General features: G+C 66.3%; 41 protein-coding genes. 24 read left to right on the forward strand and 17 right to left on the reverse strand.

What is annotated here, in order from left to right:
• Positions 1–1,965: penicillin-binding protein 1A (locus LXM94_RS15485; RefSeq protein ID WP_235772370.1), on the reverse strand; the 1,965-nt coding region annotated here is incomplete at its 3' end.
• A 294-nt stretch (positions 1,966–2,259) separates the two neighbouring features.
• The gene (locus tag LXM94_RS15490; protein ID WP_408015649.1) at positions 2,260–3,471 is read right to left on the reverse strand and encodes an N-acetylmuramoyl-L-alanine amidase; all 1,212 of its coding nucleotides are present in this window, start codon (positions 3,469–3,471) and stop codon (positions 2,260–2,262) included.
• Between the two features lie 774 nt (positions 3,472–4,245).
• On the opposite strand from LXM94_RS15490, the gene LXM94_RS15495 reads away from it, so the two are divergent.
• On the forward strand, positions 4,246–7,035 hold the full coding sequence (locus LXM94_RS15495; RefSeq protein ID WP_235772372.1) for an Rne/Rng family ribonuclease: 2,790 nt from the start codon (positions 4,246–4,248) through the stop codon (positions 7,033–7,035).
• Positions 7,036–7,203: 168 nt separating this feature from the next.
• A complete protein-coding gene (locus LXM94_RS15500; RefSeq protein ID WP_235772373.1) occupies positions 7,204–7,968 on the forward strand; it encodes an SDR family oxidoreductase in 765 nt (254 codons plus the stop codon).
• A 90-nt stretch (positions 7,969–8,058) separates the two neighbouring features.
• Here the strand turns inward: LXM94_RS15500 and LXM94_RS15505 are convergent, their stop codons facing one another.
• Positions 8,059–9,210 carry a pyridoxal phosphate-dependent aminotransferase gene (locus LXM94_RS15505; RefSeq protein ID WP_235772374.1) on the reverse strand — a complete coding sequence of 384 codons (1,152 nt, stop codon included), beginning with the start codon at positions 9,208–9,210 and terminating at the stop codon, positions 8,059–8,061.
• 215 nt (positions 9,211–9,425) lie between these two features.
• Here LXM94_RS15505 and LXM94_RS15510 point away from each other — a divergent pair, with 215 nt between their 5' ends.
• From LXM94_RS15510 to aat, 5 genes are all read left to right on the forward strand, one after another.
• On the forward strand, positions 9,426–10,187 hold the full coding sequence (locus LXM94_RS15510; protein ID WP_235772375.1) for a DsbA family protein: 762 nt from the start codon (positions 9,426–9,428) through the stop codon (positions 10,185–10,187).
• A 130-nt stretch (positions 10,188–10,317) separates the two neighbouring features.
• Positions 10,318–10,755, forward strand: coding sequence for a type II 3-dehydroquinate dehydratase (gene aroQ, locus LXM94_RS15515; protein ID WP_235772376.1), 438 nt, complete (start codon positions 10,318–10,320; stop codon positions 10,753–10,755).
• A 21-nt stretch (positions 10,756–10,776) separates the two neighbouring features.
• Entirely contained in the window at positions 10,777–11,247 is a 471-nt protein-coding gene (gene accB / locus LXM94_RS15520; RefSeq protein ID WP_235772377.1) for an acetyl-CoA carboxylase biotin carboxyl carrier protein, read from the forward strand.
• A gap of 10 nt (positions 11,248–11,257) precedes the next feature.
• Positions 11,258–12,601, forward strand: coding sequence for an acetyl-CoA carboxylase biotin carboxylase subunit (accC, locus tag LXM94_RS15525; RefSeq protein ID WP_235772378.1), 1,344 nt, complete (start codon positions 11,258–11,260; stop codon positions 12,599–12,601).
• A 6-nt stretch (positions 12,602–12,607) separates the two neighbouring features.
• On the forward strand, positions 12,608–13,222 hold the full coding sequence (aat, locus tag LXM94_RS15530) for a leucyl/phenylalanyl-tRNA--protein transferase (RefSeq protein WP_235772379.1): 615 nt from the start codon (positions 12,608–12,610) through the stop codon (positions 13,220–13,222).
• A 35-nt stretch (positions 13,223–13,257) separates the two neighbouring features.
• Here aat and LXM94_RS15535 read toward each other — a convergent pair whose 3' ends face one another.
• The 4 genes from LXM94_RS15535 to gatB form a co-directional block, all read right to left on the reverse strand.
• Positions 13,258–13,659, reverse strand: coding sequence for a DUF2155 domain-containing protein (locus LXM94_RS15535; protein WP_235772408.1), 402 nt, complete (start codon positions 13,657–13,659; stop codon positions 13,258–13,260).
• Between the two features lie 148 nt (positions 13,660–13,807).
• Complete coding sequence (locus LXM94_RS15540; protein ID WP_235772380.1) at positions 13,808–14,206, reverse strand: NADH:ubiquinone oxidoreductase subunit NDUFA12; 399 nt, start codon at positions 14,204–14,206, stop codon at positions 13,808–13,810.
• A gap of 138 nt (positions 14,207–14,344) precedes the next feature.
• A complete protein-coding gene (locus LXM94_RS15545) occupies positions 14,345–14,842 on the reverse strand; it encodes a GNAT family N-acetyltransferase (RefSeq protein ID WP_235772381.1) in 498 nt (165 codons plus the stop codon).
• Between the two features lie 5 nt (positions 14,843–14,847).
• Positions 14,848–16,350 (reverse strand): Asp-tRNA(Asn)/Glu-tRNA(Gln) amidotransferase subunit GatB, encoded by a 1,503-nt coding sequence (gene gatB, locus LXM94_RS15550; protein WP_235772382.1) that lies wholly within the window; start codon positions 16,348–16,350, stop codon positions 14,848–14,850.
• Between the two features lie 142 nt (positions 16,351–16,492).
• Between gatB and LXM94_RS15555 the strand changes: the two genes are divergently transcribed.
• From LXM94_RS15555 to LXM94_RS15570, 4 genes are all read left to right on the forward strand, one after another.
• Positions 16,493–16,942 (forward strand): Rrf2 family transcriptional regulator, encoded by a 450-nt coding sequence (locus LXM94_RS15555; RefSeq protein ID WP_235772383.1) that lies wholly within the window; start codon positions 16,493–16,495, stop codon positions 16,940–16,942.
• A gap of 87 nt (positions 16,943–17,029) precedes the next feature.
• Positions 17,030–17,932: an NAD(P)/FAD-dependent oxidoreductase gene (locus LXM94_RS15560; RefSeq protein WP_235772384.1), complete on the forward strand. Its 903-nt coding sequence runs from the start codon at positions 17,030–17,032 to the stop codon at positions 17,930–17,932.
• 188 nt (positions 17,933–18,120) lie between these two features.
• Positions 18,121–18,381: a YjhX family toxin gene (locus tag LXM94_RS15565; protein WP_235772385.1), complete on the forward strand. Its 261-nt coding sequence runs from the start codon at positions 18,121–18,123 to the stop codon at positions 18,379–18,381.
• Between the two features lie 169 nt (positions 18,382–18,550).
• Positions 18,551–19,435 (forward strand): hypothetical protein, encoded by an 885-nt coding sequence (locus LXM94_RS15570; RefSeq protein WP_235772386.1) that lies wholly within the window; start codon positions 18,551–18,553, stop codon positions 19,433–19,435.
• A gap of 15 nt (positions 19,436–19,450) precedes the next feature.
• Here LXM94_RS15570 and LXM94_RS15575 read toward each other — a convergent pair whose 3' ends face one another.
• The 5 genes from LXM94_RS15575 to LXM94_RS15595 all read right to left on the reverse strand — a co-directional run bounded on the left by LXM94_RS15575 (position 19,451) and on the right by LXM94_RS15595 (position 23,584).
• The gene (locus tag LXM94_RS15575) at positions 19,451–19,963 is read right to left on the reverse strand and encodes a GNAT family N-acetyltransferase (RefSeq protein ID WP_235772387.1); all 513 of its coding nucleotides are present in this window, start codon (positions 19,961–19,963) and stop codon (positions 19,451–19,453) included.
• Positions 19,964–20,174: 211 nt separating this feature from the next.
• Complete coding sequence (locus tag LXM94_RS15580; protein WP_235772388.1) at positions 20,175–21,719, reverse strand: amidase family protein; 1,545 nt, start codon at positions 21,717–21,719, stop codon at positions 20,175–20,177.
• Between the two features lie 68 nt (positions 21,720–21,787).
• Entirely contained in the window at positions 21,788–22,075 is a 288-nt protein-coding gene (gene gatC / locus LXM94_RS15585; RefSeq protein ID WP_235772389.1) for an Asp-tRNA(Asn)/Glu-tRNA(Gln) amidotransferase subunit GatC, read from the reverse strand.
• Positions 22,076–22,151: 76 nt separating this feature from the next.
• Entirely contained in the window at positions 22,152–22,853 is a 702-nt protein-coding gene (locus tag LXM94_RS15590) for a Type 1 glutamine amidotransferase-like domain-containing protein (RefSeq protein WP_235772390.1), read from the reverse strand.
• A 26-nt stretch (positions 22,854–22,879) separates the two neighbouring features.
• Positions 22,880–23,584, reverse strand: a complete 705-nt coding sequence (locus LXM94_RS15595) for a metal-dependent hydrolase (RefSeq protein ID WP_235772391.1) — start codon at positions 23,582–23,584, stop codon at positions 22,880–22,882.
• A 149-nt stretch (positions 23,585–23,733) separates the two neighbouring features.
• On the opposite strand from LXM94_RS15595, the gene LXM94_RS15600 reads away from it, so the two are divergent.
• A complete protein-coding gene (locus LXM94_RS15600; protein WP_235772392.1) occupies positions 23,734–24,030 on the forward strand; it encodes an alkylphosphonate utilization protein in 297 nt (98 codons plus the stop codon).
• A gap of 23 nt (positions 24,031–24,053) precedes the next feature.
• A complete protein-coding gene (ruvX, locus tag LXM94_RS15605; RefSeq protein ID WP_235772393.1) occupies positions 24,054–24,536 on the forward strand; it encodes a Holliday junction resolvase RuvX in 483 nt (160 codons plus the stop codon).
• On the opposite strand, the gene LXM94_RS15610 is transcribed toward ruvX, so the two are convergent.
• Both LXM94_RS15610 and LXM94_RS15615 read right to left on the reverse strand, forming a co-directional pair.
• Complete coding sequence (locus tag LXM94_RS15610; protein ID WP_235772394.1) at positions 24,485–24,817, reverse strand: DUF6105 family protein; 333 nt, start codon at positions 24,815–24,817, stop codon at positions 24,485–24,487. The two genes, ruvX and LXM94_RS15610, sit on opposite strands and share 52 nt — an antisense overlap.
• A complete protein-coding gene (locus tag LXM94_RS15615) occupies positions 24,814–24,963 on the reverse strand; it encodes a hypothetical protein (RefSeq protein WP_235772395.1) in 150 nt (49 codons plus the stop codon). The genes LXM94_RS15610 and LXM94_RS15615 overlap by 4 nt, the downstream gene beginning before the upstream one ends.
• Positions 24,964–25,202: 239 nt before the next feature.
• Here LXM94_RS15615 and LXM94_RS15620 point away from each other — a divergent pair, with 239 nt between their 5' ends.
• On the forward strand, positions 25,203–26,135 hold the full coding sequence (locus LXM94_RS15620; RefSeq protein ID WP_235772396.1) for an AEC family transporter: 933 nt from the start codon (positions 25,203–25,205) through the stop codon (positions 26,133–26,135).
• On the opposite strand, the gene LXM94_RS15625 is transcribed toward LXM94_RS15620, so the two are convergent.
• A complete protein-coding gene (locus tag LXM94_RS15625; RefSeq protein WP_235772397.1) occupies positions 26,120–27,769 on the reverse strand; it encodes an acyl-CoA dehydrogenase family protein in 1,650 nt (549 codons plus the stop codon). The genes LXM94_RS15620 and LXM94_RS15625 overlap by 16 nt on opposite strands.
• A 158-nt stretch (positions 27,770–27,927) precedes the next feature.
• On the opposite strand from LXM94_RS15625, the gene LXM94_RS15630 reads away from it, so the two are divergent.
• The 4 genes from LXM94_RS15630 to dprA are packed head-to-tail and all read left to right on the forward strand — an operon-like array spanning position 27,928 to position 31,972.
• Positions 27,928–28,869, forward strand: a complete 942-nt coding sequence (locus LXM94_RS15630) for an aspartate carbamoyltransferase catalytic subunit (RefSeq protein ID WP_235772398.1) — start codon at positions 27,928–27,930, stop codon at positions 28,867–28,869.
• Entirely contained in the window at positions 28,866–30,158 is a 1,293-nt protein-coding gene (locus LXM94_RS15635) for a dihydroorotase (protein WP_235772399.1), read from the forward strand. The genes LXM94_RS15630 and LXM94_RS15635 overlap by 4 nt, the downstream gene beginning before the upstream one ends.
• A 55-nt stretch (positions 30,159–30,213) precedes the next feature.
• A complete protein-coding gene (gene plsY, locus LXM94_RS15640; RefSeq protein ID WP_235772409.1) occupies positions 30,214–30,819 on the forward strand; it encodes a glycerol-3-phosphate 1-O-acyltransferase PlsY in 606 nt (201 codons plus the stop codon).
• A gap of 1 nt (position 30,820) precedes the next feature.
• Positions 30,821–31,972 (forward strand): DNA-processing protein DprA, encoded by a 1,152-nt coding sequence (gene dprA / locus LXM94_RS15645; RefSeq protein WP_235772400.1) that lies wholly within the window; start codon positions 30,821–30,823, stop codon positions 31,970–31,972.
• Here the strand turns inward: dprA and LXM94_RS15650 are convergent.
• The gene (locus tag LXM94_RS15650; protein WP_235772401.1) at positions 31,949–32,158 is read right to left on the reverse strand and encodes a hypothetical protein; all 210 of its coding nucleotides are present in this window, start codon (positions 32,156–32,158) and stop codon (positions 31,949–31,951) included. The genes dprA and LXM94_RS15650 overlap by 24 nt on opposite strands.
• Positions 32,159–32,419: 261 nt before the next feature.
• Here LXM94_RS15650 and topA point away from each other — a divergent pair, with 261 nt between their 5' ends.
• The 6 genes from topA to rpmG all read left to right on the forward strand — a co-directional run bounded on the left by topA (position 32,420) and on the right by rpmG (position 40,028).
• A complete protein-coding gene (gene topA / locus LXM94_RS15655) occupies positions 32,420–35,071 on the forward strand; it encodes a type I DNA topoisomerase (protein WP_235772402.1) in 2,652 nt (883 codons plus the stop codon).
• 3 nt (positions 35,072–35,074) lie between these two features.
• Positions 35,075–37,426, forward strand: coding sequence for a ribonuclease R (gene rnr, locus LXM94_RS15660; protein ID WP_235772403.1), 2,352 nt, complete (start codon positions 35,075–35,077; stop codon positions 37,424–37,426).
• Between the two features lie 22 nt (positions 37,427–37,448).
• Positions 37,449–37,907 carry a DUF983 domain-containing protein gene (locus LXM94_RS15665; RefSeq protein ID WP_235772404.1) on the forward strand — a complete coding sequence of 153 codons (459 nt, stop codon included), beginning with the start codon at positions 37,449–37,451 and terminating at the stop codon, positions 37,905–37,907.
• Entirely contained in the window at positions 37,904–38,569 is a 666-nt protein-coding gene (locus tag LXM94_RS15670) for an NUDIX hydrolase (RefSeq protein ID WP_235772405.1), read from the forward strand. The genes LXM94_RS15665 and LXM94_RS15670 overlap by 4 nt, the downstream gene beginning before the upstream one ends.
• A gap of 10 nt (positions 38,570–38,579) precedes the next feature.
• On the forward strand, positions 38,580–39,758 hold the full coding sequence (locus LXM94_RS15675) for an MFS transporter (protein WP_235772406.1): 1,179 nt from the start codon (positions 38,580–38,582) through the stop codon (positions 39,756–39,758).
• A 102-nt stretch (positions 39,759–39,860) separates the two neighbouring features.
• Positions 39,861–40,028: a 50S ribosomal protein L33 gene (rpmG, locus tag LXM94_RS15680; protein WP_097138867.1), complete on the forward strand. Its 168-nt coding sequence runs from the start codon at positions 39,861–39,863 to the stop codon at positions 40,026–40,028.
• Between the two features lie 696 nt (positions 40,029–40,724).
• Here the strand turns inward: rpmG and LXM94_RS15685 are convergent.
• On the reverse strand, positions 40,725–41,074 hold a 350-nt coding region (locus LXM94_RS15685; RefSeq protein ID WP_235772407.1), incomplete at its 5' end, for a diguanylate cyclase.

Raw genomic sequence — 41,074 nt, forward strand, 5'->3', positions numbered from 1 at the left:
CGAGGTGATCTGGTAGGAGGTCATCGGGTCGAGCACCTGCTGGCGGTTGTCGATCAGGACCGGCTCCTCCTGGTTTTCCCAGTCGTTGACATTGCAGCCCTCGCAGGCACGCTCCTCGTGGCGGAAGATCGTCTTGCCGTAGCGGTCCTGGATCCGGTCGATGAGCGACGGCTTGATCTGCTTGCCGCCGTTCGCCAGCACGGAATAGGCCGACACCATGCGCATGACCGTCGTCTCGCCCGAGCCGAGCGACATCGAAAGCAGCGGCGACATCTTGTCGTAGATGCCGAAACGCTCGGCATATTCGGCCACGAGATTCATACCCATGTCGTTGGCGAGGCGCACGGTCATCAGGTTGCGCGAGCGCTCGATGCCGAGGCGCAGCGTCGACGGGCCGGCGGCACCGCCGCCGTAGTTCTGCGGCCGCCAGACCTGGCCGCCCGAAACGATCTCGAAGGGCGCATCCATGACGACCGAGGCGGGCGTGTAGCCGTTGTCGAGCGCGGCGGCGTAGATGAAGGGCTTGAAGGAGGAGCCCGGCTGGCGCATCGCCTGCGTCGCGCGGTTGAATTCCGACTGGGCGAAGGAGAATCCGCCGACCATCGCCAGCACGCGGCCGGTATGGGGATCCATGGCGACGAGGCCGCCCTGCACCTTGGGCGGCTGGCGCAGCCGGTAGGAGGCCCCGTCCTGCGTCGGCTCGACATAGACGACGTCGCCGGCCGCAAAGACGCCCTCGGGCGACCTTGCCGACTTCCGGTCGCCGGTTGCCGACCGGTAGGCCCATTTCATGTTCTCGGCCGCGATCCGGCCGGTCACGCGCTCCTCGACGACCTTGCCGGAAGCCTCGCGGCGCGGCTGGAGGCCGATATCCGCGCCCTCGCCGTCGGTCGACAGGACGACCGCGAGCTTCCACTCGGGCACGTCGCGCATGCCCTCCACCTTCGCCAGTTCGACACCCCAGTCGCTGCCGATCTCGACCTTGGCGATCGGCCCGTGGAAACCGCGGCGCTCGTCATAGCTGATGAGGCCCTTCTGCAGCGCCGAGCGCGCAAAAGCCTGGAGGCGCGGATCGAGCGAGGTGCGCACCGACAGGCCGCCTTCATAGAGCGCATTGTCGCCGTAGCGTTCGATGATCTGGCGGCGGACTTCCTCGGCAAAGAATTCGGATGCGAAGAGCGACGGGCCGCTGCGGCGCGGGGTCACGCCGAGCGGCTGGGCCTTCGCCTCGTCGCCGTCGGTCTTGCTGACATAGCCGTTCTCGACCATGCGGTCGATCACCCAGTTGCGCCGCTCGATCGCCGCCTCGGTGCGGCGGAACGGATGGTAGTTGGACGGACCCTTGGGCAGCGCGGCGAGATAGGCGGTCTCGGCGACGGTCAGTTCGGTGACGGACTTGTCGAAATAGGTGAGCGCCGCGCCGGCGATGCCGTAGGAGTTCAGCCCGAAGAAGATCTCGTTCAGGTAGAGCTCGAGGATACGGTCCTTCGAGTAGGCCTGTTCGATGCGGAAGGAGAGGATGGCCTCCTTGACCTTGCGGTCGATCGTCTGGTCGGAGGAGAGCAGGAAGTTCTTCGCCACCTGCTGGGTGATCGTCGAGGCGCCGACCGGGCGGCGGCCGGACCCCATGTTCTGCACGTTGGTGACGATCGCCCGGAAGAGGCCGGTGACGTCGATGCCCGGATGCTGGTAGAAATTCTTGTCTTCCGCCGAGAGGAAGGCCGCCTTGACACGGTCCGGAATGGCCTGGATCGGCAGGTAGAGGCGACGCTCGCGCGCATATTCGGCCATCAGCGCGCCGTTGCCGGCATGCACGCGGGTCGTGACCGGCGGTGCGTAGCTGTTCAGCACCTCGTAGTCCGGCAGGTCCTTGGTCACGCTTCCGAGATAGATGGCGACGGCGGCCGCGACACCGAGGAAGAAGACGGTGCCAATCCCGAAAAAATATCCAATCAATCTGATCATGTGCGAGCTACCGGTACCTGTTCATTGTCTGCGGCAGACGGACAGAATCCGATCGCCGGGCAGTTCGAGCGTATGTCGTGCCAAATCCGGCCGGCCGTGCCGGTCCGTCGCTCCGCGAACGAGTCGCATTCCCTCTTGCCACCGACTAGAGACGCGAATGTGAGGAAAATAGGGCTTAGCCTATCCCGCCATGCTTGGCCACGACGCATTCACCGACGCTGTCTCTTTTTCAGCACATTTGCCGCAGCGGCGGCGGCCTCGCACACCGCGATGCCGCGGCCCGGCGGGCGCCGTTCACTGCCCCGTCGCGACCACCGTCTGCCGATAGCGGTCGACGGCCTTGCCGATCAGGTCGGAGACCCGCTCATGCCACGTCGGATCGAGCAGCAGTTTCTCGTCCTCCGCATTGGAGAGAAAGCCGAGTTCGAGCAGGATCGACGGCACGTCCGGCGCCTGCAGCACGCGGAAGCCGGCGTGGCGATGCGGATTGTTGATGAGCTTCACCTGACCCTCGAAGGTCGCGACGACGGAGCGCGCGAGGTTGATCGAGAAGGTCTGGGTCTCGCGCCGGGTGAGGTCGATGAGGATGTCGGCGACCTCCGCCGGCTCGTTCTGAAGCGGAATGCCGGCGATTTCATCCGACAGGTTCTCGCGCTCGGCAAGACCGGCTGCAAGGCTGTCGGACGCCCTGTCGGAGATCGTGTAGACCGTCGCGCCGCGAATGTCCTTCTGGCGCAGCGTGTCGGCATGGATCGAAATGAAAAGATCGGCGCCGGCGCCGCGCGCCAGTTGCACGCGCTGCGGCAGCGACAGGAATTCGTCCTTGTCGCGCGTCAGCACCGCCTTGATGCCCGGCAGCGCATTGAGTTTCCCGACGAGCACACGCGCGAAGGCAAGCGTCACATGCTTCTCCTCGGTCTTCGTCTCGACACCGCGGGCACCGTTGTCGATGCCGCCATGGCCGGCGTCGACGGCGACGACGAAGGTGCCGTCCTCCGCCCGCTCGCCGGCCGCCGGCAGCATCGCGACCGCAGTTCCGCCGGTTGCCGCCGTCTGCTGCCATTTCTGCGCCTCGACGCGCGCGGCGAAATCCTGTTCCGTCACGATCGCCGCATCCAGCACGAGCCGGAAGCTCTCCGCTCCCTGCTCCTCCTGCACGTCGGCGACGACGATCGCCACCGGACGCGTCGCCGTCAGGACGATTCGCGAGCGTCCGGCGGCCATCGCGCCGAAGCGGATGTCGGTGAAGAGCCCCCGCGCCTCCAGATCCGCCGGCTTCAGCGCGAATGCGGTCTCCGGCAGGTCGATGAGGATGCGGAAGGGGTTGGCGACGTAGTGGACGACGATATCCGGCTTGCGGTCGAATTCGATGACGATGCGTGTGCGGGCGTCGTCGCCGGCTATCCGGGCACTATAGGCAAGCAGCGGCTCGGCCGCCGATTGAGATGCCGGCGATTCAACCTGCGGCTGCGCCGCTCGCGCCGCAGGCGCGCCAGCGGCAAACATTGCCGCGAGAAAAGCTGCGGCAACGGCCACGGCCCGCGCGCGCCAGGCCGGGAACCGGCGTGACGTCTCCGTTTCCGCCGTCCGGCACGTCCCCGCCTCGTCGTCTCTCTTGCGCCACATTCCCGTCAAGCCGTTGTTTTTCCTTAAAATTTATTGCCACTTTGGCAAAAGGCCGACCCCCTGCCCCTGACTGCCCACCCGGCACCATGCCGCCTCATGGTTAACCGAACCTTACCCCGCCGGTGGCCGTGCCGCACGGTGCCATGCATCAATCAGGCCGAATGGACCATAATTATGTCGGGGCCGGCTTTTCCCTTGCCATTGTGACATATTAAACATAAAAGCAATTTCAGGGAGAAAGCACGGACGGGATGGAAGTGCGCAAACGGGCAGCCAACCGCTTTGGACTCGGCGCCGAGGAAGCCTTCATCCGCCGTCGTAACGCTTTATCCCGCGTTTCTGAATCGCGGTAATCCGGCGGTGGCCGGACCATTTCTCGGTGGAGTTTCCACCAGGGCCTTGCGCCCTTTCATCGGACCCCCAAGGGGTCTACGGTATTGGCATTCTCGTTTGGTCTTTGATGTCGTCGCAGCGGTCATTGTCAGAAGTTAGCAGGCTCAGGTGCTCCAACGCACCAGCCCTCGTCTGGCCGCTCACCACGACCCCGCACCAGACGGGATTTCATTTATCCGGCGCACCGATCTTCCTTTCCGGTTCCCTGCCCTCGCGGGCGCGGCCCGAGGGATTGCGGCTGCGCCGAGGAGCAGCACCTACATGGCAGACAAGATGCTCATCGACGCGTCCCACGCTGAGGAGACGCGCGTCGTAGTCGTACGCGGCAGCCGCATAGAAGAGTTCGACTTCGAATCCCAGCACAAGAAACAGATACGCGGCAACATCTACCTCGCGAAGGTGACCCGCGTCGAACCGTCGCTTCAGGCGGCCTTCGTCGACTACGGCGGCAACCGGCACGGCTTCCTGGCCTTCGCCGAAATCCATCCCGACTATTACCAGATCCCGCTCGCCGACCGCCAGGCGCTGTTGCGCGCCGAAGCGGAGGATTCGCGCAGGGACGACGACATCGAGCCCGTCGAAACGGCACGCATGACGAGCGGGGCTCGCACCGCCGCCGTCGAGGAAGCCCTTCCCGCCGAGGCCGCGCCTGCAGCGGAGGCCGAAGCCGATGCGCCGGAACCGGTCGAGGCCGCTGCCGAAGAGGCCGTGAAGCCAAAGAAGCCGCGCCGCACGCGCAAGGCCAAGCCGAAGGCAGGCGATGAAGCCCCGGACGCGGAAGTGGCCGAGGCCTCCGGCGAGCCGACGGAGGACGAAACGCCCTCCGGCAGCATGGCCGCCGCCGTCGATACCGACGCGATCTCGGAAGACGCACGCGACCGGCGTCACGACGATGACGACGACGACGATCACGGCCCCGAGGAGAAGGAAGAGATCGAATCGGTGGGCGCCGAGGATGCGATGGAGGAAGTGCCGGACCGCGTCGTCCGCCGCCCGCGCAAGCAGTACCGCATCCAGGAAGTCATCAAGCGTCGCCAGATCCTGCTCGTGCAGGTCGCCAAGGAAGAGCGCGGCAACAAGGGCGCCGCGCTGACCACCTACCTGTCGCTTGCCGGCCGCTACTCGGTCCTGATGCCGAACACCGCACGCGGCGGCGGCATTTCCCGCAAGATCACCAACCTGCCGGACCGCAAGCGCCTGAAGGAAATTGCCCGCGCGCTAGAAGTGCCGCAGGGCATGGGCGTCATCCTGCGCACCGCCGGCGCCAACCGCACCAAGGTCGAGGTCAAGCGCGACTTCGAATATCTGATGCGGCTTTGGGAGAACGTGCGCACGCTGACGCTGAATTCGACGGCGCCCTGCCTCGTCTACGAGGAAGGCTCGCTGATCAAGCGCTCGATCCGCGACCTCTACAACAAGGACATCAGCGAGATCGTCGTTGCCGGCGAGGAAGGCTACAGGGAGGCGAAAGCCTTCATGAAGATGCTGATGCCGAGCCACGCCAAGGTCGTCCAGCCCTATCGCGACATCCATCCGATCTTCTCGCGCTCCGGCATCGAGGCACAGCTCGACCGCATGCTGCAGCCGCAGGTGACGCTGAAGTCCGGCGGCTACATCATCATGAACCAGACCGAGGCGCTCGTCTCGATCGACGTCAACTCCGGCCGTTCGACGCGCGAGCACTCGATCGAGGAGACCGCGCTCCAGACAAACCTGGAAGCGGCCGAGGAAGTGGCGCGCCAGCTTCGCCTACGCGACCTCGCCGGCCTCGTGGTGATCGACTTCATCGACATGGAGGAGAAGCGCAACAACCGCGCCGTCGAGAAGCGTCTCAAGGATCACCTGAAGAACGACCGCGCCCGCATCCAGGTGGGCCGCATCTCGCATTTCGGCCTGCTCGAAATGTCGCGCCAGCGCATCCGCGCCTCGGTGCTCGAATCGACGATGCAGACCTGCCCGCACTGCAACGGCACGGGCAATATCCGCTCGCAGTCCTCCGTTGCCCTGCATGTGCTGCGCGGCGTCGAGGAATATCTGCTCAAGAACACGACGCACAACATCACCGTGCGGACGGTTCCCGAGATTGCGCTCTACCTGCTCAACCACAAGCGTGGCTCGATCATCGACTACGAAAACCGCTTCGGCGTGGCGATCGTCGTCGAGGCGGACGCCCATGTCGGCGCGCAGCATTTCGCGATCGACCGCGGCGAACCGGTCGAGAACCCGGTGAAGATCGACCAGATCATCCAGTTCGCGCCCGAACCGGACGAGGACGACGACGTCGTCATCGAGGAGGAGATCGACGAGGAGGAAGAGATCGAACAGCCGCGTGAGGCCGTGGCAGCGGCGCGCGCGCCCTTGGACGACCAGAACGGCCGCAACAAGCGCAAGCGCCGGCGCCGCCGGCGCGGCCGCGGCGGCCGCGAAGGCGAGGAAGGTGCCGACACGGCGCATTTCGGCGGCGAACTTGCCGGCGATGACGAGTTCGGCGACGACGAGGACGCCGAGGCGAACGGCGGCGAAGATCAGGCAGCGGACGCAGCCGAGGCGGACGGCGACCAGCCCCGCCGCAAGCGCCGGCGTCGCGGCAAGCGCGGCGGTCGCCGCAACCGCGGTGACGAGGCCGTTGCCGGAGAAGCCGGCGAGGAGGCTGACGAGGCCGATGGCGAGGACGAGGACGTACCCGCCGAGGCTGCGGCCGAAGAGGTGAGCGCCGCCGCTCCGGAAGCCGAAGTCGCGGCGGAAAAGCCCGTATCGAAGCCGCGCCGCAGCCGCAAGGCGAAGGCCGAGCCGGCCGGCGCGATTGCCGACGAAGCCGCGCAGGCCGAGATCGAGGGCCTTCCCCCCGTCGAGGACAAACCCGCCGAACCCGCCGTCGAGGAGGCCGCCGCGGCACTCGACGAGCCGAAGCCGGCCCGGGCGAACCGCGACCTCTCGACGATTGCGACCGCACCCGTCGTCAAGTCCTCCGGCACCAAGGACAGCGAGCCGGGCGACGAGTCGGGCAAGCCCAAGAAGGGCGGCTGGTGGCAGCGCCGCGGCTTCTTCTGAGCCGATCCCGCAGAGACAACCCCGACAGGCCCGGCATCGTCCGGGCCTTGTCTTTTTCCGATTTGCCAACGGGAGGACCGGACAGGTCCGACCGGAATCGGGTGGCCCCGCCGCTTCCGTCCTGCGACAGGACGATTGTCAGACGCTCGGAAGCAACGGGAGCCCTCCATGAAAGACCTGCGCGACAAGACTGCCATCATCACCGGCGCCAGCTCCGGAATCGGCCGCGCCGCCGCCCTTCTCTTTGCCCGGCACGGCGCCAGGCTCGTGCTTGCGGCACGCGGCGCCGACCGGCTTGACGCCCTGGTTCGAGAGATCCGCGAAGGCGGCGGCACGGCACTGGCCATAGCGGGCGACGTCGCCGACGAAGCGCTGCACCGCGGCCTCGTCGAGGCGGCGACCTCGACCTTCGGCGGCCTCGACATCGCCTTCAACAATGCCGGCATCACCGGGCCGGTCGGCCCCCTACCCGCGCTTGCGGCCGCCGACTGGCAAACCGTGCTCGACGTCAATCTGACGAGCGCATTCCTTGCCGCCAAATACCAGTTGCCGGCGCTCGAGGCGCGCGGCGGTGGGTCGCTCGTCTTCACCTCGACCTTCGTCGGCTACACGGCGGGCTTTCCCGGTCTTGCAGCCTACGCCGCGTCGAAGTCCGGCCTCGTCGGCCTGGTCCAGGTGCTTGCCTGCGAATACGGGCCGAAAGGCATCCGGGTGAATGCCCTCCTGCCGGGCGCCACCGACACGCCGATGGGCCGGGAGGTCGCGAGCACGCCGGAGGCGCGGGCCTTCGTCGCCGGCCTCAACGCTTTCAAGCGGCTCGCGGCGCCGGAGGAGATCGCCGAAGCGGCACTCTTTCTCGGTTCGGACGCGTCGAGTTTCATGACGGGAGCGGCGATGCTGGTCGACGGCGGCGTGTCGATCACCCGCACCTGACCGGCCTTGAGAGATCGATTCAGGTCGCTCGCAATCCGATTCCGCTCGCCGCCCCAAGCGGCTGAAGCGGAATCGTTTTCAGGGGTCGCCCTATCGCAGCCATCCGGCAATGCGCTCCATGGCCTCGCTCATCTCCTTGTAGGAGCCCGCATAGGAGAACCGCATCGTGCGGTGCCCTTCGAGCGGGTCGAAATCGAGGCCGGGCGTCGCCGCGACATTGATCCCCGAGAGCATGCGACGCGCGAAATCCATGCTGTCGTTGGTGAACCGGCCGACATCGCAATAGGCGTAGAAGGCACCGTCCATCGGCGAGGCGATGGAGAAGCCGAGTTCGGGCAGGCGCCGGCCGAGCAGCTCGCGGTTGGCGCGATAGGCGTCGCAATAGAGGTCGAGTTCCTCCCCTGAGGCGAGCGCCGCGGTGGCGGCGATCTGCGAGAGTTCCGGCGCGGAAATGTAGAGACTTTGCGCGATGCGCTCGACGGGGCGCACCATCGCCTCCGGCAGCACCATCCAGCCGACGCGCCACCCCGTCATGCAGTAGTATTTCGAGAAGGAATTGATGACGACCACGTCGTCGGTCAGCTCGAGCGCGGTCGTCTCCTCGCCGGCAAAGGTCAGGCCGTGGTAGATCTCGTCGGAGATGAAGGCGATGCCGTTGTCCGAGCAATAGCGGGAAAGTGCTGCGAGCTGCGCGCGGCCCGTCACGGTGCCGGTCGGATTGGCGGGGCTTGCGAGCAGCACGCCGGCGAGCCGGCCCGTCTGCGCCTGTGCCGCCGCGAGGCTTTCCGGCGTCAGCGTGAAGCCGTTCTCCGGCCCCGCCTCGATCTCCACGGTCTCGACGCCGAGCGCCGACAGGATGTTGCGATAGGCGGGATAGCCGGGCCGGGCGATCGCCACCCGGTCGCCCGGGTCGAAGAGGGACAGGAAGGCAAGGTTGAAGCCCGCCGAGGATCCCGTGGTCACGACGATGCGCGCCGGGTCGACGGCGACGCCATGCGCCTGGCGATAGTGCGCGGCAAGCGCCTCGCGAAGGGACAGCAGCCCCAGCGCGTCGGTATAGCCGATCCTTCCCTGTTCCAGCGCCCTGCGGGCGGCATCCAGCGCGGCGCGCGGCGCCGGGTGCACCGGCTGGCCGACGGCCATGGAAATCACGTCGTGACCGGCAGCGCGCCGGCGCGTCGCTTCCGCCAGGACGTCCATCGCGTGGAAGGGTTCGACGGCGCTGCGCCTCGAGGGTCTCATCGGTGTCTCCCTGCTTGTCTCCGGCCCTCCCCTAGCCGGAAGCACCGGCTCTTCACAATCCCGCGAAGACCGGAAATCGGCCGCTTTTCATGTTTCGTTTACCGACGACGCGTCCTATTGTCCCGCAAAGACCGGTGCGGCCAACGGTTTCGCGATTGACGCGGCTGCAGCGGGATGGGATGCAGCCGACCAGACTTCACGAGGACAGACCCGCCATGCGCATCACGACATTCCTTCGGGCGGCCGCCGTCGCCCTCCTCGCCGGCACCGCGCTTCCGCTGAGCGCGGCCGCGCTGGACGACAGCCAGAAGGAGGAAATCGGCGCCTATATCAAGGAATATCTGCTCGCCAACCCGGAGATCCTCCTGGAGGTGCAGGAGGCGCTGCAGGCGAAGCAGGCCGCCGCCCAGCAGGCGCAGTCCGCCTCCGCCATCGACGAGAACAGGGACGCGATCTTCACCTCGAAATACGACATCGCGCTCGGCAATCCGAAGGGCGACGTGACGGTGGTCGAGTTCTTCGACTACAATTGCGGCTACTGCAAACGTGCGCTCACCGACATGGATGCGATCCTCGAGAAGGACAAGAACATCCGCTTCGTCCTGAAGGAACTGCCGATCCTCGGCCCGGACTCGCTTGCCGCCCACAAGGTGAGCGCCGCCTTCCGCGACCTGAAGCCGGAGGCCTACGGCGCGTTCCACCGCGCCCTGCTCGGCGGCGAGGAACGCGCCACCGAGGAAAGCGCCATCGCGCTTGCCGGGAAACTCGGCGTCACCGAGGCGGACATCCGCAAGCAGATGGAGGCAAACCCGCACGACGAGGCGGTGCGCGAGGCCTATACGCTCGCCAACGGCCTCGGCATCACCGGCACGCCCTCCTATGTCATCGCCCGCGAGACGATCTTCGGCGCGATCGGCGCGGACGCCATCGAAGGTAAGGTCGCCAATGTGCGGGCCTGCGGCAAGGCCACTTGCTGAGCGCCATCTTTCCGCCGTTTCCTGCTGGTGTGGCAGTCCCTTGTGGACAAGCGAAGCGCTGTTCCTTGGGGCTTTCCCTGCGGAACCCGCCGGTCTATAGGTACAGGCCTATTGGCATACGGAAATTCGAATGACCTCGACGCTATACGTGCTGAACGGCCCCAATCTCAATGCGCTCGGCAAACGCGAACCCGGCATCTATGGCGGCCAGACGCTGGCGGATATCGAGGCGCTCTGCCGCGCGGAGACCGATCGGCTGGGCTACGGCCTCGAATTCCGCCAGTCCAACCACGAGGGCTTCCTGGTCGACTGGATCCACGAGGCCGGCGAGCGCGGCGCGGGCATCGCGATCAACGCGGGTGCCTATACCCACACGTCCATCGCGCTCCACGACGCGATCCGCGCCATCAAGATCCCCGTCGTCGAGGTGCATCTTTCCAACGTGCATGCGCGCGAGGAATTCCGCCACGCGTCGCGGATCGCGCCGGCGGTCAAGGGCGTCATTTGCGGCTTCGGCGCGCAGAGCTACATCCTCGCGCTCAATGCGCTCGCAACAATCACGACATAACAAGAACAAGGGCTTCCTTCCATGGCTGAGAAGAACAAGGGTATCGATCAGAGCCTGATCCGGGACCTCGCAAACATCCTCAACGAGACCGACCTGACGGAGATCGAGGTCCAGCAGGACGATCTGCGCATCCGCGTGTCGCGCACGCCGGCGGCCATCTCCATGGCGGCGATGCCGGCGATGCCCGCCTATGCCGCACCGGCAGCGCCCCAGCCGGCCGCTGCACCGACGAACGCGGCGGAAACGGCGAAGTCGAACAAGAATGCGGTCGCCGCACCGATGGTCGGCACCGCCTATCTGTCGCCCGCCCCGGGTGCCCGCCCCTTCATCGAGGTCGGCGCGACCGTCAAGGAAGGCCAGACGATCCTGATCATCGAGGCGATGAAGACGATGAACCAGATTCCGGCGCCGCGTTCGGGCAAGGTGACCGAGATCCTGGTCGAGGACGCGAGCCCGGTGGAATATGGCGAACCGCTGATCGTCATCGAATAAGGTGGCCGTCATGATCTCCAAGGTTCTCATAGCCAACCGCGGCGAAATCGCCCTTCGCGTTCTGCGCGCCTGCAAGGAGCTCGGTATCGCCACGGTTGCCGTGCATTCGACGGCGGATGCCGACGCGATGCATGTGCGGCTTGCCGACGAAAGCGTCTGCATCGGCCCGCCGCCGTCGCGTGAAAGCTACCTCAACATCCACCAGATCGTCGCCGCCTGCGAGATCACCGGCGCCGACGCCGTGCATCCGGGCTACGGCTTCCTGTCGGAAAACGCCAAGTTCGCCGAAATCCTCGACGCGCACGGCATCACGTTCATCGGCCCGACCGCGGAGCATATCCGCATCATGGGCGACAAGATCACCGCCAAGAAGACGGCGGAGGCGCTCGGCATCCCGGTCGTTCCGGGCTCCGACGGCGAGGTGAAGCCCGACAATGCGATGCAGGTCGCCCGCAAGATCGGCTTCCCGGTGCTCATCAAGGCGACCGCCGGCGGCGGCGGCCGCGGCATGAAGGTGGCGAAGACCGAAGCCGATCTCGAAGAGGCCGTCTCGACGGCCCGCGCCGAAGCGCTCGCCGCCTTCGGCAACGACGCCGTCTACATGGAAAAGTACCTCGGCAAGCCGCGCCATATCGAAATCCAGGTGGTCGGCGATGGCGAGGGCAATGCCATCCATCTCGGCGAGCGGGACTGCTCGCTGCAGCGCCGCCACCAGAAGGTCTGGGAGGAGGCGAACTCCCCTGCCCTCAATGTCGAGCAGCGCATGAAGATCGGCCAGATCTGCGCCGACGCCATGAGGAAGCTCAAGTACCGCGGCGCCGGCACGGTCGAGTTCCTCTACGAGAACGGCGAGTTCTATTTCATCGAGATGAACACGCGCCTGCAGGTGGAGCATCCGATCACCGAGGCGATCACCGGCATCGATCTCGTGCACGAGCAGATCCGGGTTGCCTCCGGCGCCGGGCTGTCGGTGACGCAGGACGAGGTCGTCTTCTCCGGCCACGCCATCGAATGCCGCATCAATGCGGAAGACCCGCGCACCTTCGTTCCCTCGCCGGGCACGATCACGCATTTCCATGCGCCGGGCGGCCTCGGCGTGCGCGTCGATTCGGGCGCCTATCAGGGCTACCGCATCCCGCCCTATTACGACAGCCTGATCGGCAAGCTGATCGTGCACGGCCGCACGCGCGTCGAATGCATGATGCGGCTGCGCCGGGTCCTCGACGAGTTCGTCATCGACGGCATCAAGACGACGCTGCCGCTCTTCCAGGACCTGATCGGCAACCAGGACATCGCCAACGGCGACTACGACATCCACTGGCTGGAGACCTATCTGGCCAGGGCCTCGGAATAGCCGGCGATGGCGGCGCGGCGCGGCAGGCACCCGGAGATCACACCGGAGCTCCTGCTGCGCGCCTACTCCATCGGTCTGTTCCCGATGGCCGATTCGGCGGACGACCCGGAGCTCTTCTGGGTCGAGCCGGATATCCGGGGCGTCATCCCGCTTGACCGCTTCCACGTCTCGCGCAGCCTTGCCAGGACAATCCGCCGGAAGCCCTTCGACATCCGTGTCGACACGGCCTTCGAGGCGGTGATCGCCGCCTGCGCCGAAGCCGCACCCGACCGCCCGTCCACCTGGATCAATCGGCGGATCAGGACGCTCTACGCGCAGCTTCACCGCATGGGGCACGCCCACAGTGTCGAGGCCTGGGAGGGGGAGCAACTCGTCGGCGGGCTCTATGGCGTTTCGCTCGGCGCCGCCTTCTTCGGCGAGAGCATGTTCTCGCGCCGAACCGATGCCTCGAAGATCTGTCTCGTGCACCTGGTCGAGCGGATGCGCGAGAAGGGATTCCGCCTGCTCGACACGCAGTTCACCACGGAGCATCTCAGAAGCTTCGGCGCGATCGACGTGCCCAAGGCGGATTACGAGGATCTTCTGGCAAACGCGCTCACCTCGCCGCACCTGCCGTTCTGATCTGTCATCGGCTGCGCGAGACGCAACCGCTCGGGTCAGTTGGACGGCTCGGCCTTCGTCTCGACATTTTCCGGCGGCGGGACGTCGGACTGCAGCTTGCATTCGGTCAGCCAGACGTCATAGACCGGGTGCTCGACGGCATTGAGGCCCGGGCTGTCGGCGAACATCCAGCCGGTGAAGATGCGGCGGATCTTGCGGTCCAGCGTGATCTCGTCCACCTCGACGAAGGTCGTCACCTTCTGCGCTTCCGTGTCGTCTCGGTTGTAGCAGACCTTCGGCGTCACCTGCAGCGCGCCGAACTGCACCGTCTCGCCGACATAGACGTCGAAGCTCGTGATGCGGCCGGTGATCTTGTCGATGCCGGAGAAGACGGCGACGGGATTCTCGATGCGCGCCGCCTCGCCGGGGCGCGGCGAAAGCGCCGTGGCGCAGACCATGCCAAGGGCCAGCACGCGCACTGCGGTGCCCGCCCGGCCGTTCGTCAGCGTCTGTATCAAATGGATCACCTGCCGGCTCCCGCAAATCCTGAAGGCGACGATGCGCCGCCCTGCCGATCCGCTAGCGATGAATTGTGGCGAAACGGGATCAGGAGCCCGGCGTCCAGGCGTCATAGTCGCCGGTAACGCGCGGACGTTCGCCGGCCGCGGCGATCGAGCCCGGCGGGCGGTAGGCAAGCGCCGAGCCCGTATGGTTCTGGCGATGCGGCTTCTGCCATTCGCGCGCCTTGTAGTCCTCGTCGGCCGGCGAGACGTCGGTGCGGTGATGCATCCAGCCGTGCCAGCCCGGCGGGATCGCCGAGGCCTCGGCATAGCCGTTGTAGATCACCCAGCGGCGCGTCCGGCCCTCGGAATCCTTGGCCGTGCCCTGATAGTAGACGTTACCGAGTTCGTCCTCGCCGACCCTTGTGCCGAAGCGCCAGGTGTGAAAGCGCGTGCCGATCGTCTGACCGTTCCACCACGTGAAGATTTGCTTCAAGAAATTCATGCGAGACGTCCTTGGCAGGATGCGGGCAACGCCGCCTTCCCTATCGAATTGCGCATTCCGCTTATGGCGCGCCGGACCGCCGATGTCCAGCGATTCCCGCGGCTTTGCATCCCTCCGGCCGGGGCTGATCGTCGCGCCTCACCCGAGCGGCTTCTCGTAGATCCAGGCCGGAATGCCGGACTGGCCGTCGCCGCAGTTCGACGTCTCGCCGACCTTCTCGAAGCCGAGCATCGCGTAGAAGGCGATCGCCCGCGTGTTTCCGGGCTCGACCTCGAGGCGCATCGCGGCGGCGTCCGGAAAGCAGGTCTCGAGCTCGGCGAAGAGATCGCGGCCGATGCCCCGGCGCTGATGTTCCGGCAGCACGTAGAGCTGATGCAGCAGCGCGGTCTTCGGCCGATCCTTCATCATGGCGGCGAAGCCCATGCCGGCGATGTTCCGGCCGTCGTCGGCGACGACAAACTCGCCGTCCCGCCGTGCGAGCCGTTCCTTCAGGGCCGGGACGGAGTGCCATTTCGCCGTCAGTTCCGAGACCTTCGCGGCGCCGTAGAGTGCATCGTAGGTGGCGTGCCACGTCTCGGCGAGCAGTGCGCTCACCTTGGCAAGGTCGCGCTCCGTCGCCGTGCGGACGAAGAACACGGCGCCTATTCCTCGATGCCGAGCTTGGCCTTCACCAGGGCCTGGACGGCCTGCGGGTTGGCCTTGCCGCCGGTCGCCTTCATCACCTGGCCGACGAACCAGCCGGCGAGCGTCGGCTTTGCCTTCACCTTCTCGACCTGGTCCGGATTGGCGGCGATGATCTCGTCGACGGCCTTCTCGATGGCACCGGTGTCGGTCACCTGCTTCATGCCGCGCGATTCCACGATGTCCGCCGGCTCGCCGCCCTCGTTCCAGACGATCTCGAAGAGATCCTTGGCAAGCTTGCCGGAGATCGTGCCGTCCTTGATGAGGTCGATGATCTGGCCGAGCTGGACGGGAGAAACCGGAGTCTCTTCAATGTCCTTGCCGGCTTTGTTCAAGGCGCCCAGCAGGTCGTTGATGACCCAGTTCGCGGCGATCTTGCCGTCGCGGCCGGCGGCGACGGCCTCGAAATAGTCGGCGATCGCCTTTTCCGAGACGAGCACCGAGGCGTCGTAGACGGACAGGCCGAGATCCTTGACGAAGCGCTCCTTCTTGTCGTCCGGCAGTTCCGGCAGGTCGGCGAGCAGACTGCCGACGAACGCGTTGTCGAATTCGAGCGGCAGCAGGTCCGGATCGGGGAAATAGCGATAGTCGTGCGCGTCCTCCTTGGAGCGCATTGAGCGCGTCTCGCCCTTGCCCGGATCGAACAGCCGCGTCTCCTGGTCGATCATGCCGCCGTCCTCCAGGATGGCGATCTGGCGACGCGCCTCGAATTCGATCGCCTGGCCGACGAAGCGGATCGAGTTGACGTTCTTGATCTCGCAGCGCGTACCGAATCCCTCGCCCGGCCGGCGCACCGAAACGTTGACGTCGGCGCGCATCGAGCCTTCGTCCATGTTGCCGTCGCAGGTGCCGAGATAGCGCAGGATGGTGCGCAGCTTGGTGAGATAGGCCTTGGCCTCGTCGGAGGAGCGCATGTCCGGCTTGGAGACGATTTCCATCAGCGCGACGCCGGAACGGTTGAGATCGACATAGGACATGGTCGGATGCTGATCGTGCATCGACTTGCCGGCGTCCTGCTCCAGATGCAGCCGCTCGATGCCGATCTCCACGTCCTCGAACTGCCCCTTGCGGTCCGGGCCGACGGAGATGACGATCTTGCCCTCGCCGACGATCGGGTCCTTGTACTGCGAGATCTGGTAGCCCTGCGGCAGGTCCGGGTAGAAATAGTTCTTCCGGTCGAAGATCGAGCGATGGTTGATCTGCGCCTTCAGGCCGAGCCCCGTGCGCACCGCCTGCCGGACGCATTCCTCGTTGATGACGGGCAGCATGCCGGGCATCGCCGCATCGACCAGCGAGACATTGGCGTTCGGTGCCTTGCCGAATTCCGTCGAAGCGCCGGAGAAGAGCTTCGAATTGGAAAGGATCTGCGCATGCACCTCCATGCCGATGATCACCTCCCAGTCGCCGGTAGCGCCGGGGATGTAGCGTTTCGGATCGGAAATACGGACGTCGACGAGGGTCATGGGATGCTCTTCGCAGTGGCCTTGGATTCGCCTGCCTCGGTAGACCATATGCCCCGGAGGCGCAAGGCTTGCGACGGGTGTCCCATGCCTTCCGGAGCAACCGGCCTTGACATCAGCCATAATTCGTAACATATATTGTTACATGAAAAGAAACAGCCGACTTTCCGCGGTGCTGCATGCGCTGATGCACATGGCCGAGCGCGACCGCCCGATGACCTCGGACGAACTTGCGCATTGCCTCGATACCAATGCCGTCGTCGTCAGGCGCACCATGGCCGGGCTGCGGGATGCCGGCATCGTCGCGTCCGGCCGCGGCCATGGCGGCGGCTGGCAATTCGCCCGACCGCTCGACGACATCTCGCTTTTCGACATCTACAACGCGCTGGGCGAGCCGATTCTCTTCCAGATCGGACCGGCGACCGAAATGCCGGGCTGCGCCGTCGAACGGTCCGTCAACGCCGTCATCGGCGAAGCGCTGAAGGATGCCGAGGCGATGCTGATGGCGCGGTTCCGGCAGAAGACGCTCGCCGACCTCGCGGCAGATTTCCATCTCGCGGTGCTTGCAAAGGCGGCGCGCCCCGACACCGGCTGAGCCGGGTCCCGCTTCCCTCCCCAAGGCAGACGATCGCGCGGCGCGTGTCGCGCGAAGGCTGCCGCTTGCTCCAGAAAGGATGAGACCATGACCGAAGATGCCATCATCGTCGGCGGGGGCTTTGCCGGCCTGTCGGCCGCCATGCAGCTCGCCCGCGCCCGCCGCCGTGTGACCGTGCTCGACACCGGCCTGCCCCGCAACCGCTTCGCCGCCCATGCGCACGGCTTCCTCGCCCAGGACGGACGGCCGGGCCTCGACATCCTCGCCGATGCCCGCCGGCAGCTCGCCGCCTACGGGACGGTGACGTTCCGCGACACCGAAGCCGAGCGCCTCGACGGCGACATCGACGCCTTTTCGGTCCTGACCGGCGACGGCGAGCGCATCGCGGCGCGGCGCGTGCTGCTGGCGACCGGCTTCGAGGACCGGCTGCCGGATGTTGCGGGCCTTGCGGAGCGCTGGGGCAAGACCGTGCTGCATTGCCCGTATTGCCACGGTTACGAGGTCGGCGGCGGCCCGATGGGCGTGCTGGCGCGCACGGCCGATGCGGCGCGCTTCGCCACGATCGTCTCCGACTGGGGCGGCGTGACGCTCTTCACCAACGGGACGGCGGAGCCGGAGGAAGAGGCTCTTGCCCTTCTCGAGCGGCGCAACGTCACGCTTCGCCCGGGCCGGGTGACCGCCATCGCGGACGGTCCGGACGGAATGCTCTCCGTCGAGACCGGTCCCGGCATCCCGACGCTCGTCAGGGCGCTCTTCGTCATGCCCGAGGCGAGGGTGCGCAGCGCCATTCCGGACGACCGGGCGCTTGCCCGCAAGGAAACCCCGATCGGCCCGATCATCAAGACCGACGAGACCGGCCAGACGTCGCTTCCCGGCCTCTATGCCGCCGGCGACATCGCGATCGGCGCCGGCAACATCTCGTTCGCCTCGGCAGACGGAGTGAAGGCCGGGGTCATGCTGCACCATTCGCTGATCGTCGCCGCCAATTGACGAAAACCGGACGCATCGGCTATCACCGGTGCGTCCTTTGGGAGTTTTGATGTTTTCGTCGTCGGAGGCCTGCTGAGGACCCTGCCCGCATCGCGATGCGCGCAGGGTCGGAAAAACGATAGAGCTCGCCCCTCCGGGTGGCGGAACGTTTTTTCGCGTTCGTTCGAACGCCTTACGGATCCCGACCAATGGACATTTCCCGCGCCGAACAGCGCATTCTCCACCTGCTCGCCCAGGGCGGCAGGATCGACATTGAACGGGACGACGACACACGCAAGATCGTGACGGTCGCCTGCATCACGCGGGACGGCTGGCGTGTCTCCGGCCTCGACCTGCCGCTCTTCCGAAAACTCAAGCGGCGGCGCTGCATCGCCTCATCGGGCGGCCGGCCCTACCGCATCACCGGGCGGGGCCTCGCGCTCGTGCGCGCGCAGCTCGACAACCGGTGACCGGACGGCGGCGCGCTGTGCCCGCCTTAACGGCGGGCACCTGCACTCGCGGCCCCGCTTTATTAGAAATGAATAATTTTGCGGGCCACTCCGTTACCGTTCAGGACAAAATGGAGGACCGCTTTCCTTAGCATATCCTATAAGATCAGTTTCAACGGGGAGTGTTACAATGCTCAATGGAACGACTGTTCACCTCGACATCTATGCCCCGACATTGAAGAACAAGATATCGACAACCGCGACGGAGCAGATAAGCTCCGGAAGAACCGAGTTCGACGACCTTCAGGACTACGACATCAGCGGCGACAGCTACACGATCGTGTCGGCCAAGCTCGATATCAGCGGCCTCAAGGTACGCTATACCATCACGGACAATCGCTTTTCCGGCTTCGCCAATGTTCAGGATTTCAACGGATATGTCCTGACATTCGATGGCTTCGGTGGAGCGCGCACGCTCCATTCGGTCACGCTGCAAACCAACAAGACGACGCTTGCGATCGACGAAAGCGCGTTTTCCGTGACCAACAACAAGCTCTTCGTCAACGTGGACGCCGTTGCCTTCAAATATGGCGACAGCTTCACGTTGCTCCTCGGCGTGCAGACCAGGGGGACGAAATCCAACGATCGCCTCGTCGGCGGCAACGGCGCCGACGAACTGCTCGGTCGAGACGGCAATGACAGGCTTCGCGGTGAAGGCGGAGACGACGATCTGCTCGGCGGCGGCGGCCGGGATCGCATTTCAGGCGGTGGAGGCAACGATTACCTGAACGGCGGCGGCGGCGGCGACAAGCTCGCGGGCGGAGGCGGCAGCGATCACTTCGTTTTCGCCGGGCGCTTCGGCCGAGACAAGATCGTCGATTTCGACGCGACGGGCGCGGGCCACGACATACTGGACCTCACGTCCGTCAACGGCATCGACAACTTCGCGGATCTCAAGGACAATCACATGGTCCAGCGGACGGACGGCGTGCGCATCAAGTTTTCGGACGTGGGCACGATCGTGCTCAAGAATGTACAGCTGGACGAACTCCAGCATTCCGATTTCCTGCTCTGAGTCGGCTTGCCGAGCTCAAAGGCCGCCCATGCCATAGCTGAACGGTTCGCTGGAAACCATCTGCCGCGACAGCCCGATCGATTCGATGTCGCGGTCGAGCTTCGGCGAATATACGATCGAGAGCCAATGGACCGAATAGCCCCGGGCGCGGAAGAAGGCGACCGCCGGCTCATTGCGGGCGTGTGTTTGCAGGCGCGCCGCCTCGTAACCTGCCGCCATCATCTCGGCTTCGACCGCCGAAAGAAGCCGGCTGCCGATCCCCTGCCGCTGCAGCGCGGGTTCGACCCAAAGATCGGAAATCTGGTCGTCCAGCTCTTCCCGCGCCGCCCATCCGACAGTCTGCCCTGCCCGCTCGGCCACCGTGACGGCGAGCCAGTTGTTGACAAGGAATGTCTCGAAGGCGTTGCGGGCATTTGCTCCCAGCACATCGAGATCGGCCACGCCGATGACCGCCTGCTCCCAGGCCCGCATGCCGATTTCGACAAGCGTGCGGACATCCTCGCTGCGGGCATTGCGGACAATGATCAACGGACGGCCCTCTTTAGAGGCCCATTAAGCCATTCAAATCTGCATTTGACGAGATCCGCCTTCCAAAATGCAGAGAAAATCCGAGACGCCGCTCAAATGGGCTGCGCGGCCTGATGCCACCGCCGCCCCGGGATTAACGCATGGAAGCTCCCGCAAGCAGGTGCTGCCGTCGCGAACGATCTATGCCGGCTGGAGGAAAGCGTGACGCTCCCTACCACCACTTCTGCGGCGAAAAGCGGCCGGCGGCCTGTTCGATGACATGCGCCGTCCTGAAAAGGGTTTCCTCTTCGAAGGGCTTGCCGATGAGCTGCAGGCCGAGCGGCAGGCCCTTGTGGTCGAGGCCGGCGGGAACGGCGATGCCCGGCAGGCCGGCCATGTTCACCGTCACGGTGAAGATGTCGTTGAGGTACATCTTCACCGGATCGGCCGCGAGATCCTCGTCGGCGATGCCGAAGGCGGAGGACGGCGTGGCGGGCGTCAGGATGGCGTCGACGCCGGCATGGAAGGCGAGCTCGAAGTCCCGTTTGATCAGCGTGCGCACCTTCTGGGCCCGCAGGTAATAGGCGTCGTAGTAGCCGGCGGAGAGCACATAGGTGCCGATCATGATGCGGCGCTTCACCTCCTGGCCGAAGCCGCTGGCGCGCGTCTTCTCGTACATGTCGACGATGTCCTTGCCCTCGACGCGCAGGCCGTAGCGCACGCCGTCGTAGCGGGCGAGGTTCGAGGAGGCTTCCGCCGGCGCCACGATGTAGTAGGCGGGCAGCGCATATTTGGTGTGCGGCAGCGTGATGTCGACGATCTCGGCGCCGGCGTCCTTCAGCCAGGCGATGCCCTGGCTCCAGAGCGCCTCAATCTCGTCGGGCATGCCGTCGACGCGGTATTCCTTCGGAATGCCGATGCGCATGCCCTTGAGCGACTTGCCGAGCGAGGCCTCGTAATCCGGGACCGGAAGGTCGACCGACGTCGTGTCCTTCGGATCGACGCTCGCCATGGATTTCAGAAGGATCGCCGCGTCGCGCACGTCGCGGGCGATGGGACCGGCCTGGTCGAGCGACGAGGCGAAGGCGACGATGCCGAAGCGCGAGCAGCGGCCGTAGGTAGGCTTGATGCCGACCGTGCCGGTGAAGGCCGCCGGCTGGCGGATCGAGCCGCCGGTGTCGGTCGCGGTCGCGCCGGCGCAGAGGAAGGCCGCAACGGCGGCAGCCGAACCGCCCGAGGAGCCGCCCGGCACGAGAAGCTTGTTCGAGCCGACTACTCGCTTCCAATGAAGCCCTTCCTTACCATGCACGTCGAGTTCCGGAGCTTCTCTCTCGCGTTCACGCCAAGGATTGATCACCGGACCATAGTAAGAAGTCTCGTTGGACGAACCCATGGCGAATTCGTCCATGTTGAGCTTGCCGAGCATGACGGCGCCGTCGTTCCAGAGGTTCTGGGTGACGGTCGATTCGTATTTCGGCTTGAAGCCGTCGAGGATATGGCTTGCCGCCTGCGTGTGCACGCCCTCCGTGCCGAACAGGTCCTTGATGCCGAGCGGAATGCCCTCGAGCGCGCCCGCCTTGCCGGCCGCGATGCGCGCGTCGGAGATCTCCGCCATGGCGCGCGCCTTATCCGGCGTCACCGCGACATAGGCGTTGAGCACCGGGTTCGCCGCGCCGATCGCGGCGAGATAGGCCTCCGTCAGTTCGACGGCGGTGATCTCCTTCGCGATGAGCTTCTCGCGGGCTTCGGCGATGGTAAGGCGGGTCAGGTCGGTCATGGTGCGATCGCTTCGGTCGGGCGGCGGGGCCGCTTGAATGTCGGGTGCGGACGGGAACAGGCGCGGGCCTATTCGACGACCTTCGGCACGAGGAAGAAGTTGCGGTCCGTCGCCGGGGCGTTCGCCACCACGTCGTCCGCCTTGTCGCCGTCCGTCACGGCGTCGAGGCGCTTCTTCATGGCCATCGGTGTCACCGAGGTCATGGGTTCGACGCCCGCGACATCGACCTCGGAAAGCTGCTCGACGAAGCCGAGGATGCCGTTCAGCTCGCCCATCATGCGATTGGCCTCCTCCTCGCTGACCGCGATGCGGGCGAGATGGGCGACACGTTTGACGGTGGCGAGATCGACGGACATGGCTTGCTCCGGTGGGATTTTTCCCACCGGCTATAGCCGCCAAGACGGGGCGGCGCAACGGGTGATCGCGTCGGGCCTAAACGATGCGCGTGATCGCGAGGCCGGCAAGCTGGATGTCGCCCGGTGCCCGCGCCGCGCCGTCCATGATCCACACCGGATCGCCGATGCATTCGACCCTGCCCTCGGTGACCACGAGACCGTCGCCGTCGCGGCAGGCAACGATCGGCCGCGACGTGAGGCGGCTGTAGCGCAGGAGTTCCGGCAGATAGGCGGGTTTTCCGCCGAGATGCGGGAAGAACTCGAAGGGCACCAGATCCAGCGCCGCGCCGCCCTCGACCTCTTCCGGCGCGGCGCCCGAAAAGAGCGCGTCGCTCGCGATCGTCGGCGTCATCAGAATCGCACCGGCGCTCGTGCCGATCAGGATGCCGCCGCGCCGCGCCCAGGCCGCGAGCCGGGCGTGCATGCCGCTCGCCCCCAGCCGCTTCAGGAAACCTGCCGTATGGCCGCCGGACAGATGGATGGCGTCACAGGAAAATAGCTTGTCGATCGCCGCGGCATCCGGCGGTTCGTCGAGGTCGAAACAGAGGTCGAGGTCGAGACCGTAACGGGCGTAGTAGGCGCGGCGCTCGCGGAAGAAGCGGCGTCCGGGGTCGGGGCCGGAGGGAATGTAGCCGATGTGCGACCCGACGCCGCGCACCGTCATCATCGCGAGCAGGCGCCGGTCGACCGCCGCATTCGGCGGCACGATCTGGTCGCTGTAGAAGGCGAGATTGCACACGGCCGGACTCCCCGGGGCCGACGCGGTCAACGCGAAACCGCGTCACCGACCTTCGGCACCTCGACCGTCGTCCCGACACCGTCCATCGCGGCAACGAAGGTGTCCGCCGTCTGGTCGAGGACGCCGAAGGAGCCGTAGTGGCAGGGGATGACCGTGCCGAACTTGAAATAGCGCCGGCAAGCGAGCGCCGCCACCGCGCCGCCCATCGTGAAGCGGTCGCCGATCGGCACCAGGCCGATATCCGGCTGGTGCAGTTCCTGGACGAGTGCCATGTCCGAGAAGATGTCGGTGTCGCCCATGTGGTAGAGCGTCGGCTCGTCCTCGAAATGCAGGACGAGGCCGTTGGCGCTGCCGAGCGAATGGGAAACACCGTCCTCGGTGATCTGTGCGGAGGAATGCAGCGCGTTGACGAAGGTCACCGAGAAACCGTCGAAATGCACGGTGCCGCCGGTATTGCCCATGTCGACGTTCGCAGCGCCCTTCGAGCCGAGCCAGGCCGCAAGGTCGGCATTGGCGAAGACCGTCGCACCGGTCTCCCCGGCGATCGCCAGCGTATCGCCGACATGGTCGCCGTGGCCGTGCGTCAGGAGGACGTGGGTGAGGCCTGCCGTCGCATCGCGGCGGGTCGATTCGTCGAAGGCCGGATTGCCGGTGAAGAAGGGGTCGATCAGGATCTTGGCCTTGGCGGTCTCGATGCGAAAGGCGGAATGGCCGAGCCAGGTGATCTTCATGGATGGTTTTCCTTTGCATAGGCGTGGCGGACGATAGAAACCAACGAATGTCGGCGACAACCGTTTCCATTCGCGGCAGGAAGAATATAAGCGTGGCGCGCGGGAAGGCGAACGTCCCGCGCCAACCGCAGTGCAGAAAAGGGGCAGTCATGGCCGACGACGACTACATCTACGACGAAACGACCGGCGAATGGCGCCCGGCCTCCGCGATTGCCGCCGAGCAGGCGGCGCGCAGTGTCGTGCGCGACGCCAGCGGCAATGCGCTTGCCGACGGGGATTCCGTCGTGCTCATAAAGGACCTGAAGGTCAAGGGCGCGGGGCAGACGCTGAAGCAGGGCACGGTGATCCGGTCGATCCGGCTGACCGACAACCCGGACGAAATCGACTGCCGCCACGATGCCATCAAGGGGCTGGTGCTGCGCACCGAGTTCGTGCGCAAGCGCTGAACGTGCATCTGGAAAGCCGCATCATGGCGACGCTGACACTCGAGCAACTGGCGACGGACCTTCAACCGAACCAGGCGATCGCCGGCCTCGATCTCGGCACCAAGACGATCGGCCTCTCCGTATCCGATCTTGGCCGGCGGCTCGCCACCCCTCGCCCGGTCCTGAAGCGCGTGAAGTTCGGCATCGACGCCGAGGCGCTGCTCGCCTTCGCGGCGAAGGAGAGGATCGCCGCCTTCGTCATCGGATTGCCGGTGAACATGGACGGCAGCGCCGGGCCGCGCGTGCAGGCGACCCGCGCCTTCGTGCGCTTGATGAGCGAGAAGACCGACATCCCCTTCGTCTACTGGGACGAGCGGCTGTCGACGGTCGCGGCGGAACGCACGCTGATCGAGATGGACGTGTCGCGCCGCAAGCGGGCCGAACGGATCGATTCGGCGGCGGCCTCCTTCATCCTTCAGGGAGCGCTCGACAGGCTCTCCTCGCTGGCAAGACCGGCGGAGGATTGAGCCCTCGCACGGCGCGCCTGCCACCAGGCGGCGATCGCCGCACGCTGTCGCCAGCCGATGATGGCGAAGACGATCAGGCTGTCGACGACGATCGCCCGCGCCACCAGCGGCGGAATGGTCTCCGGCGGGATGCCGAGGATATGGCCATAGATGCGGAAGACGAGATCGTGCGATTCGCGCGTCAGCATGAAGAAGCCGAAGCTCATGTCGTAGTAGGACAGCCCGTACCAGCCCGCCAGCAGCGTGACCGGAAGCGCCCACAGGATCAGCAACCACTTCATGCCGTTTGCTCCTCTGCGATGACCATTTCCCCGAGCGCCAGCACCGCCTGCCCCGTGACGAGCATAGACAGCACCACGAAGGCCGGCACGGCGATATCGAGCGCGAGAACCGCAAAGAAGATCGTCATGACCAATGTAAGGGCCATCCTGGCCATCGGTTCCGCCCGGCAAATGGTTAAAAATCCGTTGCCGGCACCATTGCCCGTTAACCTTTGGCCTGCAACTTAAACCAATCGTTAAGGTTAATTTCCACAGCGCGGCGGCTGCCGGAGGCTGGACGTGACGCGCCGCATCGCGTGCGGCGGGCCAACGACAAAAGGGGGTTGCCCGGCAGCGCGGCGCGTGGAATGAAGGGGCGGTCTTCCGCCTCCCTCCCCGGTCCGCAATGCTCGTCATCTTCGAAAGCACGCTTCCCGTCTTCCTGCTCGTCGTGCTGGGGGCGCTGCTCAAGCGCTGGCGCGCCATCGACGGCGGGCTGTGGACGGGGCTCGAGCAGCTCGGCTTCTACGTGCTCTTTCCCGCCCTGCTCTTCGCGACGCTCGCCAAGGCGGATTTCCGCGGCATGGAGGCGGGTGCGGTCGCGATCGCGTCGATCGGCGCGGTCACGGTCATGGCGGCCCTGCTCGCCGCGAGCTGGCCGCTCTTCCGCAGGGCCGGCGTGCCGGCCGCGACCTATACCTCGGTCTTCCAGACCGCGACGCGCTGGAACGGCTTCATGGCGCTCGCCATCGCCGAGAAGCTCTACGGGGCGGAGAGCCTGGCGCTGATCGCGCTCGTCATGACGCTGATCATCATCCCGATCAATTTCTACAATATCGGCATGCTGATCTGGTTCGGCGGCGGCAGCCGCAGCCTCAACGCCTTCGCGCGCAAGATCGTCACCAACCCGCTGATCCTGGCATCGCTTGCCGGCATCCTGTTCAACGGCCTGGGGCTGACGCTCTATGCGCCGCTGATGCAGACCATCGACCTCGTGGCCGACACCTCGCTCAGCCTCGGCCTCGTCATGGTGGGCGCCGGCCTGAGGGTCGCGGACGCGCTCAGGCCGAGCGCGCTGTCGCTCGTTCCCGTCGGCCTGAAGCTGCTCGGCATGCCCGTGCTGATGGTCGGCGCCGGCTGGCTTGCCGGCGTCGGCGGCGTGCCGCTGCTGTCGATCGCACTTGGCGCCGCGGTGCCGACGGCGATGAACGGCTACCTGCTCGCCAAGCAGATGGGCGGCGACGCCCCCTTCTATGCCGCGGTCGCGACCGTGCAGACGGTCGCCTCCTTCGTCACCATCCCCTTCGTGCTGATGGTGACCGCCTACGTGGCGGGATAGAGCAGGTCGACGATATAGGCCGAATCGAAGCGCGAATCGAGCATGCCGTAGGTCGAGCGCCAGCCTGCGGCGAGCCGCGTCTCGAGGAAGGCGTCGGCGACGCGCCCGGCGCCGATGCGGTAGAGCTCGGCGGCAGCCGCGGCGAGTGCCAGCTGCTCGACGAGCATGCGGGCGGCCCCCTCGTCGCGCTCGCAGAGCGACATGGCGGCCCTCAGCACCTCGACCGTCTTCGGCCCGGACGGGCCGAGGTCGCGTGAAAGTCCCGCAAAGACCAGTTCGAAGAGGTCGCGGCCACGCGCGAGAACGCGCAGCACGTCGAGCGCCATGACGTTGCCGGAGCCCTCCCAGATCGCGTTGACCGGCGCCTCGCGGTAGTGCCGGGCGATCGGGCGCTCCTCGACATAGCCGCTGCCGCCGATGCATTCCATCGCCTCGTAGATCAGGGCCGGCGCGATCTTGCAGCACCAGTATTTGATCACCGGCGTCATGACGCGGGCATAGGCGGCGTCCTCGGCGCTCGCCTGCGCGCGGTCGAAGGCGTCGGCGAGGCGGAAGGACAGCGCCGTCGCCGCCGCGACGTCGAGCGCCATGTCGGCGAGAACCCGCGTCATCAGCGGCTGCTCGACCAGCGTCTTGCCGAAGACCTTGCGGCCCCGCGTATGGTGCACGGCCTCGGCCAGCGCGGCGCGCATGATGCCCGACGAGGCGAGCGCGCAGTCGAGCCGCGTCAGCGTCACCATGTCGAGGATCGTGCGGATGCCGGCGTCGGGCGCGCCGAGCAGGAAGCCGAACGTGTCGGAGAACTCGACCTCGGAGGAGGCGTTCGAACGGTTGCCGATCTTGTCCTTGAGACGCTGGAAGCGCAGGCCGTTCGCCGCCCCGTCCTCCAGCAGCCGCGGCACGAGGAAGCAGCCGATGCCCTCGCGGGTCTTGGCGAGCATCACGAAGCCGTCGCACATCGGCGCCGACATGAACCACTTGTGGCCGGCGAGCCGGTAGATGCCCTCGCCCACCCGCTCGGCGGTGGACGTGTTGGCACGCACGTCGGTGCCGCCCTGCTTTTCCGTCATGCCCATGCCGATGGTGATGCCGGTCTTCTGCATCGCCGGCTTGTTGGCCGAATCGTACTTTCGCGACAGCACCTTGACGCCCCATTCGCGCTGCACGGCGGGCGAGGCGGAGAGCGCGGCAAGCGCGGCGCTCGTCATGGTCAGCGGGCAGAGATGGCCGCATTCGAGCTGCGACGTCAGGTAGAAGCGCACGGCGCGCGCCTTGTGCGCGCTGCCCTTCTCGTCCGGCAGGCTCTCCCAGATCGAGGAATGCAGGCCGTTGCCCATGGAACGCCGCATCAGCGCGTGCCAGGCCGGATGGAAATCGACGACGTCGATGCGTTCGCCGCGCGGGCCGTGCGTCCTGAGCTTCGGTACGCCCTCGTTCGCCATCCGCGCCAGTTCCTGCGATTCGGCCGCGGTCGCGACCTTGCCGATCGCCTCGAAGTCGTCGCGCAGCACCTTCGGCATGGACGACGTCAGATCGACCAGCAGCGGATCGGACCGATAGGCATTGATTCCCGACCAGAGTTTCGGCTGGTTCAGGTCCGCGAGGATCTTTTCGGTCCGGGTCAACTGAGTCATGAGCGGGTTCTAGCCTATGTCAGGGGCCGGTGGAACGGTTCGACGCGACGCAGTTGCAAAAGAATGGGGACGATCCGCCGGGGCGGCCTCTTCGCCTTGCCGCGCCGGAGGCGAGGCTCTATAGACCGCGCGTATCCAGACAGTAGAGGCGGGTCTCCATGGATTTCTTTCCGCATCGCCACCTGCTCGGCATCAAGGGCCTGACCGAACAGGAAATCACCTATCTGCTCGACAGGGCCGACGAGGCCGTGAAGATCAGCCGGCAGCGGGAGAAGAAGACCTCGACGCTCCGCGGCCTCACCCAGATCAACCTGTTCTTCGAGGCCTCGACGCGCACGCAATCCTCCTTTGAGCTCGCGGGAAAACGGCTCGGCGCTGACGTGATGAACATGTCGGTCGGCAATTCCTCGGTGAAGAAGGGCGAGACGCTGATCGATACGGCGATGACGCTCAACGCCATGCACCCGGATGTGCTCGTCGTGCGCCATTCCTCGGCGGGGGCCGCCGCCCTTCTGGCGCAGAAGGTCTCCTGCGCGGTCATCAATGCCGGCGACGGCCAGCACGAACACCCGACCCAGGCATTGCTCGACGCGCTGACCATCCGCCGCGCCAAGGGCAGGCTCTCGCGCATCATCGTCGCGATCTGCGGCGACGTGCTGCACTCCCGCGTCGCGCGCTCCAATATCCTGCTGCTCAACGCCATGGGGGCCCGCGTGCGCGTCGTCGCGCCCGCGACGCTGCTTCCCGCGGGCATTGCCGACATGGGATGCGAGGTCTTCCATTCCATGGAGGAAGGGCTGAAGGACGCCGATGTCGTGATGATGCTCCGCCTGCAGCGCGAGCGCATGGCCGGCGCCTTCGTGCCGTCGGTGCGCGAATATTTCCACTATTACGGGCTCGACGCGGCGAAATTGAAGGTTGCCAGGGACGACGCCCTCGTCATGCATCCCGGCCCGATGAACCGTGGCGTCGAGATCGCCTCTGAGATCGCCGACGGGCCGCAGAGCGTCATCGAGCAGCAGGTCGAGATGGGCGTCGCCGTGCGCATGGCCGTCATGGAGACCCTCCTTCTGTCGCAAAACCAGGGCCCGCGCGCATGACCCGCACGACCGTTCTCAAGAACCTCCGCATCCTCGATCCCTCCCGCGATCTCGACGGGACGGGCACGATCGTCATCGAAGGCGGCCGGATCGCGGCGGCCGGCGCTGCGGCGCAGAACCAGGGCGCGCCGGAGGGCGCCAAGGTCGTCGACTGCCGGGGCCTGATCGCCGCGCCCGGCCTCGTCGACGCCCGCGTCTTCGTCGGCGAGCCCGGCGCCGAGCACCGCGAGACGATCGAATCGGCCGCGCGCGCCGCGGCAGCGGGCGGCGTCACGACCTTCATTGCGATGCCCGACACCGATCCGGTGATCGACGACATCGCGCTCGTCGAGTTCGTGCTGAAGACGGCGCGCGACAAGGCGGTGGTCAACATCCACCCGGCCGCCGCGCTGACCAAGGGGCTCGCCGGCGAGGAGATGACGGAGTTCGGCCTGCTGCGCGCCGCCGGCGCCGTCGCCTTCACCAACGGCCGCAGGGGCATGCACGACACGCAGGTGCTGCGCCGCGCGATGACCTATGCCCGCGAATTCGGCGCGGTCGTCGCGCTGGAGACGAAGGACAAATATCTCGGCGCCGGCGGCGTCATGAACGAGGGACTGCTGGCGAGCTGGCTCGGATTGTCCGGAAGCCCGCGCGAGGCGGAAATCATCCCGCTGGAACGCGACCTCCGCATCGCCGCGCTGACCAGGGCCGCCTATCACGCGGCGAAGATCTCGGTGCCGGAATCGGCCGAGGCCGTACGCGTCGCCCGCCGGCGCGGCACCGACGTCACCTGCGGCATCTCGATCAACCACCTGACGCTGAACGAGAACGACATCGGCGAATACCGCACCTTCTTCAAGCTGTCGCCGCCGCTGAGGGGCGAGGACGACCGCAAGGCGATGGTCGGGGCGCTGGCCGACGGCACGATCGACATCATCGTCTCGTCGCACGACCCGCAGGACGTCGACACGAAGCGGCTTCCCTTCGCCGACGCGGCGGACGGCGCCGTCGGCCTCGAGACGTCGCTGGCCGCCGCGCTCCGCCTGCACCACAGCGGCGAGGTTCCGCTCATGCGGCTGATCGACGCGATGTCGAGCCGCCCGGCGAAGATCTTCAGCCTCGATGCGGGCACGCTTGCGCCGGGGGCGGCAGCCGACATCGTGCTGATCGATCCCGACGAGCCCTGGATCCTCACCCGGGACCAGCTCGTGTCGCGCTCGAAGAACACGCCGTTCGAGGACGCCCGCTTTACGGGCCGCGTGATTCACACCTATGTTGCGGGAAAACGCGTGTACTCGGCCCGCTGAGCGCGGACCGGGAAAAACACGCCACGACGCGGCGGGAGGGACAGCCTTGGCGGACATCTTCACCTGGCAGGCGAGCCTGCCGCTCACGCTGGCGGCGCTCGTCCTCGGCTATCTCTTGGGCTCCATCCCGTTCGGGCTGATCCTGACGCGCATGGCCGGGCTCGGCGACGTGCGCAAGATCGGCTCGGGCAATATCGGCGCGACGAACGTGCTGCGGACCGGCAACCGGAAGCTCGCCGCCGCCACGCTGCTGCTCGACGCGCTGAAGGGAACGGCGGCTGCCGCCCTCGCCGCCCGCTTTGGGCAGGACGCCGGCATCGCCGCAGGCCTCGCCGCCTTTCTCGGCCATCTCTACCCGGTCTGGCTCGGCTTCAAGGGCGGCAAGGGGGTCGCCACCTATGTCGGCGTGCTGCTCGGCCTCGTGCCGCTGATGCTGCCGGTCTTCGCCGCGCTGTGGATCGGCACGGCCTGGCTCACCCGGCTCTCCTCGCTTTCCGCCCTGGTTGCAACGGCCATCAGTCCGGTTGTAGTGTGGTTCATCGGCAACCCGAAAGTGGCGGTCCTTTTCGCGATCCTGACCGTCATCAGCTGGTGGAAGCACCGCGCCAACATCGCGCGGCTGATGAGCGGCACGGAAAGCAGGATCGGCGACAAGGGATGAGATGGCGGACGGCAGCGCAGGCAGGCGGGGAATTGCGCTGACGGACAAGCAGAGGATCGCCTGGCTGAGGCTGATCCGCAGCGAAAATGTCGGCCCCGTCACCTTCCGGGAACTGATCAACCATTTCGGCAGCGCGGAAGCCGCGCTCGAGATGCTGCCGGAACTGTCGCGGCGCGGCGGTTCGAGCCGGCCCGTGCGCGTGGCGAGTCTCGACGAGGCGCTCGGCGAGCTCGATCTCGCCGAGCGCCACCGCGCCGCCTTCGTCGGCATCGGCGAGCCGGACTATCCGCCGCTTCTGCGCCAGATCGACGGCGCCCCGCCGCTGCTGGCCGTCAAGGGCCAGGCCGGCGTGGCGACCGACCCGGCGGTCGGCATCGTCGGGGCACGCAACGCCTCGATCGCCGGCGCCAAATTCGCAGCCACCATGGCGCGCGACATCGGCCGTGCGGGCTATGCCGTCGTCTCGGGCCTGGCCCGCGGCATCGACACGGCAGCGCATCGCGCGAGCCTCGAAACCGGCACGATCGCCGCGATGGCCGGCGGGCTCGACCGGCCCTACCCGCCGGAAAACGCCGGCCTCCTCGACGAGATCACCGGCGGCAGCGGACTTGCCGTCAGCGAGATGCCCTTCGGCTGGGAGCCGCGCGCCCGCGACTTCCCGCGGCGCAACCGGCTGATCGCCGGCATGGCCTACGGCGTCGTCGTCGTGGAAGCGGCGCAGCGCTCGGGCTCGCTGATCACCGCCCGCAACGCCGCCGATTTCGGCCGCCTGGTCTTCGCCGTGCCGGGCTCTCCCCTCGACCCGCGCTGTCACGGCACGAACGGGCTGCTCAAGGACGGCGCCATCGTGACGACCGGTCCGCAGGACGTGATCGAGGCCATCGCACCGCTTCGCGATCCGGATCTCGTCTCCGTGCGCGGTCGCGCCAACGAGCCGGGGCCGGACGACCGGGCGTTCACGACCCTGCCGCCGTCCGACAGCGATCGCGACCGGATCACGGCAGCACTCGGTCCAACGCCCGTGGAGATCGACGACATTATCCGCCACACCGAACTGCCGGCGGCAACCGTCTATCTCATCCTGCTGGAGCTCGACCTCGCAGGACGGCTGCACCGCTATTCCGGCGGCCTAGTTGCCCTTGCCACGGACTGACAGCGGCCTGAGACCATCTTGAATGTCACCGGCCTCGACATAGGCCATCTCTATGAGATATCGTAGCATTTCGGCACCTTCGCCATCTGCGACCAAGCGCAGCTCTCCAAGCATCTGGCGTATATACGCGATCTTTTCTTTGGATCGAACAGGCACGGCTTCCGGTAGTCTGGGCTGGGGGCTCATTGCGGTTTCCTGCTCTCGACGCAACCTATGTGCGAATTTTGTCGGCGCGCGCCACACCAATAAGACGATACAACCTTTATTCTTAATTGCAAGGTCATTTAACACTCTCATTGGTTGCGGATGACGGCGACGTCACTTATTTTGGCCCTGCCTCTTGACCGCCGGCCAATCCCTGTTCATTTCGAGGCATCGACTGTCCGGTGAAAGCCGCGCATTTCTGCCCGCCTTCCGCGTGTGGCATCCTGCATCAGAGTTTTGACGATGAATGTTGTAGTGGTAGAATCGCCTGCCAAGGCCAAGACGATCAATAAGTACCTGGGCCCCGGCTACAAGGTGCTCGCCTCCTTCGGCCATGTGCGCGACCTGCCGGCCAAGGACGGTTCCGTGCGCCCCGACGAGGACTTCGAGATGTCCTGGGAGGTCGACGGCGCCTCGGCCAAGCGCATGAAGGACATCGCCGACGCGGTGAAGGCGTCGGACGGGCTCATTCTCGCAACCGATCCGGACCGCGAGGGCGAAGCGATTTCCTGGCACGTGCTCGATCTGCTGAAGAAGAAGCGCGTGATCGGCGACAAGCCGGTACAGCGCGTCGTCTTCAACGCCATCACCAAATCCGCCGTCCTCGAGGCGATGAAATCGCCGCGCGACATCGATATCGCCCTGGTCGACGCCTATCTGGCGCGCCGCGCGCTCGACTATCTCGTCGGCTTCAATCTGTCGCCCGTCCTGTGGCGCAAGCTGCCGGGCGCCCGGTCGGCCGGCCGCGTCCAGTCGGTGGCGCTCCGCCTCGTCTGCGACCGCGAGGCCGAGATCGAACGCTTTGTCTCCGAGGAATACTGGAACATCTCGGCGCTCCTGAAGACGCCGCGCGGCGACGAGTTCGAGGCACGCCTCGTCTCGGCGGAAGGCAAGCGGCTGCAGGCGCGATCGGTCGGAAACGGCGACGAGGCGGGCCGGCTGAAGACGCTGCTCGACGGCGCAGCCTATCGCGTCGAGAGTGTCGAGGCGAAGCCGACGAAGCGCAATCCGGCGCCACCCTTCACCACGTCGACGCTCCAGCAGGCCGCGTCCTCCAAGCTCGGCTTCTCTGCCTCGCGCACCATGCAGGTGGCGCAGAAGCTCTACGAGGGCATCGACATCGGCGGCGAGACGGTCGGCCTCATCACCTATATGCGGACCGACGGCGTGCAGATGGCACCCGAGGCGATCGACGCGGCGCGCCGCGCGGTGGCGGAGCAGTTCGGCGAGCGCTACGTGCCCGAAAAGCCGCGCTTCTATTCCACCAAGGCGAAGAACGCGCAGGAGGCGCACGAGGCGATCCGCCCGACCTCCTTCGACCGCACGCCGGACCAGGTCAGGCGCTTCCTCGACGCCGACCAGCTGCGCCTCTACGACCTCGTCTGGAAACGCGGCATCGCCAGCCAGATGGCGTCGGCCGAGATCGAGCGCACGACTGTCGAGATCGAGGCCGACAACGGCGGCAGGAAGGCCGGGCTCAGGGCGACCGGCTCGGTCATCCGCTTCGACGGTTTCATCGCGGCCTATACGGACCAGAAGGAGGACGGCGAGCAGTCGGACGACGGGGACGACGACGGCCGCCTGCCCGAGATCAATGCGCGCGAGACCCTCGCCAGGCAGAAGATCAATGCCAGCCAGCACTTCACCGAGCCGCCGCCGCGCTATTCGGAAGCCACCCTCATCAAGAAGATGGAAGAGCTCGGCATCGGACGCCCGTCGACCTATGCCGCGACGCTCGCCACCCTGCGCGACCGCGAATATATCGTGATCGACAAGCGCAAGCTGATCCCGGAGGCGAAGGGCCGGCTGGTCACCGCCTTCCTCGAAAGTTTCTTCACCCGCTATGTCGAATACGACTTCACCGCCGATCTCGAGGAGAAGCTCGACAAGATCTCGGCCGGCGAACTCGACTGGAAGCAGGTCCTGCGTGACTTCTGGAAGGATTTCTTCGCGCAGATCGAGGACACGAAGGAACTGCGCGTCACCAACGTGCTCGACGCACTGAACGAGGAACTCGCCCCCCTCGTGTTTCCGAAGCGCGAGGACGGCAGCGATCCGCGCATCTGCCAGGCCTGCGGCACCGGCAAGCTGTCGCTGAAGCTCGGCAAGTTCGGCGCCTTCGTCGGCTGCTCGAACTATCCTGAATGCAACTATACCCGCCAGCTTTCCGCCGATGCCAATGGCGATGCGGAGGCGAACGGCAACAACGAGCCGCAGAGCCTCGGCAAGGATCCGCATACGGGCGAGGAGATCACCCTGCGCTCGGGCCGGTTCGGCCCCTATGTCCAGCGCGGCGACGGCAAGGAGGCAAAGCGCGCGAGCCTGCCCAAGGGCTGGACGCCGGCATCGATCGACCACGAAAAGGCGATGGCCCTGCTCTCGCTGCCGCGCGACATCGGCCAGCATCCGGAAACGGCAAAGATGATCTCGTCCGGCATCGGCCGCTACGGGCCGTTCGTCCTGCATGACGGCACCTATGCGAACCTCGAGTCCGTCGAGGACGTCTTCACCATCGGCCTCAACCGCGCCGTTTCGGTTCTCGCGGACAAGCAGTCCAAGGGCGCCAACGGGCGTGGCCGCGGCACGCCGGCTGCGCTCAAGGACCTCGGCGAGCATCCGTCGGGCGGCCCGATCACGGTGCGCGACGGCAAGTACGGCCCCTATGTCAACTGGGGCAAGGTCAACGCCACGCTGCCGAAGGGCAAGGATGCCCAGTCGGTGACGGTGGAGGAGGCGGTCGCGCTCATCACCGAGAAGAGCGGCAAGAGCCCGGCGAAGGGCGGCAAGGCGAAATCCGCCAGGTCCTCCACGAAGGCCGAAAGCACCAAAACCGCGAAGCCGAAGGCGAAGGCGGGCGGCGCAAAGAAACCGGCCGCGAAAGCCAAGAAGGCCTGACCCATGGCAAGAGACCCGCGCGACCGGCCGCGACACGGCAACCGACCCGGGCGCGCGGGGCGCGATCTGCCGCCCGGCGCCGATATTCCGATCATCCACGGCGAGGTGCCGCCGCGCGACGTGCTGCTGCGCTTCATCTCCGAGCATCCGGAGCAGGCCTCGAAGCGTGAACTCGCCAAGGCCTTCGGCCTCAAGGGCGAGGCGCGTGTCGAATTGAAGGCGCTGCTCAAGTCCTTCGAGGAGGAAGGGCTGCTGGAAAAGCGCCGCAAGTCGCTGATCCGGCCGGGCGGCCTGCCGCCGGTCGCCGTGCTCGACATCACCACCCGCGACGTGGACGGCGAACTGATCGGCCGCCCGGCGGAGTGGCTCGAGGACGCCGGTGTCGCTCCCGCCGTCCTCATCCGCCAGTCGACGGTCGGCAAGACGGACAAGGCGCCTGTCGCCGGCCTCGGCGACCGGGTTCTCGCAAAGATCTTTCCCGCGAAGGAACGCGGCGGCCCCGCCTATACGGGACGCATCATCAAGGTGCTCGACAAGCGCAAGAATGCCGGCATGGGCGTCTTCCGCGCCTTTGCCGACGGCACCGGCCGCATCCTGCCCATCGACCGGCGCGGCGAGGAGCTTTCGGTCGACGCCGATTTCACCGAAGGCGCCAGGGACGGCGATCTGGTCGAGATCGACGTCGTGAAGATCGGCCGCTACGGCCTGCCGCGCGCCCAGGTGAAGGCGGTCATCGGTTCCGTCGCCTCCGAAAAGGCGATCTCGATGATCGCAATCCACGCCCATGGCATCCCGCATGTCTTTTCCGACTCGGTCATTCGCGAGGCGGAGGCGGCCGGTCCGGCCACCATGGCGCATCGCGAGGACTGGCGCGCGCTTCCCCTCGTCACCATCGACCCCGCCGACGCGAAGGACCACGACGACGCCGTCCATGCCGAGCCGGATCCCTCGCCCGACAATCCGGGCGGCGTCATCGTCACGGTCGCGATCGCCGACGTGAGCTGGTATGTGCGGCCGAAATCGGCGCTCGACCGCGAGGCCCTGAAGCGCGGCAACTCGGTCTATTTTCCGGATCGCGTCGTGCCGATGCTGCCGGAGCGCATCTCCAACGACCTCTGCTCGCTGAAAGAGGGTGTCGACCGGCCGGCGCTCGCGGTGCGCATGGTCTTCTCGAAGGAGGGCCGCAAGGCGGGCCACACCTTCCACCGCGTCATGATGAAGAGCGCGGCCAAGCTCTCCTACAGCCAGGCGCAGGCGGCGATCGACGGCGCGCCGGACGACCGGACGGGACCGATCCTCGAGACGATCCTGAAGCCGCTCTGGGAGGCCTACCGGATCATGACCGTCGGCCGCAACCGCCGCCAGCCGCTCGAACTCGACATGCCCGAGCGCAAGATCCTGCTCAAGGAGGACGGCACGGTCGACCGGGTCGTCGTGCCGCCCCGCCTCGACGCACACAGGCTGATCGAGGAGATGATGATCCAGGCGAACGTCGCCGCCGCCGAGACGCTGGAGACCAGGCGGCAGGCACTGATCTATCGCGTCCATGACGCGCCGTCGCTCGCCAAGCAGGAGAGCCTGCGCGACTTCCTGCAGACGCTCGACATCGCCCTGATGAAGGGCGGCAACCTCCGCTCGAACCACTTCAACGGCATTTTGTCGAAGGCCAAGGACAGGCCCTACGAGCAGATGGTCAACGAAATGGTGCTGCGCTCGCAGAGCCAGGCGATCTACAGCCCGGAGAACATCGGCCATTTCGGTCTGAACCTGCTGAAATACGCCCATTTCACCTCGCCGATCCGGCGCTATGCGGACCTCATCGTGCACCGCGCCCTCGTCGGCTCGCTCGGGTTCGGAGAGGGCGGCCTCACGCCTGACGAAGAGGCAACGCTCGACGACGTCGCGGCCGAGATCTCGACCTTCGAGCGGCGCGCCATGGCGGCCGAGCGCGACACCGTGGACCGGCTGATCGCCCACCACCTCGCCGGCCGCGTCGGCGAGGAGTTCGACGGGCGGGTGTCGGGCGTCACCAGGGCGGGACTCTTTGTCACCCTGCCCGCCTATGGCGCGGACGGCTTCGTGCCTATATCCACGCTCGGACGCGACTACTTCATCTACGACGAGGCGCACCAGGCGCTGTCCGGCGAGAAGACGGGTCTCGGCTTTCGCCTTGGCGACGCGGTGCGCGTGAAGCTCGCGGAAGCCATTCCGCTGGCCGGCGCGCTGCGTTTCGAGATGCTGAGCGAGGGACGGAAGATGCCGACGGCGATGCGCTCCTTCCACAAGTCCGGCAAGCGCGGCCGCGAAGGCGCGCGCCGCCAGCCGGGCACCAGACCGCCACGCGCCCGGCGCTGACGACACGACGAGGAACGATGTCATGCAGGCAGAGGAAGACGACGGCGCTCCGGCGACCTTCGAGCAGAGCCGGGCCGATCGGCCGACCGGCACCGCGATCAGGCGCGGCGCGCTCGGGCGCTGTCCGGCCTGCGGCAGCGGGCGGCTCTTCGGGGCCTTTCTGAAACCCGTCGACACCTGTGCCGCCTGCGGCGAGGCCATGCACCATCACCGTTCGGACGACCTGCCGCCCTATATCGTCATCACGATCGTCGGCCACCTGGTGCTCGGCGGCTACATGATGACGGACCTCGTCGTGCCGCTCTCCACCTGGGCGCATCTCGCCATCTGGGCGCCGATCACCGTCGCCGGTTCGCTTCTGCTGATGCAGCCGGTCAAGGGCGGCGTCATCGGCCTGCAATGGGCCCTGCGCATGCACGGCTTCGGCGGCGAGGCCGACGAGGCCGAGCCCGTTCTTCCGAAGCGGAATACCTCTGCTTGAGTGCCGGCGGCAGGATCAGGCCCGTCGATGCCGCCGCCGTCCTCCTGCTGGACAGGTCCGGGCACGGCGTCCGCGTGCTCGTCGGACGGCGGAGCACGCGCCACGTCTTCATGCCCGATGTCTTCGTCTTTCCCGGCGGGCGGCGCGACCGCGGCGATTCGCGCCTGACGGTCGCCGGGCCGTTGTGCGGGACCGAGGCGGAACGCCTGGCGGTCCGGACGCCGGCGCGCACCACGGCGGCAACGCTTCGCGGCCTTGCCGTCGGGGCACTGCGGGAGCTCTACGAAGAGGCCGACCTCTCCGTCGGATGTCCGAAGGCCGCCGGCGGCCCGCTTCCCTTCGCCCCGGACCTGTCGCGGCTGCGCTATGTCGCCCGCGCCGTGACGCCGCCGGGCAATCCCCGACGTTACGACACGCGCTTCTTCGCGCTCTTTGCCGACGAATGCGGTGTCGACCTCATGAGCCTGCGCGACAGCGAAGAACTCCGCGAACTCACCTGGCTCGACATTTTTGCGCCGCCTCGCCTCGAAATGCCCGACATATCCGTCATGATCCTTGAAGAGCTTCGCAATTCTCTGCAAGTAGACCCGTCGTTGCCGTTCGGGCGCCCGGCCGTCTTCTTCCATACGAAGCGCGGGCGGTTCGTCCGAGAAATCCTCTGAGGGATCCCGCATGTCACAGCCGCTGAACGGCGCCTCCCCCGAAGAGATTCACTGGCCATCGCTGATCGCCGCCGTCTCGGCGATCAGCGCCGTCGGAATCGCCATCGGCCTCGGCCTGCCGCTGCTCAGCATCATCATGGAAAAGCGCGGCATTCCCTCGACGCTGATCGGGCTGAATTCGGCCATGGCCGGCATTTCCGCCATGGCGATCGCCCCCTTCACGACGCAGCTCGCCCACCGCTTCACCACCGCCAGCGTGATGATCGCCGCGGTGTTCGTCGCTGCCGCCAGCGCGCTCGGCTTCTATTATATCGAGAATTTCTGGCTCTGGTTTCCGCTGCGACTGCTCTTCCACGGCGCGATCACCGTGCTTTTCATCCTGTCCGAGTTCTGGATCAATGCAGCCGCGCCGCCGAGACGGCGCGGCCTCGTGCTCGGCATCTACGGGACCGTCCTGTCGCTCGGCTTTGCCGCCGGGCCGCTGCTCTTCTCGGTGCTCGGCAGCGACGGCGTCCTGCCCTTCGCCGTCGGCGCGGCCATCATCCTGCTCGCCGCGATCCCGATCTTCACGGCACGGCGCGAGAGCCCGGACATCAACGAAAAGCCGGAGCTGCATTTCATGCGCTACGTCTTCCTCGTGCCCACCGCGACCGCGGCCGTCTTCGTCTTCGGCGCGGTCGAGGCGGGTGGCCTGTCGCTCTTCCCGATCTATGCGACGCGCGGCGGCTTCACCGAGACGCAGGCAGCGCTGCTGCTGACGGTCATGGGCATCGGCAATGTCATCTTCCAGATCCCGCTCGGCATGGTGTCTGACCGTCTGCGGGACCGCCGCGGACTGCTCACCCTTCTCGCCCTCGTCGGACTGGTCGGCGCGCTCGCCCTGCCGACGCTTGCGGAGAACTGGCTGCTGATGGGAGCGGTGCTGCTGTTCTGGGGCGGCTGCGTCTCCGGGCTCTACACGATCGGCCTCAGCCATCTGGGCTCCCGGCTGACCGGCGCCGACCTCGCTGCGGCCAATGCCGCCTTCGTCTTCTCCTACGCCGTCGGCACCGTCGCCGGTCCCCAGGCGATCGGCGCGGCGATGGACCTCACCGGCAACGACGGATTCGCGTTCGCAATCGTCTTCTTCTTCGGGCTCTATGTCGCCCTTTCGCTGGGGCGCATGCTGCTACGACCAAAACGCACTTGACTTTTCGGGCGCGATTTGTAGTTTCGCGCCAACTTCTGGGTTTGCGGCCGTGGGACCGGGTTGGTTGTCCACGGCTTCGTTTTTGATAAAGGCAGGACGACCATGGCCAAGGCTACCACCATCAAGATCAAGCTCTTGTCGACGGCCGACACGGGCTTCTTTTACGTCACGACGAAAAACAGCCGGACGATGACGGAAAAGATGACCAAGACCAAGTACGACCCGGTCGCCCGGAAGCATGTCGAGTTCAAGGAGACCAAAATCAAGTAAGTCTTGATCGGTCATTTCCTTCCGGAAGGCGCGGGCCATGTCCCGCGCCTTTTTTATTGGCAGCCGGGGGATATCCGAGCGGAAAGCAAAAACGCCGCTCCCCGAGGGAAGCGGCGTTGAGCGGGGGTCGACCGGAAAGGACCACGGCACGAGGATTCCGCATATGTCCAATCCAGTCGACCGACCCCACGACCCAGGAGATGCGGCGGACCTAGCATCATGGGGTAACCGATTGAGCGGGCTTATCTTTGCCCATGTGGAGAGAATTGCGCGAAAAAAGAAAAAAATCAACGCATTCTTAACCGTTATCACGAATCGGCACAGGAGATGGTTAATTCTTGCACAGTTGCCGCCGGCCCCTTGCCGTTTTGCAATGCGCCCGATGCTGGCCTTCGCCTTCAATCGATACGGGTGTTCAGGGAGCCTCACTCCGTATGGGTGCGGCCAATGATTTGGCATACCAATCAATGGCATAAAAATCATTGATTCATATTAGTATTTTTTAATTAGTTGAAAAGTTGTTCGTCAAAAACCCCATGCAACCAAAGATGTTGCGCAGCTTCGGAGATCGACCATCGGCCATTCCGCCCCGGCCCAGCCGCGCAAAAATGCATGGCAGATGCCATGCAGCGGAATGGCCCTCCATGCTGCTTTTGAGGTCAATGCCGCGAATCACGGCAGCGCGGCGCCCGATCTCTATGCAGCAGCAGCGACGACGCGGTTGCGACCGCTGCGTTTCGCCTCGTAGAGCGCCGTGTCGGCGCGCTTGACGAGCGCCTCCGGCGTATCGCCCGTCTGCAGCGTCGAAAGACCGAGCGAGGCCGTCACGGCGAGCACCTCGCCCGTGCGGCCGATCTGGAACGGCACGCTCTCGATGATGATCCTCAGCCGCTCGGCGACGGCTGCGGCGACGTCCGCAGGCGTATCGGGCATCACGACGACGAATTCCTCCCCGCCGTAGCGGCAGGCGAGGTCGGCGCCGCGCACGGTGCTGCGGACACGGCTGGCGAATTCCTTGAGAACGGCGTCGCCGATATCGTGCCCAT

Source organism: Rhizobium alarense (assembly GCF_021555155.1).
Lineage (GTDB): Bacteria > Pseudomonadota > Alphaproteobacteria > Rhizobiales > Rhizobiaceae > Rhizobium_D > Rhizobium_D alarense.

Excerpts from the sequence above, each read along its gene's own strand:
- LXM94_RS15620 (WP_235772396.1), top strand. The coding sequence starts at position 25,203 with ATGCTCGTCATCTTCGAAAGCACGCTTCCCGTCTTCCTGCTCGTCGTG.
- aat (WP_235772379.1), top strand. The coding sequence starts at position 12,608 with ATGGCGGCGCGGCGCGGCAGGCACCCGGAGATCACACCGGAGCTCCTG.
- LXM94_RS15675 (WP_235772406.1), top strand. The coding sequence starts at position 38,580 with ATGTCACAGCCGCTGAACGGCGCCTCCCCCGAAGAGATTCACTGGCCA.
- LXM94_RS15500 (WP_235772373.1), top strand. The coding sequence starts at position 7,204 with ATGAAAGACCTGCGCGACAAGACTGCCATCATCACCGGCGCCAGCTCC.
- rnr (WP_235772403.1), top strand. The coding sequence starts at position 35,075 with ATGGCAAGAGACCCGCGCGACCGGCCGCGACACGGCAACCGACCCGGG.
- aroQ (WP_235772376.1), top strand. The coding sequence starts at position 10,318 with ATGACCTCGACGCTATACGTGCTGAACGGCCCCAATCTCAATGCGCTC.
- LXM94_RS15650 (WP_235772401.1), bottom strand. The coding sequence starts at position 32,158 with ATGAGCCCCCAGCCCAGACTACCGGAAGCCGTGCCTGTTCGATCCAAA.
- LXM94_RS15600 (WP_235772392.1), top strand. The coding sequence starts at position 23,734 with ATGGCCGACGACGACTACATCTACGACGAAACGACCGGCGAATGGCGC.
- LXM94_RS15625 (WP_235772397.1), bottom strand. The coding sequence starts at position 27,769 with ATGACTCAGTTGACCCGGACCGAAAAGATCCTCGCGGACCTGAACCAG.
- LXM94_RS15665 (WP_235772404.1), top strand. The coding sequence starts at position 37,449 with ATGCAGGCAGAGGAAGACGACGGCGCTCCGGCGACCTTCGAGCAGAGC.
- LXM94_RS15565 (WP_235772385.1), top strand. The coding sequence starts at position 18,121 with ATGGACATTTCCCGCGCCGAACAGCGCATTCTCCACCTGCTCGCCCAG.
- LXM94_RS15495 (WP_235772372.1), top strand. The coding sequence starts at position 4,246 with ATGGCAGACAAGATGCTCATCGACGCGTCCCACGCTGAGGAGACGCGC.
- dprA (WP_235772400.1), top strand. The coding sequence starts at position 30,821 with ATGGCGGACGGCAGCGCAGGCAGGCGGGGAATTGCGCTGACGGACAAG.
- topA (WP_235772402.1), top strand. The coding sequence starts at position 32,420 with ATGAATGTTGTAGTGGTAGAATCGCCTGCCAAGGCCAAGACGATCAAT.
- LXM94_RS15610 (WP_235772394.1), bottom strand. The coding sequence starts at position 24,817 with ATGAAGTGGTTGCTGATCCTGTGGGCGCTTCCGGTCACGCTGCTGGCG.
- LXM94_RS15510 (WP_235772375.1), top strand. The coding sequence starts at position 9,426 with ATGCGCATCACGACATTCCTTCGGGCGGCCGCCGTCGCCCTCCTCGCC.
- accB (WP_235772377.1), top strand. The coding sequence starts at position 10,777 with ATGGCTGAGAAGAACAAGGGTATCGATCAGAGCCTGATCCGGGACCTC.
- LXM94_RS15580 (WP_235772388.1), bottom strand. The coding sequence starts at position 21,719 with ATGACCGACCTGACCCGCCTTACCATCGCCGAAGCCCGCGAGAAGCTC.
- LXM94_RS15570 (WP_235772386.1), top strand. The coding sequence starts at position 18,551 with ATGCTCAATGGAACGACTGTTCACCTCGACATCTATGCCCCGACATTG.
- LXM94_RS15535 (WP_235772408.1), bottom strand. The coding sequence starts at position 13,659 with ATGGTCTGCGCCACGGCGCTTTCGCCGCGCCCCGGCGAGGCGGCGCGC.
- LXM94_RS15615 (WP_235772395.1), bottom strand. The coding sequence starts at position 24,963 with ATGGCCCTTACATTGGTCATGACGATCTTCTTTGCGGTTCTCGCGCTC.
- gatC (WP_235772389.1), bottom strand. The coding sequence starts at position 22,075 with ATGTCCGTCGATCTCGCCACCGTCAAACGTGTCGCCCATCTCGCCCGC.
- LXM94_RS15540 (WP_235772380.1), bottom strand. The coding sequence starts at position 14,206 with ATGAATTTCTTGAAGCAAATCTTCACGTGGTGGAACGGTCAGACGATC.
- rpmG (WP_097138867.1), top strand. The coding sequence starts at position 39,861 with ATGGCCAAGGCTACCACCATCAAGATCAAGCTCTTGTCGACGGCCGAC.
- LXM94_RS15630 (WP_235772398.1), top strand. The coding sequence starts at position 27,928 with ATGGATTTCTTTCCGCATCGCCACCTGCTCGGCATCAAGGGCCTGACC.
- ruvX (WP_235772393.1), top strand. The coding sequence starts at position 24,054 with ATGGCGACGCTGACACTCGAGCAACTGGCGACGGACCTTCAACCGAAC.
- LXM94_RS15490 (WP_408015649.1), bottom strand. The coding sequence starts at position 3,471 with ATGTTTGCCGCTGGCGCGCCTGCGGCGCGAGCGGCGCAGCCGCAGGTT.
- gatB (WP_235772382.1), bottom strand. The coding sequence starts at position 16,350 with ATGACCCTCGTCGACGTCCGTATTTCCGATCCGAAACGCTACATCCCC.
- LXM94_RS15635 (WP_235772399.1), top strand. The coding sequence starts at position 28,866 with ATGACCCGCACGACCGTTCTCAAGAACCTCCGCATCCTCGATCCCTCC.
- LXM94_RS15555 (WP_235772383.1), top strand. The coding sequence starts at position 16,493 with ATGAAAAGAAACAGCCGACTTTCCGCGGTGCTGCATGCGCTGATGCAC.
- LXM94_RS15505 (WP_235772374.1), bottom strand. The coding sequence starts at position 9,210 with ATGAGACCCTCGAGGCGCAGCGCCGTCGAACCCTTCCACGCGATGGAC.
- LXM94_RS15560 (WP_235772384.1), top strand. The coding sequence starts at position 17,030 with ATGACCGAAGATGCCATCATCGTCGGCGGGGGCTTTGCCGGCCTGTCG.
- LXM94_RS15595 (WP_235772391.1), bottom strand. The coding sequence starts at position 23,584 with ATGAAGATCACCTGGCTCGGCCATTCCGCCTTTCGCATCGAGACCGCC.
- accC (WP_235772378.1), top strand. The coding sequence starts at position 11,258 with ATGATCTCCAAGGTTCTCATAGCCAACCGCGGCGAAATCGCCCTTCGC.